The 53,628-nt window shown below is 67.9% G+C and carries 64 protein-coding genes and 1 tRNA gene (2 of these 65 only partly in view); 36 read left to right on the forward strand and 29 right to left on the reverse strand.

Going from position 1 to position 53,628, the window contains the following annotated elements; genetic code table 11:
- On the forward strand, nt 1-616 hold the final stretch of the coding sequence (gene serS, locus AB0J62_RS32785) for a serine--tRNA ligase (RefSeq protein WP_363879435.1). It extends 659 nt beyond the left edge of the window; 616 of the gene's 1,275 nt are visible here — the last part of the coding sequence; its start codon lies off the left edge, out of view; its stop codon occupies nt 614-616.
- Nucleotides 613-1,401 (forward strand): HAD family hydrolase, encoded by a 789-nt coding sequence (locus tag AB0J62_RS32790; protein WP_363879438.1) that lies wholly within the window; start codon nt 613-615, stop codon nt 1,399-1,401. Before serS ends, AB0J62_RS32790 begins: the two co-directional genes overlap by 4 nt.
- 137 nt (nt 1,402-1,538) lie before the next feature.
- Here AB0J62_RS32790 and AB0J62_RS32795 read toward each other — a convergent pair whose 3' ends face one another.
- Nucleotides 1,539-2,093 carry a WhiB family transcriptional regulator gene (locus tag AB0J62_RS32795; RefSeq protein WP_363879441.1) on the reverse strand — a complete coding sequence of 185 codons (555 nt, stop codon included), beginning with the start codon at nt 2,091-2,093 and terminating at the stop codon, nt 1,539-1,541.
- A gap of 575 nt (nt 2,094-2,668) precedes the next feature.
- Here AB0J62_RS32795 and AB0J62_RS32800 point away from each other — a divergent pair.
- Entirely contained in the window at nt 2,669-3,478 is an 810-nt protein-coding gene (locus tag AB0J62_RS32800) for an HAD family hydrolase (RefSeq protein WP_363879444.1), read from the forward strand.
- A 5-nt stretch (nt 3,479-3,483) separates the two neighbouring features.
- Here the strand turns inward: AB0J62_RS32800 and AB0J62_RS32805 are convergent, their stop codons facing one another.
- Together AB0J62_RS32805 and AB0J62_RS32810 are read right to left on the reverse strand one after the other, a co-directional pair.
- A complete protein-coding gene (locus tag AB0J62_RS32805; RefSeq protein WP_363879447.1) occupies nt 3,484-4,095 on the reverse strand; it encodes a bacterial proteasome activator family protein in 612 nt (203 codons plus the stop codon).
- An 86-nt stretch (nt 4,096-4,181) separates the two neighbouring features.
- On the reverse strand, nt 4,182-4,712 hold the full coding sequence (locus AB0J62_RS32810; RefSeq protein ID WP_363879450.1) for a CGNR zinc finger domain-containing protein: 531 nt from the start codon (nt 4,710-4,712) through the stop codon (nt 4,182-4,184).
- Nucleotides 4,713-4,737: 25 nt separating this feature from the next.
- On the opposite strand from AB0J62_RS32810, the gene AB0J62_RS32815 reads away from it, so the two are divergent.
- Nucleotides 4,738-4,899, forward strand: coding sequence for a hypothetical protein (locus AB0J62_RS32815; RefSeq protein ID WP_363879453.1), 162 nt, complete (start codon nt 4,738-4,740; stop codon nt 4,897-4,899).
- Here AB0J62_RS32815 and AB0J62_RS32820 read toward each other — a convergent pair.
- On the reverse strand, nt 4,883-5,455 hold the full coding sequence (locus AB0J62_RS32820) for a TetR family transcriptional regulator (RefSeq protein ID WP_363879456.1): 573 nt from the start codon (nt 5,453-5,455) through the stop codon (nt 4,883-4,885). The genes AB0J62_RS32815 and AB0J62_RS32820 overlap by 17 nt on opposite strands.
- Before the next feature lie 71 nt (nt 5,456-5,526).
- Here AB0J62_RS32820 and AB0J62_RS32825 point away from each other — a divergent pair, with 71 nt between their 5' ends.
- Nucleotides 5,527-5,943, forward strand: coding sequence for a VOC family protein (locus AB0J62_RS32825; protein ID WP_363879459.1), 417 nt, complete (start codon nt 5,527-5,529; stop codon nt 5,941-5,943).
- Nucleotides 5,944-6,045: 102 nt separating this feature from the next.
- Here the strand turns inward: AB0J62_RS32825 and AB0J62_RS32830 are convergent, their stop codons facing one another.
- Genes AB0J62_RS32830 through AB0J62_RS32840 form a run of 3 tightly spaced genes read right to left on the reverse strand, consistent with a single transcriptional unit; the run spans nt 6,046 to nt 8,486 of the window.
- Entirely contained in the window at nt 6,046-7,023 is a 978-nt protein-coding gene (locus tag AB0J62_RS32830) for an NAD(P)H-quinone oxidoreductase (RefSeq protein WP_363879462.1), read from the reverse strand.
- A 16-nt stretch (nt 7,024-7,039) separates the two neighbouring features.
- On the reverse strand, nt 7,040-7,903 hold the full coding sequence (locus AB0J62_RS32835) for an aminoglycoside phosphotransferase family protein (protein ID WP_363879465.1): 864 nt from the start codon (nt 7,901-7,903) through the stop codon (nt 7,040-7,042).
- 43 nt (nt 7,904-7,946) lie between these two features.
- Nucleotides 7,947-8,486 carry an NTP transferase domain-containing protein gene (locus AB0J62_RS32840; protein WP_363879468.1) on the reverse strand — a complete coding sequence of 180 codons (540 nt, stop codon included), beginning with the start codon at nt 8,484-8,486 and terminating at the stop codon, nt 7,947-7,949.
- A gap of 41 nt (nt 8,487-8,527) precedes the next feature.
- Between AB0J62_RS32840 and AB0J62_RS32845 the strand changes: the two genes are divergently transcribed.
- From AB0J62_RS32845 to AB0J62_RS32865, 5 genes are all read left to right on the forward strand, one after another.
- Complete coding sequence (locus tag AB0J62_RS32845) at nt 8,528-9,319, forward strand: carbon-nitrogen hydrolase family protein (protein ID WP_363879471.1); 792 nt, start codon at nt 8,528-8,530, stop codon at nt 9,317-9,319.
- Nucleotides 9,320-9,377: 58 nt separating this feature from the next.
- Nucleotides 9,378-10,406, forward strand: coding sequence for an Rv2231c family pyridoxal phosphate-dependent protein CobC (cobC, locus tag AB0J62_RS32850; RefSeq protein WP_363879474.1), 1,029 nt, complete (start codon nt 9,378-9,380; stop codon nt 10,404-10,406).
- A gap of 146 nt (nt 10,407-10,552) precedes the next feature.
- Nucleotides 10,553-11,134 carry a BatC protein gene (locus AB0J62_RS32855; protein ID WP_363879477.1) on the forward strand — a complete coding sequence of 194 codons (582 nt, stop codon included), beginning with the start codon at nt 10,553-10,555 and terminating at the stop codon, nt 11,132-11,134.
- Between the two features lie 5 nt (nt 11,135-11,139).
- The gene (locus AB0J62_RS32860; protein WP_363879480.1) at nt 11,140-12,522 is read left to right on the forward strand and encodes a cupin domain-containing protein; all 1,383 of its coding nucleotides are present in this window, start codon (nt 11,140-11,142) and stop codon (nt 12,520-12,522) included.
- 57 nt (nt 12,523-12,579) lie between these two features.
- A complete protein-coding gene (locus AB0J62_RS32865; protein ID WP_363879483.1) occupies nt 12,580-13,506 on the forward strand; it encodes a sucrase ferredoxin in 927 nt (308 codons plus the stop codon).
- A gap of 22 nt (nt 13,507-13,528) precedes the next feature.
- On the opposite strand, the gene AB0J62_RS32870 is transcribed toward AB0J62_RS32865, so the two are convergent.
- The 4 genes from AB0J62_RS32870 to AB0J62_RS32885 all read right to left on the reverse strand — a co-directional run bounded on the left by AB0J62_RS32870 (nt 13,529) and on the right by AB0J62_RS32885 (nt 16,515).
- Nucleotides 13,529-14,128 (reverse strand): gamma carbonic anhydrase family protein, encoded by a 600-nt coding sequence (locus tag AB0J62_RS32870; RefSeq protein WP_363879486.1) that lies wholly within the window; start codon nt 14,126-14,128, stop codon nt 13,529-13,531.
- Nucleotides 14,129-14,315: 187 nt separating this feature from the next.
- Complete coding sequence (locus AB0J62_RS32875) at nt 14,316-14,684, reverse strand: hypothetical protein (RefSeq protein WP_363879489.1); 369 nt, start codon at nt 14,682-14,684, stop codon at nt 14,316-14,318.
- A 122-nt stretch (nt 14,685-14,806) separates the two neighbouring features.
- Nucleotides 14,807-15,619: an ABC transporter permease gene (locus AB0J62_RS32880; protein ID WP_363879492.1), complete on the reverse strand. Its 813-nt coding sequence runs from the start codon at nt 15,617-15,619 to the stop codon at nt 14,807-14,809.
- On the reverse strand, nt 15,616-16,515 hold the full coding sequence (locus AB0J62_RS32885; protein WP_363879495.1) for an ATP-binding cassette domain-containing protein: 900 nt from the start codon (nt 16,513-16,515) through the stop codon (nt 15,616-15,618). The genes AB0J62_RS32880 and AB0J62_RS32885 overlap by 4 nt, the downstream gene beginning before the upstream one ends.
- Before the next feature lie 129 nt (nt 16,516-16,644).
- On the opposite strand from AB0J62_RS32885, the gene AB0J62_RS32890 reads away from it, so the two are divergent.
- Nucleotides 16,645-17,787, forward strand: coding sequence for a sensor histidine kinase (locus AB0J62_RS32890; RefSeq protein WP_363879498.1), 1,143 nt, complete (start codon nt 16,645-16,647; stop codon nt 17,785-17,787).
- Nucleotides 17,784-18,440, forward strand: coding sequence for a response regulator transcription factor (locus AB0J62_RS32895; protein ID WP_134098182.1), 657 nt, complete (start codon nt 17,784-17,786; stop codon nt 18,438-18,440). The genes AB0J62_RS32890 and AB0J62_RS32895 overlap by 4 nt, the downstream gene beginning before the upstream one ends.
- A 288-nt stretch (nt 18,441-18,728) precedes the next feature.
- Here the strand turns inward: AB0J62_RS32895 and AB0J62_RS32900 are convergent, their stop codons facing one another.
- The gene (locus AB0J62_RS32900) at nt 18,729-19,718 is read right to left on the reverse strand and encodes an AraC family transcriptional regulator (RefSeq protein WP_363879503.1); all 990 of its coding nucleotides are present in this window, start codon (nt 19,716-19,718) and stop codon (nt 18,729-18,731) included.
- Nucleotides 19,719-19,780: 62 nt separating this feature from the next.
- Here AB0J62_RS32900 and AB0J62_RS32905 point away from each other — a divergent pair, with 62 nt between their 5' ends.
- Nucleotides 19,781-20,221: a nuclear transport factor 2 family protein gene (locus AB0J62_RS32905; protein WP_363879506.1), complete on the forward strand. Its 441-nt coding sequence runs from the start codon at nt 19,781-19,783 to the stop codon at nt 20,219-20,221.
- Nucleotides 20,222-20,374: 153 nt separating this feature from the next.
- Nucleotides 20,375-20,800 (forward strand): hypothetical protein, encoded by a 426-nt coding sequence (locus tag AB0J62_RS32910; protein WP_363879509.1) that lies wholly within the window; start codon nt 20,375-20,377, stop codon nt 20,798-20,800.
- A gap of 187 nt (nt 20,801-20,987) precedes the next feature.
- Here the strand turns inward: AB0J62_RS32910 and AB0J62_RS32915 are convergent, their stop codons facing one another.
- From AB0J62_RS32915 to AB0J62_RS32925, 3 genes are all read right to left on the reverse strand, one after another.
- Nucleotides 20,988-21,893 carry an aminoglycoside phosphotransferase family protein gene (locus tag AB0J62_RS32915; protein WP_363879512.1) on the reverse strand — a complete coding sequence of 302 codons (906 nt, stop codon included), beginning with the start codon at nt 21,891-21,893 and terminating at the stop codon, nt 20,988-20,990.
- A gap of 57 nt (nt 21,894-21,950) precedes the next feature.
- Nucleotides 21,951-23,168: an MFS transporter gene (locus AB0J62_RS32920; RefSeq protein WP_363879515.1), complete on the reverse strand. Its 1,218-nt coding sequence runs from the start codon at nt 23,166-23,168 to the stop codon at nt 21,951-21,953.
- A 74-nt stretch (nt 23,169-23,242) separates the two neighbouring features.
- A complete protein-coding gene (locus tag AB0J62_RS32925; RefSeq protein ID WP_363879518.1) occupies nt 23,243-24,478 on the reverse strand; it encodes an MFS transporter in 1,236 nt (411 codons plus the stop codon).
- Nucleotides 24,479-24,568: 90 nt separating this feature from the next.
- On the opposite strand from AB0J62_RS32925, the gene AB0J62_RS32930 reads away from it, so the two are divergent.
- The 5 genes from AB0J62_RS32930 to AB0J62_RS32950 all read left to right on the forward strand — a co-directional run bounded on the left by AB0J62_RS32930 (nt 24,569) and on the right by AB0J62_RS32950 (nt 26,604).
- Nucleotides 24,569-24,660 (forward strand) — tRNA-Ser (locus AB0J62_RS32930).
- 33 nt (nt 24,661-24,693) lie between these two features.
- On the forward strand, nt 24,694-25,005 hold the full coding sequence (locus tag AB0J62_RS32935) for an EthD family reductase (protein WP_363879521.1): 312 nt from the start codon (nt 24,694-24,696) through the stop codon (nt 25,003-25,005).
- A gap of 79 nt (nt 25,006-25,084) precedes the next feature.
- Nucleotides 25,085-25,426, forward strand: a complete 342-nt coding sequence (locus AB0J62_RS32940; protein ID WP_363879524.1) for a metalloregulator ArsR/SmtB family transcription factor — start codon at nt 25,085-25,087, stop codon at nt 25,424-25,426.
- 3 nt (nt 25,427-25,429) lie between these two features.
- Nucleotides 25,430-25,936, forward strand: a complete 507-nt coding sequence (locus tag AB0J62_RS32945; RefSeq protein WP_363879527.1) for an SRPBCC family protein — start codon at nt 25,430-25,432, stop codon at nt 25,934-25,936.
- The gene (locus AB0J62_RS32950) at nt 25,936-26,604 is read left to right on the forward strand and encodes a dihydrofolate reductase family protein (protein WP_363879530.1); all 669 of its coding nucleotides are present in this window, start codon (nt 25,936-25,938) and stop codon (nt 26,602-26,604) included. Before AB0J62_RS32945 ends, AB0J62_RS32950 begins: the two co-directional genes overlap by 1 nt.
- A gap of 28 nt (nt 26,605-26,632) precedes the next feature.
- Here the strand turns inward: AB0J62_RS32950 and AB0J62_RS32955 are convergent, their stop codons facing one another.
- On the reverse strand, nt 26,633-27,361 hold the full coding sequence (locus AB0J62_RS32955; protein WP_363879533.1) for a DinB family protein: 729 nt from the start codon (nt 27,359-27,361) through the stop codon (nt 26,633-26,635).
- A 125-nt stretch (nt 27,362-27,486) separates the two neighbouring features.
- On the opposite strand from AB0J62_RS32955, the gene AB0J62_RS32960 reads away from it, so the two are divergent.
- Together AB0J62_RS32960 and AB0J62_RS32965 are read left to right on the forward strand one after the other, a co-directional pair.
- Nucleotides 27,487-28,476 (forward strand): acyltransferase domain-containing protein, encoded by a 990-nt coding sequence (locus AB0J62_RS32960; protein ID WP_363879536.1) that lies wholly within the window; start codon nt 27,487-27,489, stop codon nt 28,474-28,476.
- Complete coding sequence (locus AB0J62_RS32965) at nt 28,467-29,228, forward strand: alpha/beta hydrolase (RefSeq protein WP_363879539.1); 762 nt, start codon at nt 28,467-28,469, stop codon at nt 29,226-29,228. The genes AB0J62_RS32960 and AB0J62_RS32965 overlap by 10 nt, the downstream gene beginning before the upstream one ends.
- Here the strand turns inward: AB0J62_RS32965 and trpD are convergent.
- Together trpD and AB0J62_RS32975 are read right to left on the reverse strand one after the other, a co-directional pair.
- Entirely contained in the window at nt 29,206-30,264 is a 1,059-nt protein-coding gene (gene trpD, locus AB0J62_RS32970) for an anthranilate phosphoribosyltransferase (protein WP_363879542.1), read from the reverse strand. The genes AB0J62_RS32965 and trpD overlap by 23 nt on opposite strands.
- Nucleotides 30,265-30,412: 148 nt before the next feature.
- Entirely contained in the window at nt 30,413-31,201 is a 789-nt protein-coding gene (locus AB0J62_RS32975) for a glycoside hydrolase family 16 protein (RefSeq protein WP_363879545.1), read from the reverse strand.
- A gap of 64 nt (nt 31,202-31,265) precedes the next feature.
- Between AB0J62_RS32975 and sigJ the strand changes: the two genes are divergently transcribed.
- A complete protein-coding gene (gene sigJ, locus AB0J62_RS32980) occupies nt 31,266-32,165 on the forward strand; it encodes an RNA polymerase sigma factor SigJ (protein WP_363879548.1) in 900 nt (299 codons plus the stop codon).
- Here the strand turns inward: sigJ and AB0J62_RS32985 are convergent.
- Nucleotides 32,104-32,883 (reverse strand): aminoglycoside phosphotransferase family protein, encoded by a 780-nt coding sequence (locus AB0J62_RS32985; protein WP_363879551.1) that lies wholly within the window; start codon nt 32,881-32,883, stop codon nt 32,104-32,106. The two genes, sigJ and AB0J62_RS32985, sit on opposite strands and share 62 nt — an antisense overlap.
- Before the next feature lie 76 nt (nt 32,884-32,959).
- On the opposite strand from AB0J62_RS32985, the gene AB0J62_RS32990 reads away from it, so the two are divergent.
- Nucleotides 32,960-34,228: an FAD-binding protein gene (locus AB0J62_RS32990; RefSeq protein WP_363879554.1), complete on the forward strand. Its 1,269-nt coding sequence runs from the start codon at nt 32,960-32,962 to the stop codon at nt 34,226-34,228.
- A gap of 71 nt (nt 34,229-34,299) precedes the next feature.
- Here the strand turns inward: AB0J62_RS32990 and AB0J62_RS32995 are convergent, their stop codons facing one another.
- Together AB0J62_RS32995 and AB0J62_RS33000 are read right to left on the reverse strand one after the other, a co-directional pair.
- Complete coding sequence (locus tag AB0J62_RS32995; RefSeq protein ID WP_363879557.1) at nt 34,300-35,280, reverse strand: SH3 domain-containing protein; 981 nt, start codon at nt 35,278-35,280, stop codon at nt 34,300-34,302.
- Between the two features lie 165 nt (nt 35,281-35,445).
- A complete protein-coding gene (locus AB0J62_RS33000) occupies nt 35,446-36,093 on the reverse strand; it encodes a helix-turn-helix domain-containing protein (protein WP_363879560.1) in 648 nt (215 codons plus the stop codon).
- A gap of 57 nt (nt 36,094-36,150) precedes the next feature.
- Between AB0J62_RS33000 and AB0J62_RS33005 the strand changes: the two genes are divergently transcribed.
- Nucleotides 36,151-36,675, forward strand: a complete 525-nt coding sequence (locus AB0J62_RS33005; protein ID WP_363879563.1) for an ester cyclase — start codon at nt 36,151-36,153, stop codon at nt 36,673-36,675.
- 45 nt (nt 36,676-36,720) lie between these two features.
- Nucleotides 36,721-37,488 carry an enoyl-CoA hydratase/isomerase family protein gene (locus AB0J62_RS33010; protein WP_363879566.1) on the forward strand — a complete coding sequence of 256 codons (768 nt, stop codon included), beginning with the start codon at nt 36,721-36,723 and terminating at the stop codon, nt 37,486-37,488.
- Here AB0J62_RS33010 and AB0J62_RS33015 read toward each other — a convergent pair.
- The 3 genes from AB0J62_RS33015 to AB0J62_RS33025 form a co-directional block, all read right to left on the reverse strand.
- Nucleotides 37,459-37,821: a YciI family protein gene (locus AB0J62_RS33015; protein WP_363879569.1), complete on the reverse strand. Its 363-nt coding sequence runs from the start codon at nt 37,819-37,821 to the stop codon at nt 37,459-37,461. The two genes, AB0J62_RS33010 and AB0J62_RS33015, sit on opposite strands and share 30 nt — an antisense overlap.
- Nucleotides 37,822-37,901: 80 nt before the next feature.
- Nucleotides 37,902-38,057: a DUF6131 family protein gene (locus AB0J62_RS33020; RefSeq protein ID WP_166679556.1), complete on the reverse strand. Its 156-nt coding sequence runs from the start codon at nt 38,055-38,057 to the stop codon at nt 37,902-37,904.
- Between the two features lie 96 nt (nt 38,058-38,153).
- Nucleotides 38,154-39,548, reverse strand: coding sequence for an MFS transporter (locus AB0J62_RS33025; protein ID WP_363879572.1), 1,395 nt, complete (start codon nt 39,546-39,548; stop codon nt 38,154-38,156).
- Nucleotides 39,549-39,727: 179 nt separating this feature from the next.
- Here AB0J62_RS33025 and AB0J62_RS33030 point away from each other — a divergent pair, with 179 nt between their 5' ends.
- From AB0J62_RS33030 to AB0J62_RS33045, 4 genes are all read left to right on the forward strand, one after another.
- Nucleotides 39,728-40,081, forward strand: coding sequence for a YciI family protein (locus AB0J62_RS33030; protein ID WP_238160211.1), 354 nt, complete (start codon nt 39,728-39,730; stop codon nt 40,079-40,081).
- Nucleotides 40,078-41,313, forward strand: coding sequence for a DUF6596 domain-containing protein (locus AB0J62_RS33035; RefSeq protein WP_363879575.1), 1,236 nt, complete (start codon nt 40,078-40,080; stop codon nt 41,311-41,313). The genes AB0J62_RS33030 and AB0J62_RS33035 overlap by 4 nt, the downstream gene beginning before the upstream one ends.
- Before the next feature lie 36 nt (nt 41,314-41,349).
- Nucleotides 41,350-41,982, forward strand: a complete 633-nt coding sequence (locus tag AB0J62_RS33040) for a hypothetical protein (RefSeq protein WP_363879578.1) — start codon at nt 41,350-41,352, stop codon at nt 41,980-41,982.
- A 672-nt stretch (nt 41,983-42,654) separates the two neighbouring features.
- Complete coding sequence (locus AB0J62_RS33045; RefSeq protein ID WP_363879581.1) at nt 42,655-42,972, forward strand: MerR family transcriptional regulator; 318 nt, start codon at nt 42,655-42,657, stop codon at nt 42,970-42,972.
- Nucleotides 42,973-42,986: 14 nt separating this feature from the next.
- On the opposite strand, the gene AB0J62_RS33050 is transcribed toward AB0J62_RS33045, so the two are convergent.
- Both AB0J62_RS33050 and AB0J62_RS33055 read right to left on the reverse strand, forming a co-directional pair.
- The gene (locus AB0J62_RS33050) at nt 42,987-43,538 is read right to left on the reverse strand and encodes a DUF4240 domain-containing protein (RefSeq protein ID WP_363879584.1); all 552 of its coding nucleotides are present in this window, start codon (nt 43,536-43,538) and stop codon (nt 42,987-42,989) included.
- Nucleotides 43,539-43,578: 40 nt separating this feature from the next.
- A complete protein-coding gene (locus AB0J62_RS33055; RefSeq protein ID WP_363879587.1) occupies nt 43,579-44,382 on the reverse strand; it encodes an alpha/beta hydrolase in 804 nt (267 codons plus the stop codon).
- Nucleotides 44,383-44,459: 77 nt separating this feature from the next.
- Between AB0J62_RS33055 and AB0J62_RS33060 the strand changes: the two genes are divergently transcribed.
- Entirely contained in the window at nt 44,460-45,095 is a 636-nt protein-coding gene (locus AB0J62_RS33060) for a TetR/AcrR family transcriptional regulator (RefSeq protein WP_363879590.1), read from the forward strand.
- Nucleotides 45,096-45,097: 2 nt separating this feature from the next.
- Here the strand turns inward: AB0J62_RS33060 and AB0J62_RS33065 are convergent, their stop codons facing one another.
- On the reverse strand, nt 45,098-46,147 hold the full coding sequence (locus AB0J62_RS33065; protein ID WP_363879593.1) for a lysylphosphatidylglycerol synthase transmembrane domain-containing protein: 1,050 nt from the start codon (nt 46,145-46,147) through the stop codon (nt 45,098-45,100).
- Between the two features lie 64 nt (nt 46,148-46,211).
- A complete protein-coding gene (locus AB0J62_RS33070; protein WP_363879596.1) occupies nt 46,212-47,288 on the reverse strand; it encodes a LacI family DNA-binding transcriptional regulator in 1,077 nt (358 codons plus the stop codon).
- A gap of 211 nt (nt 47,289-47,499) precedes the next feature.
- Here AB0J62_RS33070 and AB0J62_RS33075 point away from each other — a divergent pair, with 211 nt between their 5' ends.
- The 6 genes from AB0J62_RS33075 to AB0J62_RS33100 all read left to right on the forward strand — a co-directional run bounded on the left by AB0J62_RS33075 (nt 47,500) and on the right by AB0J62_RS33100 (nt 53,059).
- The gene (locus AB0J62_RS33075; RefSeq protein ID WP_363879599.1) at nt 47,500-47,832 is read left to right on the forward strand and encodes an L-rhamnose mutarotase; all 333 of its coding nucleotides are present in this window, start codon (nt 47,500-47,502) and stop codon (nt 47,830-47,832) included.
- A 15-nt stretch (nt 47,833-47,847) separates the two neighbouring features.
- Nucleotides 47,848-49,011, forward strand: a complete 1,164-nt coding sequence (rhaI, locus tag AB0J62_RS33080) for an L-rhamnose isomerase (RefSeq protein WP_363879602.1) — start codon at nt 47,848-47,850, stop codon at nt 49,009-49,011.
- Nucleotides 49,008-51,047: a bifunctional aldolase/short-chain dehydrogenase gene (locus tag AB0J62_RS33085; RefSeq protein ID WP_363879605.1), complete on the forward strand. Its 2,040-nt coding sequence runs from the start codon at nt 49,008-49,010 to the stop codon at nt 51,045-51,047. The genes rhaI and AB0J62_RS33085 overlap by 4 nt, the downstream gene beginning before the upstream one ends.
- 8 nt (nt 51,048-51,055) lie before the next feature.
- Complete coding sequence (locus tag AB0J62_RS33090; protein WP_363879608.1) at nt 51,056-52,477, forward strand: rhamnulokinase family protein; 1,422 nt, start codon at nt 51,056-51,058, stop codon at nt 52,475-52,477.
- A 5-nt stretch (nt 52,478-52,482) separates the two neighbouring features.
- On the forward strand, nt 52,483-52,725 hold the full coding sequence (locus AB0J62_RS33095) for a helix-turn-helix domain-containing protein (RefSeq protein WP_360369602.1): 243 nt from the start codon (nt 52,483-52,485) through the stop codon (nt 52,723-52,725).
- 67 nt (nt 52,726-52,792) lie between these two features.
- On the forward strand, nt 52,793-53,059 hold the full coding sequence (locus AB0J62_RS33100) for a hypothetical protein (protein ID WP_363879613.1): 267 nt from the start codon (nt 52,793-52,795) through the stop codon (nt 53,057-53,059).
- Here the strand turns inward: AB0J62_RS33100 and ilvA are convergent.
- Nucleotides 53,056-53,628: the 3' end of a threonine ammonia-lyase IlvA gene (ilvA, locus tag AB0J62_RS33105; protein ID WP_363879616.1), read on the reverse strand. 702 nt of this gene lie beyond the right edge of the window; 573 of the gene's 1,275 nt are visible here — the last part of the coding sequence; the start codon falls outside the window, past its right edge; its stop codon occupies nt 53,056-53,058. The two genes, AB0J62_RS33100 and ilvA, sit on opposite strands and share 4 nt — an antisense overlap.

Raw genomic sequence — 53,628 nt, forward strand, 5'->3', positions numbered from 1 at the left:
GGACCCCGAGCTGTACCTGACCGGTACGTCGGAGGTCGCGCTCGCCGGCTACCACATGGACGAGATCCTCGACCTGTCGAACGGCCCGATCCGGTACGCCGGCTGGTCGTCCTGCTACCGCAAGGAAGCCGGCTCGCACGGGAAGGACACCCGCGGGATCATCCGCGTCCACCAGTTCGACAAGGTCGAGATGTTCTCCTACTGCAAGCTCGAGGACGCCGCCGACGAGCACCTGCGGCTGCTGGCCTGGGAGAAGGAGATGCTCGACAAGATGGAGCTGAGCTACCGGGTGATCGACACCGCGACCGGTGACCTCGGCGTCTCGGCGTACCGGAAGTTCGACTGCGAGGCGTGGGTGCCGACGCAGGGCCGGTACCGCGAGTTGACGTCGACGTCGAACTGCACGGACTTCCAGGCCCGCCGGCTGAATATCCGGCATCGCGACGCCGACGGCAAGACCCAGCCGGTCGCGACGCTGAACGGGACGCTGGCCACCACCCGCTGGATCGTCGCCATCCTGGAGACACACCAGCTGGCCGACGGCTCGGTCCGGGTGCCGACGGCTCTCCAGCCGTACGTCGGCGGTCGCGAGGTCCTCGAACCGGTCGGTAAATGACCGGAAGGCCGACAGCTGTTGCGCTGGACATCGATGGCACGCTCATAGATCACGACGAGGGATTGTCGCCCGCGGTTCTGGACGCGGTTCGCCGTACGGCGGCGCAGGTTCCCGTCATCCTGGCCACCGGCCGGGCCTGGTCGACCACCAAACCGGTGGCCGAGCGGCTCGGCCTGCCGGCCGGCGGATTCGTTGTCTGTAGCAACGGCGCGCGGACGATGCGGTTCCCGGACGGCGAGGTCGTCGACGAGCGGACCTTCGACCCGTCGACGGTGATCACGTCGGTGCGCAAGCACGCACCGAACGCGCGGATGGCCGTCGAGGAGTCCGACGGCACCTACCTGGTGACCGCGCCGTTCCCGGACGGCGACCTCGGCCGTGATGCCAGGATCCGCGTGGTCGGCGACGACGAGCTCGCGCCGCTGCCTGTGACCCGGTTGATCATCCGTGACCCGGACCAGTCGGAGAGCGACTTCGTCCAGCTGGCGGAACGCCTCGGCCTGCACGGCGTCAGCTATTTCGTCGGCTGGACGGCCTGGCTCGATATCGCGCCCGAGGGCGTCGACAAGTCGACCGGGCTGAAGGTCGCGCTCGCGCAGTACGACCTGGATCCGTCCGGCCTGCTGGCGATAGGTGACGGACGCAACGATATCGAGATGCTGACGTACGCCGGTCTCGGTATCGCCATGGGTTCGGCTCCTGACGAGGTGAAGTCGGCCGCCGACGAGGTGACCAAGTCCGTCCAGGACGACGGCGTCGCCACGATACTCAACCGCTGGTTCTGACCACAGGCCTTTCGGCGAGGATCGAAGGCTTGACACGATCAACTTGCTGTAGGCAACCGAAAGGCCCGGAACCCCTGTGTGTACAGGAGTTCCGGGCCCCGTGTCAACGATAGTCCGCTGGCGGGCCGAGTATCGGATCAAGCAACCCGGGTACTACCGGTCCGGCGTGGCTGGCACTGCTGGTCGACGACGGCGTCGAACGCGTCGAGCACGGCGCTGACCTCGGGCCGCGGCCGCGGCGTCTTGGCTGCCGGGCTCTGGCCGCGCCGGGCACGGCGCAGGTGGCGCTTCACCGTCGACAGCGAGCAGCCCAGCCGCATGGCCAGGGACTCCAGGCTGTCGTTCGGGTACTGCGTGCGCAGCCGAAGGACCTCCTCGTGGCTCACCGGCCGGCGCGTGCCCCGTGCACCGGCGAGCTGGTCGAAGTCGTCGGCCTGCACCTCGACGTCGAGCAGGTTGCGGATCGAACGCCGTTGTACAGCAGTGGTTCCGGCGACGAAGCCGCTGACATCGTGCTCGGCGACGGCGCTGTACAGGCATTCGGTGAAGAGCGGGCAGGACGCGCACAACGCCTTTGCCTCACGGACGAGCTGTTCGTACCGCTCCCGCGTACGACGGGTTGCGGACGCGGGTGGCGGTTCTTCCATCAAGCGGTGCTGAAAGATGTCGGAACGGGCGATGCAGCCGGTCATTGCCCCCTCCCTGATGGAAGATGTGTCGACAGCCGCTCGGGAGCTACTGCCCCCCGGCCCCGCTAGATTGGCGCTGTTGACGGTCATCAAGGCTCCCCAAGTATCAAGACCCGAGTGAACGAACGATGAACAACGTTCGCCCGCACGGATCCGCTAGCTGATGGACCCGCGCTTTGTTGCCGGCCCACCATGTCGTCCCGGGCGCGGGACGCACCGATCCATAACTGTTGACGCCACTGCCAGGGATTTGGTTGCAGCCAATTCCACAACAGTTCTTCGACGTTTGTGTGTGCTTCCGGAGCGGGGCGGCATCAGTCGCGCTGAACCAGAACACGCTTAGGACGCGGCCGAACAGCCGCCGGTTCCCCACCAGACCAACGCATGAAATCACGCGCCAACCGTGCCGCGCAGGGGAACTTGCTGCCTTTGCAGCATCCTGCCGTAACGGTCTGATGACGTTGTCAAAGGCTCAATTAGATAAGTCAAAAAGGCCTGAAACCGACGTCCAATAGCTTGCGCCCGGGGCATCGGGAGGAGTAGTGCGACGCCGGCTGCGACGAGGATACGGTGGGCTGGTGACGGCTTCGCAGTACCCCCGCCTGATTGCCACCGATCTCGACGGAACGCTGGTCCGCAGCGACGGCACCGTGTCCGAGCGGACGCGCTCCGCCGTACTCGCGGCACAGCATGCCGGAAGTGTTTTCGTGATGGTCACCGCCCGGCCACCTCGCTGGCTGCACGACCTGTCCGACCTGGTCGGCGATCACGGGATCGCGATAGTTGCCAACGGCGCTATTTTGTACGACGTCCTGCGGCGTAAGGCGATCCGGACCCGGTTGATCGATCCCGCGGTCGCACTCGACGTCGCGCAGGCGATCCGTACGGCGATCCCCGACGTGCAGTTCGCCATCGAGCGACCGAACCGCTACGGACAGGAACCGGTCTACCTCAACCGCTGGCCCAAACCCGACGACACGTTGGTCGCCGCGGTCGAGGAGCTACTTTCGGAGCCGGCCGCAAAACTGCTCGTCAGGCATCCGAGCCTGCCCTCCGACGAGCTGCTGGCGCTCGTCGCACCGTTGGTCGGCCAACGGGTCACGGCCAGCCACAGCGGCGGTCACGGCTTGGTGGAGATTTCCGCGAGTGGTGTCTCGAAGGCCGCGATGCTGGCCGATTTCGCCGCAGAGCAAGGGATCTCGGCTGCTGAGACGATCGCGTTCGGTGATTCCGTCAACGATCTGCCGATGCTCGCCTGGGCGGGTACGTCGTACGGCGTGGCCAATGCGCACCCCGAAGTTCTGGCGGTAGTGGACAAAGTCTGTCCTACAAACGACGAGGACGGCGTCGCCGCCGTCCTCGAGAAGTTGTTACAGCCTTTGAAATAAGGCGATTACAAATACATTCCGCCAGTGCGAGGGTCGTCGGGGTTGGCGGCCTGCGGTGCGCCGGGGAAGCCCGGGTGCCCCTCGGGCAGCTGCTGGCCGCCGGGCAGCGCGCGCCGCATCTGCTCGAGCTGCTGACGCGCGGCCATCTGCTGCGCGAACAGCGCGGTCTGGATGCCGTGGAACAAGCCCTCCAGCCAGCCCACCAGCTGCGCCTGGGCGATCCGCAGCTCGGCGTCGGTCGGGGTGCTGTCGTCGGTGAAGTCGAGGCTGAGCCGCTCCAGCTCCTCGACCAGCTCCGGCGCCAGACCGCTCTCGAGCTCCTTGATCGACGCTTCGTGGATCGCGCGCAACCGGGCGCGGGAGGCTTCGTCGAGCGGCGCCGACTTCACCTCTTCCAGCAGCTGCCGGATCATGTTGGCGACCCGCATGACCTTGGCCGGTTGCTCGACCAGCTCGGTCACCGAACGCGGTTCGTCCTCCTGCTCGTCGCGGTCGTCGTCGGAGCGCGGCGGCCCCTCGACGGCCATGCCGTCGGGCCCGACGATCAGCACCTTGCCATCCTCGGTCTTCGCCCCAGCCATCGGAATTCCCTGGCGCTCGCTGCTGCTCTCGGTCATCTGCCCATCGTAGTTCGGCCCCACTTTGAGCCCTCACCGACCATCTCCGGCGTCGTGGGGTGGTTGGTCGGTGCTCAAAGAGCGTCTCAGGATGCGCGGGCGCGGTGGCGGCGTACGGCGTCGCGGTTCGCGCAGGTGGGGCTGCAGTAGCGCTGGCGCCCGGTGCGGGACAGGTCGGCGTAGACGTTTTCGCAGCCGTCGGTGGCGCAGCGGCCTAGTCGGGTGATGCCGCGGCCGGCCAGGTGCAGCGCCGTACCCGTGCTGATCAGTGTCGCGACCAGTCGCCCGACCGGGACGTTCTCCGGGCGGTAGTGCATGTGCCAGCCGTCGCCCGCGTGGTTCGTGAGCCGCGGATGCTCGGTGTACTTCGCAAGCATCGCGTTCACCAGATCGACCCGCGTCTGCTCGTTCTCCGCGTCCACGACCCGCAGCCACTCCTCGATCGCGATGTTGACGGCCGCCAGGTCCGCCGCGGTCACGCGCCGTTCGCGCACCAGCCGGTTCTCGACGCCGCTCTCCACGCAGCGCTCGGCCAGCTCCTCCGGCGTGGTCGCCGGCCGCGTGACCAGGTTGACCGCCAGCAGAACCGCGTCCGCGCCGTAAGGGTTGAGATGCATAATGCCATTACATCACGATAGGTTCATGACAGAAACCCATCGGCATCGCTGGAGTGCGGTCTCCGCCCATCAGGTCAGCGAGGGTCTGGTCGTGTACCAGCGGTGCGCTTGCGGCCAATGGCGCATCACCAGCACACCGCCGTACCCCGTCGCGTACCCCGAGGTGGCGATCAGTCCTTCGCAGTAAGCCGGCGGACGAGGCGCGCCGTAGTCGCCTCGACGTCGTACGGATGACCGGTGCCCGGCGTCAGCTGGTCGAGGACCAGGCCGTCGATCGCGAAGTGCAGCAGGCGAATCTCCTCGGCGCCGCCCGGTAGGCCGGCGTTCGAGTTGAACGCGACGTCCGCGTCGAAGCCCTGCCGGATAGTCCGCGACAGGATCTCGTTGAGACCCGGGCGGCGAGCTGCCTCCAGGCGGAGCTCCAGGAGAGCGAGCGAGAGCTCGGGACGCCCGAGTAGACGCTCGACGATGTAGCGCACGTAGTCGGTCATCAGGTCGACATCCGGCTTGCGCCTGGCCAGTGGCTCGAGGACTGCTGGGTCCGGCGCGAGCCGCTCGAAGATTCGCTCGCCGAGTGCACCGAGCAACGCGTCGCGGGTCTTGAAGTAGTTCGACGCTGTGCCCGCGGGGAGTCCGGCGGCGGCGTCGACTGCTCGATGGGTGAGTCCGCGGGCGCCGGCCTCCGCGAGGACGGCCAGGCCGGCGTCGGCGAGCTGGGTACGGCGTTCCGGATTCCGCGGCATGTTGACAGGCTAGCAGGATTCCACTACAACTGTCGTGCACAACAACAACAGCTGTAGTAGTCAGGAGATCTATGCAACCCGCCGCATTCGGCGCGACCGTGGTGACCGACCGGCCTTCGGACGTCGCCGCCTTCTACACGCAGTACCTGGATCTCCAGGTCGGCATCGACCTCGGGTGGTTCATCACGCTCCGCCGGGGCACGGCGGACTGGGAGCTCGCGATCTGCGAGCGGGGTCACCCGACCGTTCCGGCAGCGGTGTCGGCGCAGACCGAGACGACGAACGTCTTCGGCTTCATCGTCGACGACGCGGACAAGGTCGCCGCGTTACTGGTCGAAGGTGGGGTCCGGCTCGAGACCGAGCCGGTGACCGAGGTGTTCGGCCAACGGCACTTCTTCGTCCGCGACCCCGCCGGCACCTGGATCGACGTGATTCAGCTGGTGGAACCCGATCCGGAGTGGGCCGCGGCCAACCTGGCATCGAGGTGAGCGAACTCCCCGCACTGACCAACCTCGCTCCAACGGCACATCGACCAGCGGCTGAGCGTGGGCCCGGCCCGAGTGAGGGGTTTGGTCAGTGCGGCAGGTTCGCTAGATCGTCAGCAGGACCTTGCCCAGCTGGCTGGACTGCTCGAGGGTCTCGTGAGCCTTGGCGACCTCGGCGAGGGGGAAGGTGGAGTGCACGATCGGGCGGACCTTCTTCTCCGCGATCAGCGGCCAGACGTGGCCGACGACCTCGGCGAGGATCCGGCCCTTGTCCTCGACCGAGCGGAACCGCAGGCCGGTCGCGATGATCGAGCCGCGCCGACTCATCAGCCGGCCCAGGTCGACTTCGCCCTTCGCGCCGCCCTGCATGCCGATCACGACCAGGCGTCCGTCGTACGCGAGCGACTTCACGTTGTCGGTCAGGTACTTCGCACCCATGATGTCGAGGATCACGTCGGCGCCGGCCTTCTTGGTCGCCTCCTGGACGACCGAGGCCCACTCGGCTTCCTTGTAGTTGATGGCGACGTCCGCACCGAGCCGGGTGCAGAACTCCATCTTCTCCTTGCTGCCGACCGTGGTCAGCACCCGTGCGCCGTGCGCCACCGCGAGCTGGATCGCCATCGAGCCGATCCCCGACGAGCCGCCGTGCACCAGCAAGGTCTCGCCGGCCTTGAGGTGTGCGGTCATGAAGATGTTCGACCAGACGGTCGCCACGACCTCGGGCAGCGCGGCGGCGCTGACCAGATCCAGGCCGTCCGGCACGGGCATCACCTGCGGAGCGGGTACGGCGACCTTCTCGGCGTACCCGCCACCGGCGAGCAGCGCGCAGCACTCGTCGCCGACGGACCAGCCCTCGACCTCGGCGCCGACCGCGGAGATCCGGCCCGACACCTCGAGCCCGATCGTGCCGGGGGCGCCGGGCGGCGGCGGGTAGAAGCCCTGCCGCTGCATGAGATCGGCCCGGTTCACGCCCGCCGCAACGACGTCGATAACGACCTCGTCGACGGCTGGTTGCGGGTCCGGGATCTCGCCGATCCGGAGGACCTCGATTCCGCCGGCACCCTCACACACGACAGCTCGCATGGTTCACAACTTACCCTCAGGGTGCGACCAGCTGCTCCATGTCCCGGGCGATGCTGTCGAGGTAAGTGGTCTCGCCTATCGACTGGAACCAGTCCCATAGTTCGAGCGAATGGTAGAGCCGGTAGAGATCGGTCCGTTCCGCCGGCAGGTCGCCGTACCCGTCGGTGAGGCCGGCGAGTTTCTCGGCGTTGTCGTGGGCGGAGTACTGGATCGTCTTGGCGATATCGATGAGCGGGTCGGCGGCGATCGCGTTCTCGACGTCGATGAACCCGGTGACGCGCCACGTGTCCGGATCCACGAGCACGTTGCCTTCGTGGAAGTCGTTGTGGCACAGCACGGCGGCCTCGTTGTCGGCGAACAAATGCCGGTGCTGCTCGACGTACGCGGCGATCTTTGCTTGCAGCTTCGCGTCTCCGCCGAGCTGCTCGAACTCGGCCAGCTTCTTCGCGAACTGCCGGTCCATGTACTGCTCGTTGTCCGGGAGCGGATCGAGGATCTGGTCGGTCAGATAGCCGTACTCCGGCTGCCCGATGCGATGGATGCGTGCGAGCAGTTGGCCGAGCTGTGTGTACGTCGCGCGCCAGTCCGGCGGCTCGAGCTCGGACAGCGGCACCCCGTCGAGCTTCGTGAGGATCGTGACGCTGTCGCCGACGTGGACCACTCGGGGGATCGAGCCGCTGAGTTCCTGTTCCAGCATGCCGTAGACGTGGACCTCCTTCGCCTGCTTCCAGGCCCACTCCGGCGCGTAGACCTTCACGATCAGCGGATCGGTGTCTGTGCGTACTTCGTAGACGGTGCTGAGCTGGCCACCGGTGCGCTCGACGATCTCGACGATCTCGGTACCGGGGCGGGCATCGGTCACGACGCGGGCGATATCCACAGGCTCGACGCTACGAGCCGTGTCCATCCATTTTCAGTCATTTTCAGTCGTCCAGGTCGGCCCAGGTGTCGACGTCGTCGCCGGCCCGCGTCGGTTCGCTCCAGGCGAGGGTGAGCCCGGCAAGCGTACGGCGTACCGACTTGTCCCGGGGATCACCGACGCGCTGGATCGCCTCCGCCAACGCGGTACGGCGGTACGCCGTTGCGAGCTGCTGCTCCTGTCCGGACGAGTCGCGCAGCCCGTACCCGTCGTACTCGCCGAGCCCGTCGATGAGCGTGCTCACGTCGTCCTTCGTCAACCAGGGCAGGTCGCAGCTCACGACTATGACCACTGGCGCCGTACCTCGCTGAAGGCCGGCCGCCAGCCCCGCAACCGGTCCGCCCGCCGGCGGATCCTCCACGGTCCAGTCGACCTCGCGGTACGTCGTACGCACCGGTCCGACCACTACCGTCGTGGTTGCCCCTGCCGTTGCTGTCAGCACCCGATCCAGCAGCGTCACACCGTCGAGCACCAACATCGCCTTGTCCACCCCACCGAACCGAGTGGACCCGCCCCCAGCCAGCACCACCGCGTCAAACTCCACGGAGGCAGTCTCGCACTCGAGTTGTGCGGCACCATGGAGAGATGAGGATCGCTGTGGTGCAGACCGCCAGTGGCTACGACAAGGCCGCGAACCGGGACCTGGTCGGTCGCCTGGTCGCGGACGCCGCACAGGGCAGGCCGGATGTCGTCGTGCTGCCGGAGGCGATGATGTCCGACTTCGCTGTCGAGGGTGAGTCGGTGGCTGAGGCGGCCGAGTCGCTCGACGGTGAGTTCGTGGCGACGCTGCGGAAGGCTGCGGTCGAGCACAGCGTGGCGATTGTGGCCGGCATGTTCGAGCGCAGCTGTGACCAGCATCGTCCGTACAACACCCTGCTGGCCGTCGGTGCGGACGGTTCACTGCTCGGCGCGTACCGCAAGATCCACCTGTACGACGCGTTCGGGTACAAGGAGTCCGACCAGCTCACCGCGGGCGACGTAGTTCCGGTGGTGGTGCAGGTCGGCGGCCGGAAGCTCGGATTGATGACCTGCTACGACCTGCGCTTCCCAGAGCTCTCGCGCGCACTGATCGACGCTGGAGCGGAGGTGCTCGTCGTGCCGGCGGCCTGGGTACGCGGACCGCTCAAAGAGCACCACTGGACCACTCTGCTCACTGCGCGCGCGGTGGAGAACACCTGCTACGTCGCAGCCGCCGCACAGAACGGCAAGAAGTACTGCGGCCTCAGCCAGGTCGTGGACCCGCAGGGGATCGCACTGGCCTCGGTAGGCGAGTCGGACGGATATGCGTTCGCCGAGATCACCGGCGAGCGGCTGGCCGACGTACGCAAACGCAACCCGTCTCTCCAGAACCGCCGGTACTCCGTCACGCCACGCTGAGCGACCAGTGCGCGGACCGGCTGGTCCGAAAGGGTCATTGACACGTTAACCTCCTGGCGTGGTCGATGCGTTTGATCTGGAGCATCACGGTGATCTAGAGGTCGGCGAGGGTCTCGTCGACCTCGCCGTCAACGTTCGTGCGGGCACTCCGCCGCCCTGGCTGGTCGACGCGATCACAGCGAGCCTGACGGAACTCGCGGCGTACCCACGTCCTGGGGCCGCGGTCGACGCGGTCGCGCGGCGCCATGGCGTGTCGCCGGATCGGGTGCTGCTCACCGCGGGCGCTGCGGAGGCGTTCGTGTTGATCGCGCGGGCCTTCCGGCCGCGGCATCCGGTCGTCGTTCATCCCCAGTTCACCGAGCCCGAGGCGGCGTTGCGTTCGGCCGGGCACCTCGTCGACCGGGTGATCCTGCGGCCCGAGGACGGGTTCGTGCTGGACCCGTCCGCCGTACCGCGGGATGCCGACCTGGTCGTCATCGGCAACCCGACCAACCCGACCTCTGTGCTGCACCCGGCCGACTCGCTGCGTGAACTGGCGCGGCCCGACCGGATCCTGGTCGTCGACGAGGCGTTCATGGACGCCGTACCGGGTGAACCCGAGTCGCTCGCCTGCGCATCGATCCCGGGACTTGTGGTGGTACGCAGTCTGACCAAGACCTGGGGGCTTGCCGGGCTGCGGGTCGGATATGTTCTCGCAGCGCCGAGTTTGATCGAACAATTGTCCGCCGTTCAACCGCACTGGCCGGTGTCCACTCCTGCTCTCGCCGCGGCAATTGCCTGCAGCAACGAGCGGGCCGTGGCGGAAGCGGCGCGGGCCGCGCTGGACATTTCCCGGCAACGCGTCCACCTGCTTGACAAGCTCGGAACGGCACCCGGCCTTTCGACGTACGGCGTGGCGTCGGCGCCGTTCGTTCTTATCCATGTCCGGGGTGCCGCGGAACTGCGGGAATCCCTGCGTGGGCAGGGGTTTGCGGTCCGTCGCGGGGACACGTTCCCCGGGCTCGGGCCGGACTGGTTGCGGGTCGCCGTACGGCCGGAGGACGTCACAGACGGCTTCGTGAAGGTACTCGCGGATCTCCTTCGCTGAACCGATCCGGTACCCGCTGCCGAATCGAGTCGGCGCTGTAACGCTCGAGGGGTTTAGCGGAGCTCGACTTTGCGCACAAGATGGCCAGGGTGCCCCCTGATGATGTCCCGGGCATCTTTCTGGCCATTCGCGAAGGGAGCAGCACAATGGGTCTCAGCGACGACGACATGAATACCTCATCCGAAGGTGGCGAAGGCCTGGCCGACGGGGGCGCCAACGTCGGCGGCACCGATGGCGGAGCCGACGGCGGCGCGGGCGGCAACACGTCCGGCGGGTACGGCGACAGCTCGTCCTCCGACGGCGGCGCTGACGGTGGTGCCGATGGTGGCGCTGGTGGCGCTGGAGAGGGGCCGGCTGACGGTGGTGCCTCGCCGGGTGCGCAGGACGGTGGCGCCGATGGCGGTGCGGGTGACGGCGCGGGTGGTGGCTCGGGCAACTACGGCGAGGGCACCGCGGACGGCGGCGCGAACGAGGGTGCAAGCGACGGCGGTGCTGATGGCGGTGCCGGTGGCGTCGGCGGCGGGTCCGGCTCCGGCTCCGGCGAAGGTCTGGCTGACGGCGGCGCTTCCCAGGGTGCGCAGGATGGTGGCGCGGACGGCGGTGCCGGTGGCGAAGGTACTGCGGACGGCGGCGCGAACCCGAGTGGCTCCGACGGCGGTGCCGACGGTGGCGCAGACGGCGGCGCCGGCGAAGGCCAAGGCGGCGGCGGGAACTCCGGAAGCTGGTGACCCCCATGCCGGACGCCGGGCCCACCCCCAGCCCCGCCAACCCCACGACCTCCGGTTCCCCGGGGCCTGGGACCTCCGGGAATCCGGGGAACCTCGGGAACTCCGGGGTCCGCGGGAATCCCCGGCTGCTGGCCGACGGGTCGTCGCGGGACGGGTTGCGGGATCAGCTGCGGGATGAGCGCCCGGCGCTCCGGCGTTGTGTAGCAGGAGATCTGGACGAGTTCGCGAACTCGTACTGGGGCACGCGGGCGTTGCTGTCCCACGCCCCGGATCTACCTGCGCCGTACGACGATCTGTTCAGCCTGGAAGCCGTCGACGAGCTGCTGTCTCGTCGCGGTCTACGGACGCCATTCTTGCGGATCGCGAAGAACGGCGCGGTCGTCGGGGACAGTCAGTTCACCGGACCGGCTGGTGTGGGTGCGGAGATCGCGGACCAAGTCCAGGACGACAAGGTGGCGGCGTTGTTCGCCAGCGGGCACACCGTCGTACTCCAGGCACTGCACCGGACCTGGCCCGCCTTGGTCGACTTCTCGACCCAGCTGTCCGCGGACGCTGGGCATCCGGTGCAGATAAACGCGTACATCACTCCTGCCGAGTCGCAGGGGTTCTCGGCGCACTACGACGTACACGACGTCTTCGTACTGCAAGTGGCCGGCGAGAAGCACTGGACCGTACACGAGCCCGTCCACGTCGACCCACTGCGGAACCAGCCGTGGACCGACCACGCCCAAGCAGTCGCAGCGGCTGCGCGCGACAAGGCTCCTGTGATCGACGAGGTACTGCGACCCGGCGACGCGCTGTATGTGCCGCGAGGGTTCCTCCACTCCGCCAAGGCACTGGGTGGCGTCAGCGCACATCTAACAGTCGGAATGCACACCCTGACCCGCTACCTCCTCGTGCAAGAGCTAGCCGCGCTGGCTGCCAACCAACCAGCCCTGCGGACTGCACTCCCGCTCGGCTTCGACCCGGGCGACCCCGATCAGCTGGCCGAGATCCTCCCTGCAGTGGCCGAGCTCTTCGCCCAGGAGATCCGGTCCGCCACTCCAGACGCACTAGCCGCCCGCCTACGCCGCCGTACCTGGTCCAGCAACCGACCAGCACCCCTCCCTCCGCTGGCTCACGCGGCATCAATCGCGTCCCTATCCATAGGCACAACAGTCCGCCTACGCCCCGGCCTCCGCTGCCGCGTGGTCCCCGGCGACCCAGTAGTCCTCCAACTACCGGACCGCACAATCACCTTCCCCCCATCCACCCAACCAGCCCTGACCGAACTCACCTCAGGCGCCGACTGCAAAGTAGGCAACCTCCCCGCCCTACCCGACCCCGACCAACTAGTCCTAGTCCGCCGCCTCCTCAAAGAAGCCGTCCTAGTAGCAACCAATAACTGAGGTTCGTGGAGTGACTGGTTGAAGGTGGTGTGGGCGGGTGTGGAATTGTGAGGTGTCGTGGACGACGGGGACGCTCGATACCGACCGGAGACAGGCTGCGCAGCTCGAGCTGACCTGCGGCACGACTCCCTGACAGCCACTGCACCACCTGCCCAACGCTGGCTCCTCATCGAATCCCACACCCCTTGGCCCCGACAGGCCCTGAGCGCCCTTGAACACAGCCTTGCCGACGTAGTTGCGCGGTTGTCTCGGGAGTTGGGGATTCGGCCGGTGTTGGTTCGGCGGTATGGGCGGGTGGATCGGACGCGGGGGCGGCGGTGGGGAATGGTGGACTGCCGGCCGGGGCGTGAAGAAGTTCGTTGGGGGCCGTTGCCGACGGATGAGCACCTGCTGGACGTGCTCGCCGGCAAGGTTGCAGGCACGGTCAGCACCGAGCCCGTCTACCTCGTCTGTACGCACGGCCGTCACGACGCGTGTTGTGCCGTACGAGGCCGTCCGGTCGCCGCGGCGCTTGCGGCGGCGTACCCGGAACGGACCTGGGAATGCAGCCACATCGGTGGCGATCGCTTCGCGGCAAACGTCGTCGTCCTCCCGCACGGACTGTTCTACGGCCACGTCCCACCGACCCGGGCCGTCGAACTCGCCAGTCAGTACGACAAGGGCCTCGTCGTACCCGGTCTCCTCCGTGGATCGGGTGCCTTCACCCCGCCCGTCCAAGCAGCCCAGCACTTCGCGCGCGAAGCCGGCCACTCACCAACCCTCGACAACCTCCTACCGCAGTCCGTCCAACAACTCCCCAACCAGCACTACCGAGTCGTCCTCAGCACCACCGACCCCGCGACGCCGTCGAACGCAACCTCTAGCGGATCGATCACCGTCGAGGTGTCAGCTCACCTCGACACCATCGACGCCCGCCTGACGTGCGCAGGCACCTCCCCCGCCCAGATCCGCCGCTTCGAACTCCACTCCCTCACCACCGACTGAGACCGCGAGCACGCAAGCGAGCTCAGGTTGGGTCGATGAGGCGATCCTCGAGGTGCGAGCCGTAGTAGGCGGACTGGCGGGCCATAATCTCGCGCAGAGGTGTGCCACGAGGAACGCCGTACACCGTGCCCGGAAAGTCCAGCTCGCGTTGGACCTGCCACAGCTCCTCGTGCCGGTCCGGGGAGAAGAGCTGTGTCGGGTTGCCGGCCGCGATCCAGCCGATCGGGAGGATCGTGCCTGCTTCCAGGTGCGAGTTCACGTGCAGCACGCTGTTGATCCGGAGTTCTGCGCCTGTGCCGGCGACCGAACCGGGGAACAACGCGGCGCCCGTGGCGATGAAGACCTCGTCCTCGACCGTGGCGCCGTTCACGTGTGCATGGGGACCTACCAGGACCGCGTCGCCGATCAGAGCGGGATGGTCGGCCCGGCCGCGCACCAGGGCGTTCTCCATCACCACACTGTTCTCGCCGATCCTGACCTCGCCGTTCTCCGCAGTCAGCACAGCACCGTGCAGGACTCTGCTGCCTTCACCAAGGACGACGGCGCCGCAGAGCACGGCCGATGGTGCGACGTACGCGGATTCGGGCACGACTGGTCGTCGGCCGCGGTGTTCGAGCAGCATCTGTCGCTGTCCTTTCGTTGCGTGACCACCTCGCTCCAGCTGTATCAGTGTCTGCGAACCCTGCGGACTCTCCACAGCCCGGGTCCTCACAACCCCGGGCGGCGGTGCCCTCCGGCCCGTCCACATCAGAGGTGGGAGGCTCGGCCCATCGGACAATCCGGGTGGAGAACCGCGAACTGGGCCAACATTAGAACAGATGTTCGACACAACGCAACGCATTCTGACAGGTCAGGGATGTCTCAGGACATAGGTGTCGGTTCTGTATCAGGACATCGGTGACGCTTCCGGGGCGCTTGGTGGTGACACTTCTTCGGCCCGGCGTGCAAGGCACGACCTCGCTGGAGAGGGCCACGGTCTGGGTGCTGAGTTGCTCGGTCGGGGTGCTGAAGAACCCGTCGTCGTCGCGCTGGGTGGCCACGGCCCAGCCGAGGCCGAGGCCTCCGAGCAGCAGCGGGAGGCCCATGAGGGCGAGCAGGATGCCGATGACGAGGTGGACGGGGCGGTTCCTGCGGGAGGCGGTGCGGCCTGGCTCAGGTGGCGGGGTGTAGGTGGTCATGGTTGTGGTGTCCTTCTCGCCGCCAGGCGACGTCATGACGGGGGCGCTAAGCCGACGCACCCCGAAGCGGCGGTATCCGGAACCCACAGTGGGGTTCGGGAGAGCGCCGCCCGTGTGTGCGACTACTTGACCTCGGACGGGCGCAGGGACAGCAGTCCGATGACGAGGGGAAGGACGATCCAGATCATCGTGGTCGAGCCGAGCATCGCCCACTCCTTGACAGTGTTCGTGGCGCCATCGAGGAGCGCCACCTGCGTGTAGTGCCAGTCGATCCACGGCTGCAGGTCCGCGAACCACGAACGCACCTGAGCCAGGAGCGCGAGGATGCCCGGCATGACCAGTGAAGCGACGAAGTAGCCCACGATCGCGGCCGCGGAGTTGCGCAGCACGACACCGAGGGCGAAGCCGAAGGCCATGCCAACCAGGTTGTAGAGCATCATCTGGAGTGCCATGGACAACGAAATGTCCCACGCGGTGTCGACGCCTGCGAGCGCGGATCCGGCCACGTTGCCGAGGGCGCCGACCGCGAAGGCGACGGAGACGGCGCCGAGGCCCACCAGGAGGGTCGCGATCGCCTTGGCGCCGATCACGCGGCCGCGGCTCGGCACCAGCGTGAAGGTCGTGAGCCCACTTCGCTGGCTCCACTCACCTGTGACGGCCAGGATCGCGATGATCGGCAGGATCACCGACATCGGGAACCCGCTCGCCCTCACGAAGTTCTGGTAGGTGACGTCGCTGTTGAGGCCGAGGACGAGGAGCGACCCGGCCGAGATGGGCGACAGGACGCCGATGCTGATGAGCATCCAGAATCCCGAGCGGATGTTGAACATCTTGCGCAACTCGACCTTGACGAGTCGGGTGGTCGGGATGGGCTGGGCGGTCCGTCGGGCCGGCTCGGCCTCGATGGTGTCGGGAGGGACGATCGTGGCGGTCATGCCGCAACTCCTTCGCGTTGGGTGTCGGCAGTGAGGGACAGGAACATGTCTTCGAGCCCGGCGCCCTCGGCGGACCGGAGCTCGGTGAGGGCGATGCCAGCTGTCAGTGCCACCGCCCCGACCCGAGCCGGGTCGGCATCCGTGCGGACCCAGCCGTCCCCTGCGAGCGTGCTGGGGATCCCGGCCCGTTCGAGGGCGTGCGCGAGGTCGCGCGGTGACGGCGACCGGACGAGCGTCCCCGCTGCGGCCAGCAGCTCTTCCTTGCTGCCGGACGCGACGATCCTTCCCTTGCCGATCACGACCAGGTCGTCGGCGATGACCTCGATCTCGTGGAGCAGGTGTGAGGACAACAGGACGGTGCCGCCCTGGCTGGCAAAGCCCGTCAGCAGGTCGCGCATCCACCGGATCCCGGCGGGGTCGAGCCCGTTCGCTGGTTCGTCGAGGATCAGCACCCGGGGGTCCCCGAGCAGTGCGGTGCCGATGCCCAGTCGCTGACGCATGCCAAGGGAGTAGTTGCGCACCCGGCGCTTGGCCTCCGAAGATGTCAGGCTGACGAGCTCGAGCATCTCGTCGACGCGGCGACGGGGCAGACCCATGGTGTCAGCGGCGATCGTAAGGATCTCGCGTCCGGTGCGACCTGCGTGCTGGGCAGAGGCGTCCAGCAGGACGCCCACCTCGAGGCCCGGGTTGGGGAGGTCGGCGAACCGTTCTCCGTTGATGGTCGCGGTGCCGGACGTCGGGACGGTCAGACCGACCATCATGCGCATCGTGGTGGACTTGCCGGCGCCGTTCGGGCCGAGGAAGCCGGTGACGCGACCCGGCAGGGCGGTGAAGGAGACGTTGTCGACGGCGGTGAAGCCGGCGTACCTCCGCGTCAAAGACTCAACAGTGATCATGTGACCACCCTCGCCGCGTCGCGGCGTGCGCACATCCGCGTCCAGGCCGGACCTTCCTCGGCCGTCGGGAGGAGCAGCGTCTCGTTCTTTCGGTCGGTCCCCGGGGCCTCGGCTGTCTAGGCTGGACGGGTGATCACCAACGCCCTGCGCTCGCTGTGGGCCGAGCCCCGCGCAGCCGCCGCTCCCGATCGGGGGCGGCGCGACTGGGCGCTGGTGGGGGTGTTGATGATGACGGCGCTGCTCGAGGGAGTCCTCCGGGACCACGTCGCCTGGCGACCGTTCGCGACGATCGTGGCAGTCGGACTCGCGCCTGTGCTGCTCTGGCGGCGTACCCAGCCCTTGGCCTCCGTCGTGGTTGCCTTCGGCACCGCGATGGCGTTGGGACTGGCGACCCTGGCGGGAGGCCCCTCGCACCTGGGGCTCAACGCAATGATCTACATCCTGGTGCTCGTCTACGCGCTGGTCCGCTGGGGCTCAGGGCGCGAGATCGTGATCGGGCTGATGTTCGTGCTGATCGCTGCGGTAATCGGTACGGTCGCCGACTACACCGGCCCGTCCGACTTCATCGGCGGGTTCGGCATCCTGACAGCGTCAGCAGCGGGCGGGGCGGCGTTCCGCTACCGCGCCGAAAGTTGGCGACGGGCGCTGGAGCAGATTCGCAGCCAGGAACGGGTAGGACTCGCGCGCGAGCTGCACGACATGGTCGCCCATCACGTCTCGGCGATCGCGGTGCAGGCGCAGGCGGGCCGGGCGCTGGCCGGGCAGCGACCCGAAGCGCCGCTCGAGGCGCTGGCGGCCATCGAAGGGGAAGCATCGCAGACGCTCGCGGAGATGCGGGCGATGGTCCGGGTGCTGCGCGAGGGAGCGCCGGCGGAGTACACCCCCCAGCCCGGCGTCGCCGACCTGGTGTCCCTCGCCCGCCGCGACCCGGTCCCGGTCGTCGAGGTGGAGTTGGCTGGTGATGTGGCCGGACTTCAGCCCCAGGTCGATGCAGCCGTGTACCGGCTGGCGCAAGAGGCGCTGACCAACGCGCTGCGGCACGCGCGAAACGCCTCGCGTGTGGAGATCCGGGTCGTCGAGGGGGCAGGAAGGCTGCGGCTACGCGTGACCGACGACGGACAGATCGACCCGGCCCGGCCAGCGGGCCGCGGCTTCGGGCTGCTGGGGATGACCGAGCGCGCGCAGCTGCTCGGCGGCACCCTGCGTGCCGGACCAGCGCCCGAGGGCGGGTGGGCGGTCGACGCCGAGCTGCCGACGGAGGTGGGCAGATGACGGTACGCGTACTGGTGGCCGACGACCAGGACCTGGTCCGAACCGGCCTCTCCATGATCCTTGAGGCGCAGCCCGACATCGAGGTCGTCGGCCAGGCCGCCGACGGCCACGCCACGGTCGAGCTGGCGCATCGGCTCCGCCCCGACGTGTGCCTGGTCGACATCCGGATGCCCGGGCTCGACGGCATCGAGGTGACCGAGCTCCTCGCAGGGCGGGGCGTCCCGGACCCGATCGCGGTGGTGGTGATCACCACCTTCGACCTCGACGAGTATGTTCACGGCGCGCTCCGGGCCGGCGCACGAGGCTTCCTACTCAAGGACGCCGGGCCGGAGCTGCTCGTGCAGGCCGTGCATGCCGCCGCGGCCGGCGATGCCCTGATCGCGCCGAACATCACCCGGCGGCTGCTGTCCACCCTGGCCGCCAGGGGACCGTCCAAACGGCGTACCCAACCGATCGAGCCGCTCACCGACCGCGAGGAGGAGGTACTGGCGCTGGTCGCCCGTGGCCGCACGAACGCCGAGATCGCCGCCGACCTCTTCATCGGTCTGACGACCGCCAAGACCCACGTCGCGAGCCTGCTGACCAAGATCGGCGCCCGCAACAGGGTCGAGATCGCGATGTGGGCCTACGACACCGGCCGAGTGGGGGACTGAAGGGTCCCAATCGTCGCGGACGTGGTTCTGAGACTGATCGCTCGATGCCCATGCTCGTGCAGCGCTGCCGCGCTGGGCGTCTCCACCAGCCGCGGGTCCAGAACATCCGGACATGCCACTGTCCGTGAAGCACCGAACTGCCGATGAGCGGTCGTCTGCCGACGGCCGGCCTTGTCTTCGAGATCGGTCACACATGCACTCAGCGCTTCATGTCTGGGCGATGGCATGCAGAGGGTACTGGCGCGGGCGACCAAGGCAGCATGGACCTCTGTTGAAGTTGGCCCGAGCTCAGGGACTGCGGTCCTCGCCGCGCCAGCCTGACGGAGTGATACCGGTCGACCGCTTGAATGCCCTGCTGAATGCCGCCTCGGAGCCGTAGCCGACCCGGCGTGCGACGGCGGCGACCGTGGCTCCCTCGTTGAGGAGCAAGGCCGCGAGCTCGAGACGACGGCGCGTGAGATACTGCATCGGCGTCTGGCCGATGGCCTTGGGGAAGCGCTCTGCCAGCGCAGAGCGGGACGCCCCGACCTCGGCCGCCAGGACCGCCACGGTCCATGGGTATGCGGGATCGTCGTGCAAGAGCGCGAGCGCGTGGGCAGCCAGGCTGTCGTCGGTTCCACGCGTCCAGGCAGCAGTTGCACTGCTGAGGAGATGCTGCCGCAAGGTCTCCAGGAACATCGACTCGCTCAGGCGTTCGCGCACCGACATGCTTCCGGCGCCGTCGACCTCCGCGAGCGCGAGCTCGACGAGCGTCGCGAGCTGCCCTTTCACCTCCCGGGCCACCAGCATCGGTGGCAACGACGCGAACAGCGGGTCGAACGGCAAGGGGTCGCAGCCGAGGAAGGCGCAGACGAGCGTCGTCTGCTCGGTTCCGGCACCGAACGTGAACGACGGCGGCACGGCTCCCGACGCGACGCCGCGCAACAGGTCCACGAGAGACCCCGACTCTGGTGAGGGATTGCTGGGCGGGAGCTCGCAGGCCAGGAAATACGGCGCTCCGGTCGGGAACGCCACGATGTCGCCTTCGCCGAGCTGCGCCGGATCGCACTCCTCGGCCGCTGCCCAGCACGAACCTTCGATGACGACGTGATACGACGCGACGTTGCGAGTCCGGCGAGCGAACGCCGGCGTCAGCTCGACGCCGAGGGGGGCACGGATCGCCGGCCACGGCGTCTTGGTGCTGACGCGGTAATAGAGCGCACCGGTGAGCCTGATCGCGCGCAGCGCATCCGAGAGCAGATCCGGACGCATTGTCAAGGAAGCCGGATGCTCGGTCATGGAGACCCTTCGATGCCCGCAGTAGCGTCGCGGCATCGACCCCGACTCGCAAGGAGCCCATCGTGACCGCGACAACAGCCAATAGCGACATCTTCTCCGATGCCTACCCCGAGCAACAGACCGCAGTACGCAGGCGTCTCGACGAGATCTGGGCAGCGTGCGCCGCCCGCGACTTCGACCTCCTCGAGTCGTTCCACGGCTACGGGCCCAAGTTCACCTCGTTCAAGGACGGCGCCCTCCGCGCGGGAGCCGACGCCAACGCCGCAGACGAGCGCAAGTTCTTCTCGATGCTCGAGGAGAACAGCGTCGACATGGCCGACCTGGCGATCAACGTCTTCGCCGACGTCGCCGTGGTGACATTCAACGGCCGCTACAGCGGGGTACTCGGGGGCAACCGGATCTCGGCCGACCAGCAGACGACAATGGTGCTCGTCAGCGACGACGGGGCGTGGAAGATCGTGCACGAGCACATGTCTCCGATCGGATCGCCTCCGGAGCGCTGAACCCAGAGCGAGCCACAGCCATCGGCGCCCAGCCGACGGCCGGGGCCCCGTCACTGCCTGACAGCGGGCCGAGAAGCGCACGCTCATGCCGCGATCCGCGCAGTCGTGCCGACGAGTGCGCCCGTGCGGCCGATCCCTGGCAGTATCGGCGCCGTGAGTGACGCTGCCAGTTTGCCAGTCCTGCTCGATGACATGGAACGACGCTTTCTACGGGCCGCCTTGCTGGACTGGGGCGGCCCGGCGCAGCCCACGGATGAACTCGCCGTCGCCATGGGCTTCACAAGCGCCGACAGCCTGTCGAGCGAGGCCTGGTCGCTTTGGAAGCGGATCGAAGCAGGCCAGACGATGACAACAGACGACTGGAGACGAGTCCTGCTATCAGTCGAGATCGTGTTTGCGAGCGATGTCGTCGGTTCCGGCCTCGACTGGCGGATCACGTCCGGCATCTCAGACGAGGAGTCCGTCGGCATTCTCCGAGGGCTTCAGCGCAAGTTGCCCAGGTGGCGCGGCAGCGTGCAGTTCACAGTGCAGGAGAGCGGCAGCGTCGATATCACGGACCCCGAACGCCCCGATCTCTAACGCGCTGACATGCCGCTGAGCGAGCGCGTCCGGTCAGGCCGAGCAGATGCCCTGGTTGGCCATGAGTGTCACCGATGTCTTGAGAGATCGAGTATCACCCATGTCCTGACACAGAACTGTCACCGGTGTCCTGAGAGATCACACCTGACAGGTCACTGATGTCTCAGGGCATGGGAGCGCAGTGACCTCATCGAGGAGCTGCGAGCAGTTCGCCGATGGCGTGCCGCGCGTAGTTCGCGATTGCCGGGTTGGTGTCCTTCTGGTACGACCACACGATCACGGCCTGGGACAGTACGCGTCCGCGTCCGCGGAGCCACGTCGCGTCGTCCACGTCCAGCGCCGCGCGGAACTCGTCGCGGACGTTCGCGGGCAGTAGGTGCCACACAGGGAACAGGTCGCACGCCGGATCGCCGACACCGCAGGTCTCGAAGTCGAGCACCGCGGTCAGCCGGCCCTCCGCCGACACGAGTAGGTTGCCCGGCGTCAGGTCCGAGTGCACCCACACCTCGTGCCCGTCGTACGGCGCCGCGAGCGACTCCTCCCACGACGCGAGCGCTGCACGGGTGTCGATCAGGCCGTCGAGCTCGCCGATCGCCTTCCGCGTCGAGGAGTCTATCTCGACCATCGGAGCGCGCGTACGGCGCTCGCCCGGGTACGCCGGCGGCCGGTCCGGCAGGTCGATCCGCCGGAACGCGTCGACGAACGCCGCGAGGTCCGTCGCCAGCCCGCGCGGGTCGATGAGCGCGTCGGAGGAGGGGTGCCTACCGGTGAGCCAGCGGTGGACAGACCACTCGCCCGGGTACGCGTCGGTGGGTGAGCCGATCGCCTCGACAGAGGGGATGGCCACAGGTAGGAACGGCGCGAGTGCCGCGAGTTTCGCCTGCTCCCGTCGTACTGCGTCGATGCTCGAGGGCCGGAGCGGCAGCCGTACGGACAGGTCGGAACCGAGGCGGTAGATCGCGTTCACCAATCCGCTGGAGTCGACCGGCTCCAGCGGCAACGCGGCCCACTGCGGGAACTGAACGGCCACCAGCTCGCGGACGAGCGCTGTGTTGATGTCGACCTGATCGGCGTGGACTTTGCGGGGACTCACGAGCCCCATCGGAACGGCCGGCCCGTCCGGCCGTCAACCAGGTTTCGGGTGGGCAGCTCAGATCCGCGCGGAGCTCAGCCGCGGTGCGACTCGCGCCAGCACGTAGATCGTCAGGCTCGCCAACAGCGCCAGCCCGGCCAGCACTACCCAGGGCAGCTCGTGACGGACCTCGAAGAGCTGCGCAAAGAACCCCGGCGCCAGCACGCTCGAGAACGCGAACGAGTACTGCCAGTACGACAAGTACTTCCCGCGGCCGACCACAGGCGAGACCACAGCCGACAGAGCGTTGTTGGTCGCCGCATGGAGTACGTCGGCGAACGCATAGCAAGCCGTCGCGAGCACCAACACCGGCACGACCCATCCCGCCGCAATGTGCAGCTGCAGCGCCATTAGCACCGCCCACACCGCGTAGGTGATCCCCGCGACCACCATGACGTTGGTACGACGCCGCCGCTCGGTGTGCCGCACCACCAGCGTCTGACCGGTCGCCAGTACGACAGACGTGGCCGCGATCAGCACACCGACCAGCCACTTCGGCACGGTCAGTGCCTCAGTGACATACACCGGTACGCCGACGCCGAGCATCATCGTGCAGAGCGCCAGCAACGTGTTCGCGCCGATCAGCACCAGGAACGTCTTGTCCTTGCGGAGTAGCGGAGCCGGTCCGCTGTCCAGGTTCGTGCGCTCGTGGTGCGAGGGGTGCAGCCGAAGCAGGAGCAGACCGGCGACGTAGAACGACACCGCGTTCACTGCCATCGCGACAAGGAACGCTGTGTCCCCACCGATGGCCAGCAGCCAGCCCGCGACCAAAGCGCCGAGCGCCAGCCCACCGGCCTGCATCATGCCGCCCAGCCCGAACCACTTGTCCCGCTCGCCCTCATCGGCGACGTCGGCAAGCAGACTGAAGATCGCCGACCAGAACACCCGCTGCCCGGTCGTCGTTACCAGCGAGCACAGGAACAACACCCAGATCGATCGCCCGAAGAAGAACCCGGTGAACGCCAGCCCCTGGGCGAACTGCGCGGCCACCACGATGTTGCGCGGCCCGACACGATCGATCACCACTCCCACGGCGGCCGGTGCGGCGATGGAGAACAGCGTCGCGATGGTCAGCATCAATCCGGCCGTGCCGAGCTGAATGCCGGCGACCTTGTTGAAGAACAGCAGCAGCAGCGGTCCAGCACAGCCGCCACCGAACGAGTCGATCGCGAGGCCGGCCAGCAGCGGTACCCGGCCACGGACGTTCGGGAGGCCCAGTGACGTGGCTGCGGGCATGGCGGAGCGCTCCCATCGGTCATCTCGGCGGCTGGCGAACTCTAGCAAGCGCTCTCCGGCCGTACCATCCGATTTCAGTCTGCTGCAGGCACCCGCCGTACGGAGATATGACGAAGCGGGCGCCATGCGATTGCTGTCATGAGCACCATCGCGACAAAGGCGATCGCGAACGGAGCAGCCAGCCCGAACCGCTGCGCGAGTACGCCGCCTAGCGCCGAACCGATCGCAGCGCCGCCGACCGAGGCCAGCAGGTAGACGCTGTTCACCCTGCCCATCAAGGCATCCGGAGTGACGAGCTGACGGGTTGTAGTCGAGACGATGCCCCACACCACGGCGTGGACGCCGAACACGGCCATAGTGACGCCGGCGACCCACGGGTTCCTGGTGAGTGCCAGGACGAGGTGGACAGTCGTTTCGATGACCAAGCCGGCGCGGAGCAGAGTCACTGAGCCGACGCGCGGCTCCAGGAAGTGGTACGTCGGCATGCCGAGCACGCCACCGACTGCGCCGACAGCTATGAGCAGGCCGAACTGGGTCTCGCTCAGACCGAGCCGCTCGCGAGCGAAGAGCACCCAGGTCGCAAAGGCTGCACAGAAGGTGATGTTCATGACCAGGATCGACAGTGCGAGCGTCCGTACGCCGGAGTGCTGCCAGAGCCAGCGGACTCCTTCGTGAACCTCGTGCCAGAGCGCTCCGCGCGTGGAGCGGTCGGGCAGCGGCGGACGTACGGCGACGCGCGCGATCAGGGCCGCCGCGGCAACGAAGGTGATCGCATCGAAGACCAGTGGAACGCCGGCGCCCGCGGCAAATAACAGTGCGCCCAGCGGAGGCCCGCCGAGCTGTTGGATGGTGGCGCTGGCGAACAGCCGTGAGTTGGCCTTGCCGAGCTGATCCTTCGGTACTGCGCTGACGAGCAACGCGCCGGATGCGTTATCTGCCAGGGTTTCCGCAGTACCAAGCAGGAAAAGGGCGAGGTAGATCGTCCAGAGCGGCGAGGTGCCGAGCAGTACGGCGACACCCAGCGCGACGAGCACTACCGCGCGAAAGATGTCAGCGGCAACAATCATCAACCGGCGATCGAGCCGGTCGACGAGCACGCCACTGAACAACGCGAACAGCAACCAAGGCAGTTGCTGGACGAACGCCGCAGCTCCCACCGCAGCGGGCTCCTTGGTAATCGAGGCAACAAGCAATGGCCCGGCGGCCAGCATGGCCCCGTCGCCGAGATTGGAGATGATCGACGCCGGCCAGATCTTCCGGAAGTCCGGCCCGAGCTCGACCGGGAACGCAACAGCGCCAAGCGAACGCATGAGACCCAGACCCTACCGGCCGCCTCCCGCCGCCGCACTCCGATTACCCCACCCGCCTGCGCTATCCTCGACCGTCGGCGGCAACCGCCGGGAGGGTTCGCATAGTGGCCGAGTGCGCTGGTCTTGAAAACCGGTATGGCGGGTGACCGTCATCGTGGGTTCGAATCCCACACCCTCCGCCAAACTCCACAGGAGGCCGGTGGACGGAGGTTGGCATGCACAAGCTCGTGGTTCTGTATCCCGAGCCCGCTGATCCCGACCACTTCCGCGAGTACTACGTAAACCACCACCTCCCGCTGGTCGCGCGCATGCCCGGCCTGCTGGCGTGGCGCTACAGCTTCGAGGTGGCGGCGACGCAGGGAGAGACGCCGTACTTCGCGGTCTTCGAAGCCGAGTTCGCTGACGCCGCGGCTATGACCGCTTCCCGGTCGTCGCCGCAGGGTCAAGAGGTGGCCGCCGATGTCGCCAACTACGCCACCGGCGGCGCGGTCGTCATCCACTATCCGGTACACGACGGAACCGCCTGACTCCACGCGACCGGCGACCTGACGAAGGTCGGCAACCACTATCGCTTGACGCATGCCTATATAGGCATATGATGGGTGCATGGCACGGGCAGCGACGACGTCGGATGTGTTCAATGCGATTGCGGAGCCGCAGCGGCGGGAGATCTTGGTGTTGCTGCGGGGTGGTGAGCGGCCGGTGACCGAGTTGGCCGAGGAGTTGGGGATGACCCAACCGGGGGCGTCGAAACACCTGCGGGTGCTTCGGGAGGTCGGGCTGGTGCGGGACCGGAAGGCGGGCAAGCAGCGGCTGTACGGCCTGGATGCCCGCGGGCTGCGGCCTGTCCACGAGTGGACGGGCGGGTTCGAGCAGTTCTGGAACGAGAGCTTCGACCGGTTGGACGCATATGTGCAGGACCTCAAGCAGGCAAGGCAGGAGGACTAGTTGATGAGCACGACAGGACAGGGAACGCCGGCGCAGTCCGCGACGGCCGATCGGGAGATCGTCATCTCCCGGGTCATCGACGCACCGCGAGAGCTGGTGTTCGAGGCGTTCACCGAGGTCCGGCACCTGTCGCAGTGGTGGGGGCCGGAGGGCTTCACCACGACCACGCGGGCGTTCGAGTTCCGTGCCGGCGGGGAGTGGGACTTCCTGATGCACGGGCCGGACGGGACGGACTACACCGAGTGGATCACCTGGACCGAGATCGTCCCACCGGAGCGGATCGCGCTGCTGCACGGTGAATCGCGCGACGATCCGAACGCCTTCGACTCGGTGCTGACGTTCGAGCCCGACGGGGCGGCGACCCGGATCGAGATGCACACGGTGTTTCCCACCAGGGAACTGCGCGACGAGGCGGTCGAGAAGTACCACGCGATCGAGGGCGGTCAGCAGACCCTCGGCAACTTGGCCGCGTACGTGGCCGAGATCGTTCGGAAGGGAATTGAGGACTGATGGCCGCCGGCAAGGTGTTCTTCAGTGTGACGATGTCGCTGGACGGTTTCGTGGCGCCGGACGAGGTGGCCGTCGCGGACGTGTTCTCGCCCGAAGGGCAGAACGACCCGAGGGTCCAGCGCTGGATGTCCAAGTGGTCGGAGCTGCAGGCGTGGATCTTCCCGCAGCGGTTCTTCCGGGAGAACCTCACGCTCGGCGAGGGCGGCGAGGAAGGGATCGACAACGACATCGCCCGGGCGACGTACGAGCGGACCGGTGCGAGCGTGATGGGCAAGCGGATGTTCGACGGTGGGGCGCTGGCCTGGCCGGACGAGGCGCCGTTCCACACGCCGGTCTTCGTCGTGACGCACGAGACGCGTGACCCCTGGGAGCGGCCGGGCGGGACCACGTTCCACTTCGTCAACGACGGCATCGAGAAGGCGCTCGACCGGGCCCGCGAGGCCGCCGGCGAACGGGACGTCCGCATCGCGGGCGGCGGCGCGACGATCCTGGAGTACCTGAACGCCGGCCTGATCGACGAGTTCACGATCGCGCTCGCACCCGTGCTGTTCGGCAGCGGGATCCGCCTGTTCGAAGGCGTCGACGACGAACGCGTGGCCCTGGAGCCGGTCCGCGCGGAGCCCAGCCCGAGGACGACGCACCTGACCTACACAGTCCGCGAGCGGTAGGCGCTCCAAAGTTCGATTGCTGATCGGGTCAGCGGGACTCGAGAGTGTCCAGGTCTCGGGTGGCGAAGCGGAGGTGTTCCCATTCCTCTTCGATGATCACGTGCAGGCAGTGGCGGACGGTCTCGGGGTTCTCCGGGCTGTGCGGGTTCTTCCGGGGGGCGTCGAGCTCGGTCGGGGTGGTGGCGGCGATGAACTCGCGGACCATGGCGACGCGGCCGGCGCGGCCCTCGAGAACATCGGCGTACGGCGGCGCCTCCGCTCCCGGGTCGTCCGTGCCGAGGTACTTCAGACCGAGCGGGTGGAACGGGTCGTCGAGCTCCATGATGCTGCGGCCGAACCAGGTGTCCGTCGCGTGGATGAGGTGTCGCTCCGTCTGCGCGAACGACCATTCGCCGTCCACCGAGATGTCGACAGTGCCGGCCGGCATGGCGTTGACGCGTTCGCGGGCGGCCGCCCATGCTTGCTCGACCTGAGCCCATGCTGCGCGCAGACCGTCCGGGTCTGCGGCGCGCCGGTTCTCGCGCCCGGGGAAGCGCCGGTTGAGCTCCGCGTCGATGAACGGCACGACGTCGACGCCGTTGATCGTCAGGCTGGCGTCCTCCGTGCCCAGCCACGGCGCGTCGATGTCGCCGGCTTGGATGTCGACGCCGCGCATCACGACCCGGGACAGATCGGACTCGACGAACCGAGCCCCGCTCAGGTCCACCTCATTGAATTCCGCTCCCCGCAAGTCGTCGGACCGACCGAACGTCGTCATGCCATCTCCCAAATCTGTCGAGGTTGCGGTGAGCGTATCCGTGACCTAGGACACAAAAGTCGTGCGCGAGACCTCCGGCCCGTGGTGGGGTCGAGGAACTGACAACGCGGCGGAGGGAACTGGTTGTGGACGTTCTGAGTGCAGCGGAACGAGTCGGCTTCTCGGAGCAGGCTCGAGCGCGGTTCCAGGGCCTGGAGGTGGGCGACGGGTTACGGGTGCCGGAGGACGCCGAGGCGTTGATCGAGTACTGCGGGGTGCCGGCGACCGATCGGGAGCTGATGCTCGCAGCGCGGCCGGACCCGGAAACAGATCCGGAGTGGTGGACGATCGCGTCCGCACTGGCCGGCGAGATCGAACGGGATATGGGGCTTGCACTGCCGTCGACGGGCTTCCGAGGCTGGCCCGCAGTACCGCAGGACGCGTCGGCGGTCGGCCTGTTCGCGAGCGCCTGGGCCCTGCTGGCCAACCTGCCGCGCTTGCTGGAGCTGCACGCGGAGCGCGGTGTGCCGGATTCGGTGACCAGAGCGACTGTCTCCGCGCTGAGTGGAGTCATGGCGACACACCGGCACGTCTTCGGTCGTCCTGGCGTCGGACTGATGCCGCTCTGGGGTCCACCGCTGCGGTTCCGTGGCGCCGACTACGAGATCGGTCGGCACGACTTCACCCGAGCCCAGCTGGGTCTGGGCGATGGGGTCTCCGGCTATCTGCTGATGATTCACATCCCACCGAGCGGCCCACTCGACGTACGGGAGTCGGAGGAGTCCGTCGCCACTGCGGTCGGGTCCTTCAAGCGCTGGTATCCGGAGGAACCGGTCCATGCGTTCGTGTGCCACTCGTGGCTGCTGGATCCGCAGTTGGCCGAGTACCTGCGGCCTGACTCGAACATCATCCGTTTCCAGCAGCGATTCGAACTGCTGCCACTACTGCCACCAGAGGACCCGGCTGAGGGCGATCGCGAGCTGATGCGGCTCGGGCTGCAGTTGCCGGTGCCTGAGGGCGCTCCGGACCTGGACAGCATTCCGCAGGACACCTCGCTGCAGCGCGCGTTCGTGTCGCACCTGCGCGCCGGGCGGCACTGGTACGGGCGCACGGGCATGCTGAAGGGATGGAGCTAAGGATTCCGGTTGGACAAGACGATCTGTGGACCGAGCATCTGGCCGGGGACGGCGTGCCGATCGTCTTCCTGCATCCGGGCACTGGCGACTCCCGGGTGTGGGACCCGGTGGTGGCTGGCCTCAGCGGACGCCGCATGGTCCGGTACGACGTACGCGGCTATGGACGGTCTCCGCTGCCGACCGAGGAGTTCTCGCTGCTGGACGACCTGGTGACCGTGCTGGAACAGCTGGACCTGCAGCGGGTCGTCCTGGTCGGGTGCTCGATGGGCGGCGGTACTGCGCTCAGCTTTGCGCTCACGCATCCAGACCGGGTCCACGGCCTCGTGCTGCTCTGCCCGAGCGTCCGCGGCTTCCCCGCTCTTGAGGAGCCCGACCTGGATGCGCAGTACGCCGAGCTGATCGCCAACCGCGACGTGGACGGCCTGGTGCAGTTCGGCCTACCGGTATGGGCGTCGACCGTGGTCGACGACGCTGTGGTCGACCAGCTCCGCGCTGCCGCTCCGGCCTGGTTCGAGCAAGGCATGTACCTCAAGGCCGAGCCGCCTGTGTACGACCGACTGAACGAGATCCACGCACCCACCACGGTGATGGTCGGCGACCGGGACCGCCCGATCGCCACAGCCTCAGCCGGTGCAGCCGCGGCCCGCATCCCCGGCGCCCGCTTCACCTGGATACCCGGTGCTGACCACTACCCGAGCCTCCGCAACCCACAGCTGGTCATCGATGCCATCAACAACTATGTAGCCGGGTAGCTCGCGCACGACTGGTCCAGGCAGACAGGACTCGTATGGCTTCGCCGGTATCCACGGCACGACGACAGCGTTCCAAGGCAGCTCCCAACAGCTCGACCAGTGGCGCCGTACCCAGCGAGAGAGCGGCCACGGCAGCCGCGGCGTTGAGCAGTACGACGTCCCGCAGCGGTCCCGGTGCTCCCTGGACGAGGGCGTGTAGAGCGTTTGCGTTGAATGCCGGGTCACCGCCTTGCAGCTCGGACAGCGTCGACGGACGGAGGCCGAGTGAGCGCGGATCGAAGACGGTCTCGGTTGCCGAGCCGCCATGCACTATCCACAACCGTGAATAGCCAGTAGTGGTCAGCTTGTCGAGACCGTCCTCGCCGCGCACCACCAGCGCCGACTTCCCCTGCTTGGCGAGCGCACCCGCGAGCACTGGCAGCATCTGTGCGTTGGCGACGCCGACGAGCTGATGTGCTGGGTCCGCTGGATTGAGCAACGGCGCGAGCACATTGAACGCGGTGGGGACGGCCAGCTCACGCCGTACGATCGCAACCTGGCGTAGCGCCGGGTTGAAGTGTGGAGCGAACAGATAGGTCAGGCCGACATCAGCCGCGATGGCGGCAGCTTCTGAGGCTGACAGATCGAGCGGCACCCCCAAGTGCTCCACCAAATCACCAGAGCCGCCGGCTGACGAGGATGCCGCGCGTCCACCGTGCTTCACCACGGTGACACCGGCAGCGGCAGCGACTACTGCAGCCATGGTGGAGATGTTCGCCGCACCAGTCCGGTCGCCGCCCGTCCCCACGATGTCCACGAAGGGCCCGGGGATCCGCACCGGAGTCGCATGCGAACGGAGTACCTCAGCTAGCCCGGTCAGCTCGTCAGGTGTCTCGCCCTTTGCTCGCAAGGCGATCAGAAACCCGGAGATCTGGGCCGGTGAAGCGTCGCCCAGCACCAGCTGGTTCATCGTCCAGCCGGTGTCCGCCGCGGACAGGTCGGAGCCGGTCAGGAGTGCGGAGATCAGGCCGGACCAGGTCCGGAGTGTTGTCGCCATCGGGTGTCCTCAGGGGTGCTGGGCCGCCCACGAGGAGACATCACAACGGCCGCCTCGCAGGAGACGGCCGGGTGGGTACGCGCGGAGTCAGGCCGTCAGTCGACGGCCCACCACATACCCGCGCGCTTAAACATGAGACCGACATTAGTCAGGCCACCAAAGCCTCCGCAACGTTCCATCCACGGATGGAGTCGACGACGAACGTGGGCACATGCTGCTCGTCACCGGACCGTTCCGGGAAGTCGAAGACGGCCAGCATCAACTGGACCGGGTACGTCGGCGCGCCCTGACAACTGCGGATCGCGGCGCCGTCCACGAAAAACGTCGCCTCACCACCGGTCCACTCGACCGAGTACGTGTGGAACTCACGCACGTCGATCGGCAGCCGGACCGCCTCGAAGTCCTGCGGTACGGCGGGGTCGCGGATCGTCTTCAGACCCATGCCGACATCTGTCGACCGGCCCGGTACGACAGCGTCACCGAACACCTCCATGACGCAGATCTCGCCGCACTGCTCCGGCTGCTCCTCCAGTCCGACCATCCAGAGCGACACCATCGACCGTGGACTCAGCTCGGCGCGGGCGCGGAGTTCGACGTACCCGCCATTCGGAGTCCAGCCCCAGAACGGCTCCTGCTCCTCCCGAACGACCAGGCCCTCGCGGTACGGCTGTTGCCCGACCACGCTGCCCACCGGGCCGGAGTAGTTGCCTGACTGGATGCCGGAAACTCGCAGGTCAGGCTTGTGGTCGCCCTCGCACCACAGGCGCTGGCTGACCGGGATACTGAGCGTCAAGCACGAGTCGCCCAGCTCGTAGGTCGCTGCCGATGCCGCGCGCGAACTCCACTGCGGCAGGTAATACGGTGACCAGACCGACCGGTCGAGCGACGACGTATCGAAGTCGTCCTCGAACACCAAGTCGCCACGCACCTGACTCATGACCCCATCATGAGTGGATCGGGCGCGTTGTCACATCATGGTGATCCCATTCGTCAGGGAAGTGATGCGACAGGAGAAGGCACCGGTGGACGACCACGAGCAGCTGGCCCGGCAGTTCGAGCAGAACCGAGGGCACCTGCGCGCGGTCGCGTACCGGATGCTCGGGTCGGTAGCCGAGGCGGAGGATGCCGTACAGGAGGCATGGCTGCGGCTGAGCCGGACTGACGTGAGTGATGTCGGCAATCTGGCGGGCTGGCTGACCACTGTGGTGTCGCGGGTCTGTCTGGACCTGCTACGCAGCCGCAAGTCGCGGCGCGAGGACTCACTGGACACGTACGTGCCGGACCCGATCATCGGCGAGCTGGGGCCGGAGGACGAGGTGGTCCACGCCGATGCGATCGGGCTGGCGCTGCTCGTCGTACTGGAAACGCTATCGCCGGCGGAGCGGTTGGCGTTCGTGCTGCACGATATGTTCGGCGTCGGGTTCGACGAGATCGCGACGATCGTGGACAAGTCGCCTGCTGCGACGCGTCAGCTGGCCAGTCGGGCGCGGCGGCGGGTCCAGGGCGCTCCTGCGAGTGACGGGGACGTCAGTCGGCAGCGCGCGGTCGTCGAGGCGTTCATGGCGGCGTCGCGTGGCGGTGACTTCGAGGCGCTGCTCGAGTTGCTCGACCCCGACGTCGTACTGCGCGCGGACGCTGGTGCGGCGACTGCTGAGTTCGCCGGGCCGGCGGTGTCGAAGCTGGTGCGCGGTGCGAAGGCTGTTGTGGAGCAGGCGCTGCTGTTCAGCCGGATGGCGCCGTACAACCAGCTGGTGCTGGTCAATGGCATGCCTGGGGTCATCACCGTGGTCAACGACCGCCTCCTAGGCGTCATGGCGGTCACCGTCACCGCCGGCAAGATCACTCAGATCGACATCCTGGCTGACCTGGAACGCCTCGAGGCCCTCCCACTACCAGCCTGAGCACCCGCCCCGCCTGTGCCTCCGCGGTGCCGGGTGGGTTGCGGTGCGCGCTGGGTCCGCCTGGCGCGATGAGCGTCAGCCAGAAACCAGCCCACAGACAGCGGGCTGCGTGGAAGCGGTCCGGGTCCGGGGCGAAGCGTCGTACCAGTGGGGTCCAGTCAGTGCCGCGGCCGGACAAGTGCTCGACGAGGTTGGCCAGCTCGACGCTGCGGTCCCCGTGGCCGGCGTCTTCGAAGTCGACGATGCGGACGACGGTCCCGTCCCAGAGGTAGTTGGCGAGGTTCGGGTCGCCGTGGGCGACCACAGGCTCGTCTACGGCGGTGAGGTCGGGCGGCTCGTTGTTGAGCCAGGCCGAGGCCGCACGAGCGATCACGTCCTCGCCGTCCTGCAGCGTCATCAGACCTGTGCGGGTGCGGTCGAGAAGGGCGGCGAGATCGATCCGTTGCAAGGTGTCGGACGGGACGGACCAGAGGGTCTCGATCGCATCGCCCAGAGCTGTCAGTTGGGGAAGGTGCACAGGGGCACTGAGGGGATGGCCGGGGAGGGTCGTCATGGTCAGCGACGGGGCAGGGGTCCTGGAGAGCGGGTGAGGCACCAGGTTGGGGGTCGCCTCGGAGAGGAGGGTCAGGGCGGACCACTCTCGGTCGGGTTCGTTGCGGGACCAGGAGGTGTAGTGCTTGGTCACAACGGGGCCGGAGACCGAGATTGTGTGGGTCATCGGGAAAGTGTGTCGATAACGGGGGCTCTTCTTCGACGTATGGGCAGGAGCTGATACGGCGAGGGAGTGGGGTCGGATGTCTACGCAGGCGATTGCAGCGGTTGTCAGTGACGTTGTTGCGGGGCTGCTGGGGGCCGGGTTCAACGGTGCGGTCCGGCTGCCCGGAGAGGTCGAGTACGACGAGCAGCGGCGCTCGGTGATCCCGTCGGTGGACTCACGCCCGCTCGTCGTCGCTGAGGCGCACAGCAGGACCGACGTACAAGCCGTGGTCCGGACTGCCCGCGAGTACGACGTACCGATCGCCGTGCAGGCCACCGGTCACGGGACTCGCGTGCCGGCGGACGGCGGGATCCTGCTGAAGACCACGCCGATGGCGTCGGTGCTGATCGATCCGGAGCGGCGTATCGCCAAGGTCGCACCTGGTGCTCGCTGGGGCGCGGTGCTGGATGCGGCGAGGCAGTTCGGGCTCGCTCCGTTGTCCGGCTCGCACCGCGACGTCGGCGTCACCGGGTACACGCTCGGCGGCGGTGTCGGCTGGTTGGCCCGCAAGTACGGGTTCGCGGCCGACAGCGTGGTCCGGGCCGAGGTCGTCACCGCCGACGGACGGACGGTGAACGCAAGCGCGGAACACCACGCGGACCTGTTCTGGGCGATCCGCGGCGGCACCGGCAACTTCGGCGTCGTCACGTCGCTCGAGTTCCGCCTGTACCCGGTCCGCCAGGTCCACGCCGGCATCGTGTACTTCGGCATCGACCGCGCCGCCGCGATCCTGCGCAAGTACCGCGACTGGACCGCCACGATCCCCAACGAGCTGAGCACCGCCGTCGTCCTGACCCGCGTCCCCGGCACCGAACAGCGCGCCGTCGCGCTCAAGGTCATGTACGCCGGCCCCGCCGACGTCGCCGAGCACCTGCTCAAGCCGCTCTTCGCGACGGCCGGTCAGCGCCTCGCCGGCGAGCTGCAGACGATCGAGTACGCCGATGCCGCGATGGGCGGCACGCCCGCGCGACACCTCGACTTCCTGGACACGTTGACCGACGAGGTGATCGACATCGTCACCGAGCTCGAGGACGCCACCGTCGAGGTCCGGCACTGGGGCGGCGCGATGGCCAACCCCGGCCCCGGCGCAGGTCCGGTCGGTCACCGGCAGGCGGCGTACTCGCTGATCATCGACCGCGAGGTCGCCGGTCTGCCGAGCTCCGGCCGCACCTTCGTGAACTTCCTCGGCGATCCGGGCCGCGCGGACACGGCGTACGACGCCAAGGATCTGCACCGGCTGCGCGAGGTCAAGCGCGCCTACGACCCGACGAACTTCTTCCACTTGAACGCCAACATCCGGCCCTGAAACCGGCCAAGAAAAGCGATCCGGTCCCCAGGAGGGTCAAGGGACCGGATCGCTCAGGGCGCCTCAGGAATTCAGACTGTGCCGGAGTTGCCGTAGACGGAGACGTGGACGTGATCCATGTGGTTCGCGGTCGCGCTGCCGCGGTCCTCCATCGCGCGCCAGCCCTCGCTGCTGCGCTGGACCGTCCAGATGTGCTGCTCCCAGATCAGCTGGCTGACGCCGAGCTTCTTGTAGTTCGCCTTCAGCCAGTCGGCGATCTCCTGGCCCTCCGACGAGCTGTTGATCATGATGTCGACCGCGCGGCCGCTGGAGTGCTCCGAACCGCTGTCGCCGGACCGCAGCCCGCCGTACGTCGAGATGTCGGGGAACATCGCGCAGATCGCCCGGTGCACCCGGATCGCGTCCGGGGTCAGGCCGGACTCCATCGCGGAGCCGGACTTGCAGGCCGCCTGCGAGATCGAGCCGCCGCCGCCGACGCTCGCGACCGGCTTGGTGGCGGACAGGTACTGCGCCTTGACCCAGCGGGACTTGCCGTCGCTGACGACCTCGGCCCAGATGCCGTCGACCTTGCCGGTGACCGAGACCTTGGTGCCCTTCGGCAGCACGTCCAGCAGCGTGCCGGTCAACGGCAGCGACCACAGATTCACGTCCGTGGTGGTGTACTTCGTGCCGCTGATCTTCGGCGGCGCCGCGTTCAGCTCTTCGGCGGCGCGGGTCTTCGCCGAGGTCGGCGTGGGGATCGGCGCCTGCTTCTTCAGATGCTTCGCGGTCGGGGACGCCTTCGGCTTGGGAGCCGCGCTGGGCGTCGTCGACGTGGTGCTGATCGGCGGACGCAGAGCGTCCCGGCTGATCGTGGTGTCGCGCGACAGCTGCAGGGACGAGCTGGCGATCGACGGGTCGAGCTTGACGTGCTGGGCGGGGAGCGCGGCGGCCGAACCGGTGGCCACCAGGGCGACTGCCGCGCCGGGGATCACAACCTTTGCGAGACCTGGCTGGATCACCTTCTTGCGCTGTTGCCGGTGCCGCGCCTGTCTATGCCGTCCTTCAGCCACTTGTCCGAACCCAATCTGCCGAGACCAAAACGTTATCGACCCCGGGGAGTCAAGCACACTTCGCCGCGCCGGTTCGAATCGGCCCCCACTCTTAACGCATTACGAACATCCACAGGCTCGCCGCGACCGTGATTTGCCCGCTATCCGGATGTAACCCTTCCGAGATCAAACGCTTGGTCGACAAATCGCCGTCGTGATCGCGGTCGTGACGTGTTCGCCGTATCGCTCGGGGCTCCAGCCGCGGAGCAGGACGAGCAGCTCGTAGAGCTCGACCGAGATGTACGTCCACAGGACGTCCGCGACTTCCTCGAGCGTGATCCCGGCGCGCAGGTCGCCGGTCTCGTGCAGGTGGCGGCCGAACATGGTCATCCCGGTCAGACGCTCGTCGAGCAAGGTCTGCCACGTCTCCCGCAAGGTCTCGTCGCCGTGACGGCCGTCGCGGATCAGGATCTGCACGCGCGCCGACCGCTGCTGTCGCTCGACCAGGCCGGCGACGTACAGCTGGAGCTTCCGGCGTACGTCGGATTCTCGCTGGACGGCCAGGATCTCGGGACGTTGCACCATCGGGACCGGCTCGTCGTCGCCGGCGATCACGAAGTCGAAGACCGCCTTGGCCAGCGCAGCCTTCGTGCCGAAGCCCTTGTAGATGCCCTCCGCCGAGACGCCGGCCCGCCGCGCGACCGCACTGATCGTCGTGGCCTGGAACCCGTCGGCCTCGAACAGCTCCTGGGCCGCGAGCACGACGTCGCGGCGCCGCTGCTGGGCACGCTCACGACGGGTCGTCGCGTCGTAGTTCCTCTTGACGTCAGCCATATCAGATCCCATGCTTTTGAGTACAGTCACACTGTATCGAATTATTGGGGGACCACGATGAGTACGACAGCAGGCGTCTCGGCCGGTGAGATCGCCGTCCGCAGCATCCTGATCATGGCCGACGGGGAACGGTCTGACTTCGACGAGCTGATCCATCCGACCGCCGTGAACCGCGAGGAGATCTCGCCGCCGGACGGCCGGGTCGGCGGGCCGGCCGAGTTCTACTCGATCGCGGTCTGGCTGCGGACCGCGTTCGACGGGCTTTCGTACGACATCCACCATGTGATTGCCGATGGCAACTTCGTGGCGGTGAACTCGACGATGAAGGGCCGCCACGTGGCGCCGTTCGTCACCTACACCGAGGGCGGCGACGTGGACAGCGTGTTCCCGCCGACCGGCAGGACCTTCGCGAGCACGCAGTCGCACTGGTTCCGGATCGAGGACGCGCACATCCTCGAGCACTGGGCCAACCGCGACGACCTCGGCCAGGCGAAGCAACTCGGTTGGGTGCCGCCGACCCCCCCGTACCTGTTCCGGATGGCGCGGGCGAAGTCGCGCGCCAAGCGCGCGTTGCGAGTGTGATCCAGGGCGCGGCGGTCCGGTGGTTGTTGCTGGTTGACTGCCCGCGTGGACTTTCGGATCGAGCGTGGGGCGGTCGCCCGCCTGGTGATCGACCGGGTCGAGAAGCGGAACGCGCTGACCCGGTCGATGTGGGAGGTCCTGCCCGGACTGCTCGCGGAGTTGGCGAATGACGACGACGTGAAGGTCCTGCTCGTCACCGGCGCCGGGCCGAGCTTCTCGGCAGGCGCGGACATCCGCGAGCTGATCTCCGGTGACGATCCGGCCGATCCGATGGCCGAGTTGCGGGCGTTCAACCTGCGGGCACAGGCGGCGTTGCGGGAGTTTCCGAAGCCGACGATCGCGGTTGTCCGCGGGCACTGCATCGGCGGCGGTCTGGAGATCGCGGTGAACTGCGACTTCCGGTTCGCCGCCCGCGATGCGAGCTTCGGGGTCACGCCGGCGCGGATCGGCGTCGTCTACCCGCCGGCCGCGATCAAGGTCCTGCTCGACCTGGTCGGTCCGGCAACCACGAAGTACCTGCTCTTCAGTGGGGACTTGCTGACGGCGGACGAGGCTGCACTGAAGGGGTTGGTCGATCGGGTGGCCGACGACCCGATGGCGGCGGCCGAGTTGTTCGCGGAGACGTTGGTGTCGCGGTCGCAGCTGACGATCCGCTCGGCCAAGGAGTCGGTGATTGCCCTGCTGGCGGGCGAGAACGCCGATGCGGCAGCAGTACGCCGGTACCACGAGACCATCGCGTCCGGCGAGCTCGCGGAAGGCGTCGACGCCTTCACGCAGAAGCGGTCACCTGAGTTCGTCTGGCATTCCCGCTGAGATCAGCGTGCCGCGGAGCTCGACCCGATCGCCGACCGCGGCCGACACCAGGGACGCGATCGCCTGGGCCCGCTCGTCGTCGACGGCGTCGACCAGGAAGTACCCCGCGAGCTGCTCCTTCGCCTCGCCGAACGGCCCGTCGGTGACGACCTGCTCGCCGTCGCGGACCTGCACGATCCGGCCTTCCTCGGGTGGCAGCAGGCCCTCCGAGCTGACCAGCTCGCCGGACTCGTCGAGCTCACGCTTGAGCCGCGTCAGGCGAACCACCGCCTCCTGGTCCGCTTCGGTCCAGGTGCGGTCGAGATTGCGGAAGATCATCACGACGTACTTCATGGGTTCACCGTAGCGACGCGGACGGACAGAACCCCGCGGACACGTGGTCCGCGGGGTCCGGCCGTTCAGGTCGGGGTGGATCAGTACCAATGGCGGCGGCCGCCGACAGCACGGCCCGTCGATCCGAGCAGGAAGAGCACTGCTCCGACCACCAGCAACACAATGCCGATGGTCCACAGGATCGGGATACTCAGCAAGAATCCCAGAATCAGCAGGATCAAACCGAGGATGAGCATGAAGCCTCCTTCTCAAGGGCCACCGGGCGGTCGCTGGCAGCCACAGGAACCAGGTGCCCACACTTCGCGCTCCGAACCTCCAACGAGCGTTTGATATCACAACGTCACCGACGCGAGCCGGAGTGAACCCTTGCGCGTGAGCAGCAGGCCGCAGCCGGCCAGACCGATGGCGATGAAGACCCAGACGGTCGCGAACGCGATCCGGTACCCGTGCGTCAGTGCGAGCGGCGTAGTCCCCGCTGTACTCGCGGAAGCCACCGCCGAGACCACGGCGACGCCGACCGCGCCGCCGATCTGGAAGCTGGCGTTCTGCAGCCCGGACGCGACGCCGGAGTCCTCACCCGGTACGTCGCTGAGCGCTGCGATCGAGCCTGCGACCGTTCCGGCACCCAGTCCGGCGCCGAAGATCGTCAGGCCCCAGAACGCCAGCTCGAAGTACCCGGAGTCCACGGTCAGCTGAGTCATCAGCGTCGTGCCGGCTCCGGCGATCAGCAGCGATACAGACGCGACCCAGCGTGGGCCGACGCGAGTGACGAGGTGCTGGCCGATGATCGACCCACCGACCGCGGCGGCCGCGAGTACGGCGGACATGAGGCCGTAGCGGACGGCTGACGCGCCTAGAGCCAGCTGGGCGTACTGCGTGTAGACGAAGTTGAGTCCGAACGCCGCCAGGCCCCAGGCGATCGTGATGAGGTTGCCGCCGACCAATGCGCGGGACCGGAAGATCCGCAGCGGTACGAGCGGTGCGGCGGATCGCTTCTCCACCAGGACGAACGCTGCGAACAGGACGGCCGAGACGATGACGAGCAGCGCGGTCCGCAGCGCCGACGACTCAGGCGCCTCGATGACGGCGTACACCAGGACGATGAGCGCTGCGGTCACGGTGCCTGCGCCGGCGACGTCGAAACCGCGGCGTCCCGGTCCACGGCTGTCCATCAGCAGCATGGGTGCGAGGACTACGACCAGCAAGCAGACCGGCACGTTGATGAAGAAGATCCACTGCCAGCCGAGTCCGTCCGTCACCGGTCCGCCGATGAGCGACCCCGCCGTACCTCCGACTCCGCTGGTCGCGCCCCAGATGCCGAGTGCCTTGTTGCGATCCGCACCGGACGGGAACGTCGTCATCACGATCGACAACGCACTCGGTGCCAGCACGGCGGCCGCCGCGCCCTGCAGCCCGCGCGCGAGGACCAGCGCGTCTCCGCTCCACGCGAACCCGCACAGCAGGGAGGACCCCGCGAACAACAGCAGTCCGGTCATGAACACGCGCCGTCGACCCAACAGGTCCGAGATCCGCCCGCCGAGGAGCAGCAGGCCGCCGAACATCAGCGCGTACCCACTCGGCACCCACTGCACGCCGCCGGTCGAGAACGTCAACTCGCGCTCGATCGACGGCACGGCGACCAGCACGATCGACGCGTCCAGAATGATCATGAAACCGGTCAGACAGAGCAGCGCCAGCGCCAGCCAGCGTTTCGAATCCGAAACCATCAGGAATCTCCTGTACGTCGGGACGCCCAGGCTGAGCGTCACTCGGTGGAGACGTCGGTGCTGGCCAGGAGGAGTTCGACATCTGGATTTGTCGAAGTTCGGTGACCTGGTTTCGACGTACCGGGTGACAGGGGGTCACAGGGGCCTCCGCGAGGGACAGGATGGTGCCTGTGAAGTACATGCTGCTGATCTACAGCAACCCTGAGAGCTGGGCGAGCCTGTCCGCCGAGCAACGCGAGGGACTGACCACTGCGCACGAGACACTGACGCGCGAGCTGACCGAGCAAGGCCTCCTGGTCAGTGCGGCCGGTCTGGCCGACCCGATCACCACACGGACCGTGCAGGTGCGTGACGACACCACGACCACGACAGACGGCCCGTACGCCGAGGCCAAGGAGCACCTGGCCGGGTTCTACCTGGTGGAGTGCGACGACATCGACCAGGCGATCGGGTACGCGGCCCGGATGCCTGACGCGGAGTACGTCGCCGTGGAGGTGCGACCGGTGATGGATGCGTCTGGGTTGGAAATGTGACCGAGCGCAGCGACTTCGACCTTCTGCTCCGGGAGCAGGCGCCGCAGGTGCTGAGTGCGCTGGTCCGGCACTACGGGCACTTCGACCTGGCCGAAGAGGCGGTCCAGGAGGCTCTGCTTGCGGCCACGCAGCAGTGGCCGAGCGAGGGCGTGCCGGACAACCCGCGTGGTTGGCTGATCCGCGTCGGGTCGCGGCGGCTGACCGATCTGCTGCGCAGTGAGTCCGCGCGGCGGCGGCGGGAGGAGAACGCGGCCCAGCTCGCCGCTCCGGAGGAATTCGTTGCCTCAGGCCCGGAAATCGACGATCCGGGTGGCCGGGACGACACGCTGACGCTCTTGTTCCTCTGCTGTCACCCGGCGTTGTCGCCGGCGTCGCAGATCGCGCTGACGCTGCGTGCGGTCGGTGGTCTGACCACCGCGCAGATCGCGGCGGCGTTTTTGGTGCCGGAGGCAACGATGGCGCAGCGGATCAGCCGGGCGAAGCGGAGCATCAAGCAGGCAGGCAGTTCGTTCGAGATGCCGCCCGAGGCGGAGCGGGACGAGCGGATGGGCGCAGTACTGCATGTGCTCTATCTGATCTTCAACGAGGGCTACACCGCGTCCTCCGGTACGTCGTTGCACAGTGCGGAGCTGACCACTGAGGCGATCCGGCTGGTGCGTGGCGTGCGGAAGCTGCTGCCGGATGACGGCGAGGTCGCGGGGCTCTTGGCGCTGATGCTGCTCACTGACGCGCGTCGGCCGGCGCGGACGGGGCCCGACGGCTCACTGATTCCGTTGGCCGAGCAGGACCGGTCCAAGTGGAACAAGGCGACCATCGTCGAGGGCGAGGCGCTGGTGACCGATGCGCTGTCCCGGTCACAGCTAGGGCCGTACCAGGTGCAGGCCGCGATCGCTGCGGTGCATGACACGGCTGAGCGTGCTGAAGACACGGACTGGCGGCAGATCGTCGCGCTGTACGACGTACTCGAGCAGCTGGTCGACAACCCGATGGTGAAGCTCAACCACGCGGTCGCTGTCGCTATGGCAGTCGGTCCGAAGGAAGGGCTCGCCGTACTCGAGCCGCTCGAGGCGGACGACCGGATGAACCACCGGCTGGAGGCTGTACGCGCGCATCTGCTCGAGATGTCCGGTGACGCTGCTGCTGCGCGCGAGAGCTACCTGCTGGCGGCCCGTCGTACGACGAGTGTGCCGGAACGGAACTACCTGCAGTCGAAGGCGGACCGGTTAGCCTGAGGTGTGGATCTGACCAGAGCCTCACTCCTTCGGGAGATGCTGAGCAGTACTGAGCTGGGGACCCGGACGACCGAGTTCGGCTATGCACTGCGACGGTTCACGACCAGACGCAGTGGGCTCATGCTCTTCGGGCCGGTCGACGACGAGCCGTGGCACCTGACCGCCCATCTGGACGACGAGCTCCACCGGGCCGGCATCGAGGACGCCCGGCCGTCACTGGTCCGCTGGGCACCGCCCCCGGGCGCACCGCCGCACCTGGCGATCGGACTGGACCGGCTGCAGGACGCCGGTCGTGGTGAGTCGCTGCTGGTGGTCGCCGAGGACAATCCGGCCGACATGCTGCTGGAGCGCGTCAGCGACGTACGCCGACGCGGCACGACGATCTTCAGCATCGGCAACGGTGACAAGGAACTGATGTCGCTCAGCCACGAGACGCTCGTACCGGAATTGCTGGTGCCGGACGGGTTCGGGTGGCGGAGCCGGTCGCTCGGGTACGACCACGACGAGCCGCAGTCGGCGTTGACCGACGTCGAGCCGGAGACCGACGAAAGCTTCGAGATGGCGCAGCACCTGGTCAGCCTGGCCGCTGCCGACGAGGAGGCCGGCCGGTCCGGCTGGCGCCGCCGTCTCCGCACCGCCATCGAACGCCTGAGCGGCGAGCCTGCCTGAGGCCGGCCTGCACCTGCTGGCCGAAGCTCTCCTGCGTCGTCCCGAAAATCTATGGTGGCGAGATTAGACATTCGGTGGTGGGGTGTGTAATGTCCCTGGTGTTGACAGTGAAGAACATCGAAGCTGAGGCGGACAGCTACCGACCTGTCCAGAGTTGTTGCAGTAGGTAGGACGGCGGACTCCGCCGAGCCGATCAGTGAAGGGGCTCGGGTTTCACGCCAGGATCCGATGCGAGCTGGGGCCAGTGGTTGAGAAGGGTTCCAGGCTCGACGGATGCAGTTGCAGTTCTGTAGTTGCTGTTGCAGTTCGTAGTTGCAGTTCGTAGTTGCAGTTCGTAGTTGCAGTTCGTAGTTGTTGTTGCGGTTTGTAGTTGCAGTTGTAGTTCTAGTAGTTCGCGATACATGAAGGGTCAGGATCACGCCGTCGGATCGCCCGTCTGTGCCAGTACTTCGCTGGGCGGGTGCCGCGGTTACGTCAATGGGAGGTGGTCTTCGGTTACGCAAGCTGGTAATCCCGCAGGGTCAAGCTTCCAAGTGGCACGCTGCGGATCTGTAAGGGCCGGCCTCACGGCCGGTCGACGGTGACAATTCCAAACCCAGGGCCCCGGTGCTTCGGCACCGGGGCCCATCGACATGGAGGTGTGATGCCCCAAACCTGCACACGGAGACACTGATGAGTTCAACCCCGACCACCGGCCCGGCCAACTTCGACGACGAGGACTACCCGGCCTTCACGATGGGACGCGCCGCCGAGATGCTCGGCACCACCCCGGGCTTCCTGCGAAGCCTGGACGAGGCCAAGCTGATCACCCCGCAGCGTTCCGAGGGCGGCCACCGCCGCTACTCCCGCTACCAACTGCGCCTGGCTGCCCGCGCCCGCGAACTCGTCGACCAGGGCACCGCACTCGAGGCCGCCTGCCGGATCATCATCCTGGAGGACCAGCTCGCCGAAGCCCTCCGCATCAACGAAGAGATGCGCAACCAGGACTAGTTCCTGAAGACTGGTCAGGCTTCCAGGTAGAGGGCCGCAAGGCGGGGCAGGTGCGTTTCGAGATCGTCCGGATCGTCGAAGTCGATCTCCTCGCCGGCCGGTAGGTCCGGGGTGTCCGGGGCGTTCGCGTCGACGGCCTTCCAGTACGCCGCTTCGTCGCCGGTCACGTTCTTGTACGCGTGACTGCCGACGTGCAGCATCCCTTCGCCGTCGAACCCCTCGAAACCCTCCGGCCGGTCCTCGTCGACCACGTCCGCGAGCGAGTCCGGGCCCGCCAGTGCGGCGTCCCAGACCTCGCGCCCCTGGGCGATCAACCACCCGCGGAACGAATCGAACCCGTCCTCCGAAGCACCGGAGTTGATCAGGTACGCCGCCGCCCACAGGTCCCACCGGTACGACTCGACCAGCAATCGCGCGAGCTCGACGCCGAACCCCGCGATCTCCTCGGCCTCCGCCGCAGCCAGCACCTTGGTCAACGCGTCCGCAACGCCGTCCGGATCCGCCACGGTGTCATCCACCGAGGCGCGCGCATCCTCGACAAGACCCCAGAACCCATCCCTGTCCACCCCCAAACCATCTCACCCACCCAGGGTCCAACGGGAGGGGTCAGAGGCTGTGGGCGAAGGTCCGCAGTACCGGAGCCAGGGTGCTGGGGTCGGTGCTGTGGTTTTCGCCGGGGATGGCGTCGAGGGTGGCGGTGGGGAGATGGGCGGCTACGGCTTGGGCGCCGGATGACAGGGCGGGCCAGGTTTTGTCGCCGTGGAGGACGAGGACGGGGAGTTTTACCGCGGACCAGCGGTCGTCGGGGAGGGGTTTGCCGGACATGGTGGTGCCCATGATGCGGCCGTCGTAGGCGATGGTGTGGGCGATCTCTTCGACCGGAGCCCAGTACGGGGACTGCTTCATGCCGGCGACGGCTTCTGCGGGGAGGCCCGCGGCGGCGGTCATGAAGAGTTCTGCGGCCTTGTCGCGGCGGCCCTCGGCGACGAAGGCGTCCAGTTGCTCGACGTAGTCGGACGGCAGGGGCGGCCGCACGTCGTCGACAACGACGGGCGGCTCGAAGAGGACGAGGCCGGCGATCGGGAGACCGGCTGCGGCGGCGTCCAGGGCCAGAAGGGCGCCGGAGGACCAGCCGAAAAGGATGGCCGGCTGGCCGGCGTCCTCGATCAGGGCCGCGATGTCCTCGATCTCCCGCTCGATCGCGTACGGCGCGGTGTCGGTGCTCTGGCCACGGCCGCGCCGGTCGTACACGTACGTCCGGAACTCGTCGCTCAGCAGCTGCCCGACCTGCGCGTTCGCCGGGTTGACGGCGCGGTGCGCGGTGGCTCCGTCGATCAGGATCAGCGGCCGGCCCTCGCCGTACGCGTCGAAAGCGATCGTGGTGCCGTCGGTCGATGTCACGGTGCTCATGGTCTTCTCCTCACGTGGCAGGGAACTAGACCGTACAGTACTCGTCAGAGAACTGGACTGTCTAGTATGATTTCCGCATGGAGCAAGTAGAGATCGAAGGACGGACGCCCCGCAAACGCCGCGCGATCCTGGCTGCCGCGACCACGGCCTTCCTCCAGCACGGCTATCTCGGCGCGAGCATGGACGAGGTCGCCGCGAACGCCGGCGTCTCCAAACAGACCGTCTACAAGCAGTTCGAGAACAAGGAACGCCTGTTCGCCGAGATCGTCCTCGGCACCAGCGACCAGCTGATGGACGGCCTGCTCCAGGCGTACGTCGACACCCTCGACGGAGCCGCCGACGCCCGCGAGGCCCTACGAGCGCTGGCCCATCGGCTGCTCCAGAACCTCACCGCCGACAGCGTGCTGCAGCTACGCCGGCTGGTGATCGCGGAAGCCGACCGCTTCCCGGAGGTGTGTGGCGCGTGGTTCAACCAGGGCTTCGAGCAGTCGCTGGTCGCGCTCGGTGAGGCGCTGACGAGGCTGAGCGATCGCGGTCTGCTGAAGGAGCTCGACGACCCGACCCTGGCGGCGTACCAGTTCGCCGGCCTCGTCATGTACAAGCCGATGAACCGCGCCATGTTCGCGGGAACCCGTCAGCGCCCCAAGCCCGGCGAGCTGGACAAGCTGGCCGACCAGGCGGCGGACGTCTTCCTCGCGGCCTACGGCGCCTGAACCTAGCCGTCGTCAGTTCTCGACGGCCTGGTGACATGCAGATGGATCCGCCAGCCCGCCCACGCCAGCAGGCCCACCGGGATCGGTAACCAGAAGGACGCCAGCCGGTACAGAAGCGTCCCGATGAGTGCGGCGTCCGGGCTGATTCCGATCAGGACGAGAAGTGCGGTGAGGCCGGCGTCGACGAAACCGAGGCCACCCGGCGTGATCGGGATCATCGCGAGCGCCTGGGCGACGACATAGGCCAGCAGCACCATCGAAGGGCGAGCGTGCACATCGAGCGCCGCCAGCGCGGCCACGAGGGCGGCGTAGTCGAACATGCGGTTCGCCGCTGCCGCCAAGGCCGCGGCCCACCAGCGGCCCTCGAACGCGGCAGCTACCCGGGCCCGCTGGGCGACCAGCAGCGCGGCGCAACTCTCGGCTGTCACGCTGCGCCTGACGACGTGGATGACATGTCCGGCCCCGCGACCGACCAGCACCACGAACCGGGGCCAGGTGAGCGCGGCCACTCCGAGACCGACGATCAGGACCGCCATGATCAGCGAGACCAGGAGGCCGAGCTCGAGTTGCCGGGCCGGCGGTGGACCGATCAGTACGGCGGGGATGGTCAGGATTGGCAACAGCAGCAGCACGCCGGTCGTGATCAGGCCGATCGCGGTCACGGCGGAGGCGACGACCGCGGCCGGTTGGCCTCCGGTGATCAAGAGCCTGCCTTGGAGGACGCTTCCGGTCGCGGCGCCACCGGGAAGGATCTTGCTGGCGGCGTTCCCGGCCAGCTGCGCCGTGGCAATCGTTCCCCACCCGGGCGGCTGCTGATCTCCACCGTGCTGGGCCAGGGCCAGCCTGGCGAGCCACCACAGCGCGGCGAAGCTGCAGCCCTCGAGCAGCACCAGGACCGGGAACCACCAGGGATCAATGTCCGCGAGGCGTGGCCAGGTTCCGAAGAGTGACAGCATGCTCGGCGCCACGATGTACAGGCCGACTCCGGTGATCGCCAGGCCGACAGCGCGGCCGCCCCAGCGCCGCACCAAACCCCCGCCAGCGACGCGCATGACTCACCTCGCCCAGAGACCCCTCGCCCCCGCCACCATAGCGCGACGCCTTGCGGCCTCGGGGCTAGAGAGTCCCGCGGGTGGACGTGCGAACCACCAGCTCAGGCGTGAAGGTGACGCGCTGGTGCTCGTGGTCCGGGTTCGACGACTCGTCCAGCAACAACTCCGCCGCGGTCCGGCCGAGCAGCTGGCGCGGCTGACGCACCGACGTCAGCGGTACGGCGGCTGCCTCGGCGAACTCGATGTCGTCGTACCCGACGATCGCGAGATCCTCCGGAACGCGCAGCCCGAGACTCACGCATTGTTGCAGCAAACCCAACGCCAGCAGGTCGTTCGCACAGAAGGCGGCAGTCGGTCGCCGGTCCGCAGGCAGGCCGGCGAGTCGTTGCCCTGCGCCCCTGCCCTCGGCGACGGTGAGTGCGCCGGTGGTCAGTTCGATCAGATCCGCCGCGGGCTTCCCGGCCGTCCGCAGCGCGCGGCGAGCGCCCTCGCGGCGGTCGACGACCTGGCCGATCGTGTTCGGACCGCCGACGTACGCGATCCGCTCGTGGCCGAGCTCGAGCAGATGCGAGATCGCGAGCTCGCCGCCGAGGATGTCGTTGACCGCCACCGAGCAGTGCTCGGCCTCGTCTAGGGCGCGGTCGACGACCACGACCGGCGTACCGCGGGAGGGCAGTTTGCGCAGGCGGGACGAGTTCTGGTCGATGGGCGTGATCAGGATGCCTTGCACGCGTTGCTGTTCCAGCAGGTCGAGGTACGCCGCCTCGCGGTCTGCGTCCTCGCTGCTGGTGCAGAGGAACACGGACAACCCGGCCGCTTGAGCCGCCTCCTCGACGCCCTTCGCGACGTCGGTGAAGAACGGGTTGCCGGCGTCGAGCATCAGGTAGGCGAGGATCCGGCTGGAGCCCGCGCGCAACTGCCGGGCCGACTCGTTCCGGACGAAGCCGAGCGATGCCATCGCCGACTCGACCTTCGCGCGGGTCAGTGGGCTGACCACCTCGGGCCGGTTCAGGACGTTGGAAACAGTCCCCAGTGAAACGCCGGCCGCCGCGGCGACGGCTTTCACGCCGGCGGCGTGCGGCTTCGGGGTCCGGCGCCGCCTGGGCCGCTCAGGCAGGGTTTCCGCATCGTCCACAGACACGAGAACCTCCCTGCGCACTTGAAACGTGTTAGCTGCCGAAGAATACCCGCTCCGTGCAGATTCTCCGCGGCGGCAGTCCGGGATCGGCCGCGAAAGATGGGCAGGCACTTGACGGCCACCGGCCACCACGCTTAGCGTCATGGGACGCTGTTGAAACCTTTCATCCAGATAAATTTGCACAGCTCCCGCCCGCTCAGACACAGGTGCCGCCGTGAATCGTTACTGCTTCTGCCTGCAGGTCCGGCCGGACCGGTTGGCCGAGTACGTCGACCGCCACCGCAACGTCTGGCCCGACATGCAGGCCGCGCTGCGGGACTCCGGGTGGCACAACTACTCGCTGTTCCTCCGCGACGACGGTCTGCTGATCGGGTACGTCGAGGCCGAGGACCTGGACGCCGCCCAGAAGGCGATGGCGGCCACCGAGGTCAACACGCGCTGGCAGTCGGAGATGACCGAATTCTTCAGTGGGATCGACGGGCGGCCGCCGGACGAGTCGTTCCTCCTGCTTCCCGAGATCTTCCACCTGACTGCACTGGATTCCTGAAAGAGGGGCTGACCCATGACGACCGATGCCGTGAAGGCCGCGCTGAGCCGCCAGGAGATCGAGCTGCCCTCGTGGGCGTTCGGCAACTCCGGCACCCGGTTCAAGGTGTTCGCCCAGCCCGGCGTACCGCGCTCGCCGGAGGAGAAGATCGCCGACGCGGCCGTCGTTCACCGGTACACGGGGGTCGCGCCGAGCGTCGCGCTGCACATTCCGTGGGACAAGGTCGACGACTACGCGGCGCTCGCGGCGTACGCGAAGGAGCAGGGCGTCCGGCTCGGCGCGATCAACAGCAACGTCTTCCAGGACGACGACTACAAGCTCGGCAGCGTGACGAACCCGGATCCCGCGGTACGCCGCAAGGCCACCGACCACCTGCTCGAATGCGTCGACATCATGGACGCGACCGGGTCACGCGACCTGAAGCTGTGGTTCTCCGACGGCACGAACTACCCGGGTCAGGACGACATCCAGGACCGGCAGGACCGGCTCGCCACCGCGTTGAAACAGGTGTACGACCGGCTCGGCGACGACCAGCGGATGCTGCTCGAGTACAAGCTCTTCGAGCCGGCCTTCTACACCACCGACGTGCCGGACTGGGGTACGTCGTACGCGCACTGTCTCGAGCTGGGGCCGAAGGCAACGGTCTGTATCGACACCGGGCACCACGCGCCGGGGACGAACATCGAGTTCATCGTCGCGTTCCTGCTGCGGACCAAGAAGCTCGGCGCGTTCGACTTCAACAGCCGGTTCTACGCCGACGACGACCTGATGGTCGGGGCGGCGGACCCGTTCCAGCTGTTCCGGATCATGAACGAGATCGTCCGCGGCGACGCGCTCGACCCGGAGCGCGGGATCGCGTTCATGCTCGACCAGTGCCACAACATCGAGGAGAAGATCCCCGCGATCATCCGCTCGGTGATGAACGTGCAGGAGGCGACCGCCAAGGCGCTGCTGGTCGACCGCGACGTACTGCGGAAGGCCCAGCAGGAAGGCGACGTACTGGGTGCGAACGCCGCGCTGATGGATGCCTACAACACCGACGTCCGCCCGCTGCTCGCCGAGCTGCGTGAGTCGCAGGGGCTGGACCCGGACCCGGTCGCGGCGTACAAGCGCAGCGGCTACTTCGAGCAGATCACCAAGGACCGCGTCGGCGGTCAGCAGGCCGGATGGGGAGCATGAGAGTGAGCGACACCGCGGCCGAGCTCGTTGCGCGGAGCAACCGACTGGGTGCCGATCCTCGCAACACCAACTACGCCGGCGGCAACACGTCGGCGAAGGGTACTGCGACAGATCCGGTCACGCAGAACCCCGTGGACCTGTTGTGGGTCAAGGGATCCGGCGGCGATCTCGGCACGCTGACCGAGAAGGGTCTCGCCGTCCTGCGGCTCGACCGGCTGAAGGCTCTGGTCGACACCTATCCGGGCGTCGACCGCGAGGACGAGATGGTCGCCGCGTTCGACTACTGCCTGCACGGGAAGGGCGGCGCGGCGCCGTCGATCGACACTGCGATGCACGGGCTGGTCGACGCCCCGCATGTCGACCACGTGCACCCGGACTCCGGCATCGCGCTGGCGACCGCGGCGGACGGCGAGAAGCTGACGGCTGAGTGTTTCGGCGACCGGGTGGTGTGGGTGCCGTGGCGGCGGCCCGGTTTCCAGCTCGGACTGGACATCGCGGCGGTCAAGCGGGAGAACCCTGCCGCTATCGGCTGCGTGCTCGGCGGCCACGGCATCACTGCGTGGGGCAACACGTCCGAGGAGTGCGAGGCCAACTCGCTGGAGATCATCCGCACCGCGGAACGCTTCCTCGCCGAGAACGGCAAGACCGAGCCGTTCGGTGCGGTTGTCGAAGGCTTCGAGGCGCTGCCGGCCGACGAACGCCGGGCGCGTGCCGCCGCGCTGGCCCCGGTGATCCGTGGGCTGGCGTCGACCGACAAGCCACAGGTCGGACACTTCAACGACTCCGACGTCGTGCTCGAGTTCACCGCCCGGGAGAGGCTGGCTGAGCTGGCCGCTCTCGGCACTTCCTGCCCGGACCACTTCCTGCGGACCAAGGTGCGTCCGATGGTGCTGGACCTGCCGGCTACCGCGCCGCTCGAGGACGCGGTCGCGCGGCTCCGCGAACTCCACGCGGCCTATCGCGAGGACTACGCGGCTTACTACAACAGGCATGCGGACGCGGACAGCCCGCCGATGCGGGGCGCCGATCCGGCGATCGTGCTCGTGCCCGGTGTCGGCATGTTCAGCTTCGGGAAGGACAAGCAGACGGCGCGGGTGGCCGGCGAGTTCTACGTGAACGCGATCAACGTGATGCGCGGCGCCGAGGCGGTGTCGACGTACGCGCCGATCGATGAGCGGGAGAAGTTCCGGATCGAGTACTGGGCGCTGGAGGAGGCGAAGCTGCAGCGGATGCCGAAGCCCAAGCCGCTCGCGACCCGGGTCGCGTTGGTGACCGGTGGTGGGTCGGGGATCGGCAAGGCGATCGCTCAACGGCTCGCTGCCGAGGGTGCCTGTGTCGTCGTCGCGGACCTGGACCTGGCGGCCGCCGAGGCGGTCGCGAAAGAGCTGGGTTCGTCCGACGTGGCCGTTGCCGTGGGCGCCGATGTGTCGTCGGCGGAGGCGGTCGAGGCTGCGCTGCGGGACGCGGTACTGGCGTTCTGTGGGGTGGACCTGATCGTCAACAATGCCGGCCTTTCCATCTCGAAGTCGTTGCTGGAGACAACGGAACGCGACTGGGACCTGCAGCACGACGTGATGGCGAAGGGCTCGTTCCTGGTGTCGCGGGCGGCCGCGAAGGTGCTGATCGACCAGGGGATGGGCGGCGACATCATCTACATCTCCAGCAAGAACTCGGTCTTCGCCGGCCCGAACAACGTCGCGTACGGCGCGGCGAAGGCGGACCAGGCCCACCAGGTCCGGCTGCTCGCGGCCGAGCTCGGCGAGCACGGGATCCGCGTCAACGGCGTGAACCCCGACGGCGTCGTCCGCGGTTCGGGGATCTTCGCCGGCGGCTGGGGTGCCCAGCGGGCCGCGGTGTACGGCGTACCGGAGTCGGAGCTCGGTGCGTTCTATGCGCAGCGGACTCTGCTGAAGCGTGAGGTCCTGCCGGAGAACGTCGCTGCCGCGGTGTTCGCGCTGACCGGTGGCGACCTCACCCACACAACCGGGCTGCACGTGCCTGTCGACGCCGGCGTGGCAGCCGCCTTCCTGCGGTAGGCGCTGCCATGAAGCGTGTCGCGGCGGTGGATCTGGGGGCATCGAGCGGTCGGGTGATGCTCGGCGAGGTCGGCGCGCACGTCCTCGAGCTGCGCGAGGTGCACCGGTTCTGGAACGGGCCGGTGCGGGTCCACGGCCGGCTGCACTGGGACATCCTGCAGCTGTACCGCTCGACACTGGACGGCCTGCGTACGGCGGGCGCACTCGACGGGATCGGGATCGACTCGTGGGCGGTCGACTACGGACTGCTCGACGCCGACGGCCGCCTGCTCCGCAACCCGGTCCACTACCGCGATTCGCGCACCGACGGCGTGATGGAGCGTGTACTGGAGAAGGTGCCGGCCGCGGATCTGTACGCCGTGACCGGTCTCCAGCAACTGCCCTTCAACACGATCTACCAGCTGACTACCGAGGCGCTCGAGGGCGCAACGAGTCTGCTGATGATTCCCGACCTGCTCGGGTATTGGCTGACCGGGGAGATCGGGGTGGAACGGACCAACGCCTCGACCACGCAGCTCTTCGACGTCCGTTCGCGGGACTGGAGCGACGAGCTGATCTCGCGGGTCGGTCTTCCGCGCCGGGTGTTTCCCCAGCTGCGCGAGCCGGGGGATGTGATTGGCAATGCGCTGCCCGACGAGACCGGCCTGGCGCCAGGGATCCCGGTGATTGCGGTGGGGTCGCACGACACGGCTTCGTCTGTGGTCGCGGTGCCTGCTGCGGATGAGCGGTTCGCCTACATCTCGTCCGGGACCTGGTCGCTCGTCGGGCTCGAGCTGGACGGGCCCGTCCTGACCGATGCGGCGCGCGAGGCCAACTTCACCAACGAAGGTGGGGTCGACGGGCGGATCCGGTTCCTGCGGAACGTCATGGGCCTGTGGATCCTCCAGGAATGCCAGCGGGTCTGGGGCGACGACGACCTGGACGGGCTCCTGCGGGAAGCTGGCACATCCCCGCCGTTCACCACCCTCATAGATCCGGACGCGCAAGAATTCCTTGCCCCGGGCAACATGCCGAAGAGGATCGAGGAGCACTGTCGCGCGACCGGCCAGGAGCCGCCGCGGAGCAGGGGTGCGACGGTGCGCTGCATCCTGGAGAGCCTCGCGCTGGCCTACCGGCGTACCTTGCGAGCGGCGCAGTCGATCGCCGGCCGCGAGGTCGACGTACTGCATGTCATCGGTGGCGGCTCCCAGAACGAACTGCTCTGCCAATTGACCGCCGACGCGTGCGGACTGCCTGTCCTGGCCGGCCCGGTCGAGGCATCCGCGCTCGGCAACGTACTTGTCCAAGCTCGCGCGCTGGGCGAGCCTCTGCCGGACCTGGCCGCCATGCGCGCGCTGGTCCGCTCCACCCATCGCCTGCGGACCTACACCCCGCAGGGCAAACCGGCCGACTGGGACGCCGCCGAGTCCCGGATGTTCGGAACCAGGTGATCTGTATGACCGTCCTCCCCCAAGAACTCCGACCGCTCGCGCGACGGGTGCCGCCGCGTGAGATCAGCCACGATGATCTGCAACTTCTCCGTCTGCTCGCCACCGGACTGCCGGTCGACGCGGTCGCGCGCCGGCTCGACCTGTCCGAGCGGACCGTTCGCCGCCGTACCCGCTTGGTCTGCGACCGCCTCGGCTTCAGCACCGCGATCGAGGCGATCGTCTGGGCAGCCCGCCGCGGCCTGGTCTGAGATACGGCGTTAAGCCGCGCCCGGCCCGGGTACCGGGTCGTTCTGATCATCGAGCTGAGGAGGAGCGATGAGCGGAATGACCATCGTCTGGATCGTCGTCGCAGTCGCCGCGCTGGTGATCGTGGTTGGCCTGATCGCCGGGGCGGTGTCGAAGACATCCAAACGCCGGGCCGAGGCGCGGCCGCCGTCGACCGACGGACCGCCGTCAGCCAACGAGACCGAACGCAGCGAGTCGCACGGGCGCCATCACCGGACCCAGAACCTCTGGCCCGAGGGCTCCGACGACGGCAGTCACCCGCGCGACCCACGACGTTCGAAACACACCAAGCATTAGATCAAGTACCTGAATTCGGGGGAGTTCGGGTTGATCCGTTCGATATCGAGGGGAGCGGCCTCCATCCGGGCCAGGAGCCCGGGGAGGTCGTCGCGGTTGCTGATCTCGATGCCGACCAGCGCGACACCGGTCTCGCGGTTGTTGCGCTTCACGTACTCGAACAGCGTGATGTCGTCGTCCGGACCGAGCGCGCCGTCGAGGAACGTGCGCAGGGCGCCGGGCTCCTGCGGGAACGTCACCAGGAAGTAGTGCTTCAGGCCCTCGTGCACCAGCGAGCGTTCGAGGATCTCACCGTACCGGCTGACGTCGTTGTTGCCGCCGGAGAGCAGGCAGACGACGGTCTCACCGGGCCGTACGTCGAGGCCGTTGCCGAAGGCACTTGTCGACAAAGCGCCCGCGGGCTCGGCGATCAAGCCGTCGGCCTGGTACAGCTCGAGCATCTCCGAGCACACCAGTCCCTCGGGGACCGACATGAGCTCCACCCCGGCCTGTCGCACCAACGGCAGGGTCACGTCACCGACCCGGCGTACGGCGGCGCCGTCGACGAAGCTGTCGAGATGCGGCAGCGC

The sequence above is a fragment of the Kribbella sp. NPDC049584 genome, from assembly GCF_040675555.1.
Classification (GTDB): Bacteria; Actinomycetota; Actinomycetes; order Propionibacteriales; family Kribbellaceae; genus Kribbella.

Coding starts and splice junctions, on each gene's coding strand:
- AB0J62_RS32790 (WP_363879438.1), top strand. CDS start 613: ATGACCGGAAGGCCGACAGCTGTTGCGCTGGACATCGATGGCACGCTC.
- AB0J62_RS32795 (WP_363879441.1), bottom strand. CDS start 2,093: ATGACCGGCTGCATCGCCCGTTCCGACATCTTTCAGCACCGCTTGATG.
- AB0J62_RS32805 (WP_363879447.1), bottom strand. CDS start 4,095: ATGACCGAGAGCAGCAGCGAGCGCCAGGGAATTCCGATGGCTGGGGCG.
- AB0J62_RS32810 (WP_363879450.1), bottom strand. CDS start 4,712: ATGCATCTCAACCCTTACGGCGCGGACGCGGTTCTGCTGGCGGTCAAC.
- AB0J62_RS32815 (WP_363879453.1), top strand. CDS start 4,738: ATGACAGAAACCCATCGGCATCGCTGGAGTGCGGTCTCCGCCCATCAG.
- AB0J62_RS32820 (WP_363879456.1), bottom strand. CDS start 5,455: ATGCCGCGGAATCCGGAACGCCGTACCCAGCTCGCCGACGCCGGCCTG.
- AB0J62_RS32825 (WP_363879459.1), top strand. CDS start 5,527: ATGCAACCCGCCGCATTCGGCGCGACCGTGGTGACCGACCGGCCTTCG.
- AB0J62_RS32830 (WP_363879462.1), bottom strand. CDS start 7,023: ATGCGAGCTGTCGTGTGTGAGGGTGCCGGCGGAATCGAGGTCCTCCGG.
- AB0J62_RS32845 (WP_363879471.1), top strand. CDS start 8,528: ATGAGGATCGCTGTGGTGCAGACCGCCAGTGGCTACGACAAGGCCGCG.
- AB0J62_RS32855 (WP_363879477.1), top strand. CDS start 10,553: ATGGGTCTCAGCGACGACGACATGAATACCTCATCCGAAGGTGGCGAA.
- AB0J62_RS32860 (WP_363879480.1), top strand. CDS start 11,140: ATGCCGGACGCCGGGCCCACCCCCAGCCCCGCCAACCCCACGACCTCC.
- AB0J62_RS32870 (WP_363879486.1), bottom strand. CDS start 14,128: ATGCTGCTCGAACACCGCGGCCGACGACCAGTCGTGCCCGAATCCGCG.
- AB0J62_RS32875 (WP_363879489.1), bottom strand. CDS start 14,684: ATGACCACCTACACCCCGCCACCTGAGCCAGGCCGCACCGCCTCCCGC.
- AB0J62_RS32880 (WP_363879492.1), bottom strand. CDS start 15,619: ATGACCGCCACGATCGTCCCTCCCGACACCATCGAGGCCGAGCCGGCC.
- AB0J62_RS32885 (WP_363879495.1), bottom strand. CDS start 16,515: ATGATCACTGTTGAGTCTTTGACGCGGAGGTACGCCGGCTTCACCGCC.
- AB0J62_RS32895 (WP_134098182.1), top strand. CDS start 17,784: ATGACGGTACGCGTACTGGTGGCCGACGACCAGGACCTGGTCCGAACC.
- AB0J62_RS32900 (WP_363879503.1), bottom strand. CDS start 19,718: ATGACCGAGCATCCGGCTTCCTTGACAATGCGTCCGGATCTGCTCTCG.
- AB0J62_RS32920 (WP_363879515.1), bottom strand. CDS start 23,168: ATGCCCGCAGCCACGTCACTGGGCCTCCCGAACGTCCGTGGCCGGGTA.
- AB0J62_RS32925 (WP_363879518.1), bottom strand. CDS start 24,478: ATGCGTTCGCTTGGCGCTGTTGCGTTCCCGGTCGAGCTCGGGCCGGAC.
- AB0J62_RS32935 (WP_363879521.1), top strand. CDS start 24,694: ATGCACAAGCTCGTGGTTCTGTATCCCGAGCCCGCTGATCCCGACCAC.
- AB0J62_RS32940 (WP_363879524.1), top strand. CDS start 25,085: ATGGCACGGGCAGCGACGACGTCGGATGTGTTCAATGCGATTGCGGAG.
- AB0J62_RS32945 (WP_363879527.1), top strand. CDS start 25,430: ATGAGCACGACAGGACAGGGAACGCCGGCGCAGTCCGCGACGGCCGAT.
- AB0J62_RS32950 (WP_363879530.1), top strand. CDS start 25,936: ATGGCCGCCGGCAAGGTGTTCTTCAGTGTGACGATGTCGCTGGACGGT.
- AB0J62_RS32955 (WP_363879533.1), bottom strand. CDS start 27,361: ATGACGACGTTCGGTCGGTCCGACGACTTGCGGGGAGCGGAATTCAAT.
- AB0J62_RS32965 (WP_363879539.1), top strand. CDS start 28,467: ATGGAGCTAAGGATTCCGGTTGGACAAGACGATCTGTGGACCGAGCAT.
- trpD (WP_363879542.1), bottom strand. CDS start 30,264: ATGGCGACAACACTCCGGACCTGGTCCGGCCTGATCTCCGCACTCCTG.
- AB0J62_RS32975 (WP_363879545.1), bottom strand. CDS start 31,201: ATGAGTCAGGTGCGTGGCGACTTGGTGTTCGAGGACGACTTCGATACG.
- sigJ (WP_363879548.1), top strand. CDS start 31,266: ATGCGACAGGAGAAGGCACCGGTGGACGACCACGAGCAGCTGGCCCGG.
- AB0J62_RS32985 (WP_363879551.1), bottom strand. CDS start 32,883: ATGACCCACACAATCTCGGTCTCCGGCCCCGTTGTGACCAAGCACTAC.
- AB0J62_RS32990 (WP_363879554.1), top strand. CDS start 32,960: ATGTCTACGCAGGCGATTGCAGCGGTTGTCAGTGACGTTGTTGCGGGG.
- AB0J62_RS33000 (WP_363879560.1), bottom strand. CDS start 36,093: ATGGCTGACGTCAAGAGGAACTACGACGCGACGACCCGTCGTGAGCGT.
- AB0J62_RS33005 (WP_363879563.1), top strand. CDS start 36,151: ATGAGTACGACAGCAGGCGTCTCGGCCGGTGAGATCGCCGTCCGCAGC.
- AB0J62_RS33015 (WP_363879569.1), bottom strand. CDS start 37,821: ATGAAGTACGTCGTGATGATCTTCCGCAATCTCGACCGCACCTGGACC.
- AB0J62_RS33020 (WP_166679556.1), bottom strand. CDS start 38,057: ATGCTCATCCTCGGTTTGATCCTGCTGATTCTGGGATTCTTGCTGAGT.
- AB0J62_RS33025 (WP_363879572.1), bottom strand. CDS start 39,548: ATGGTTTCGGATTCGAAACGCTGGCTGGCGCTGGCGCTGCTCTGTCTG.
- AB0J62_RS33030 (WP_238160211.1), top strand. CDS start 39,728: ATGCTGCTGATCTACAGCAACCCTGAGAGCTGGGCGAGCCTGTCCGCC.
- AB0J62_RS33040 (WP_363879578.1), top strand. CDS start 41,350: ATGCTGAGCAGTACTGAGCTGGGGACCCGGACGACCGAGTTCGGCTAT.
- AB0J62_RS33045 (WP_363879581.1), top strand. CDS start 42,655: ATGAGTTCAACCCCGACCACCGGCCCGGCCAACTTCGACGACGAGGAC.
- AB0J62_RS33055 (WP_363879587.1), bottom strand. CDS start 44,382: ATGAGCACCGTGACATCGACCGACGGCACCACGATCGCTTTCGACGCG.
- AB0J62_RS33060 (WP_363879590.1), top strand. CDS start 44,460: ATGGAGCAAGTAGAGATCGAAGGACGGACGCCCCGCAAACGCCGCGCG.
- AB0J62_RS33065 (WP_363879593.1), bottom strand. CDS start 46,147: ATGCGCGTCGCTGGCGGGGGTTTGGTGCGGCGCTGGGGCGGCCGCGCT.
- rhaI (WP_363879602.1), top strand. CDS start 47,848: ATGACGACCGATGCCGTGAAGGCCGCGCTGAGCCGCCAGGAGATCGAG.
- AB0J62_RS33085 (WP_363879605.1), top strand. CDS start 49,008: ATGAGAGTGAGCGACACCGCGGCCGAGCTCGTTGCGCGGAGCAACCGA.
- AB0J62_RS33090 (WP_363879608.1), top strand. CDS start 51,056: ATGAAGCGTGTCGCGGCGGTGGATCTGGGGGCATCGAGCGGTCGGGTG.
- AB0J62_RS33095 (WP_360369602.1), top strand. CDS start 52,483: ATGACCGTCCTCCCCCAAGAACTCCGACCGCTCGCGCGACGGGTGCCG.
- AB0J62_RS33100 (WP_363879613.1), top strand. CDS start 52,793: ATGAGCGGAATGACCATCGTCTGGATCGTCGTCGCAGTCGCCGCGCTG.